We start from the raw sequence: 48,191 nt of genomic DNA on the forward strand, positions 1-48,191 counted from the left end.
GTAAACACAGTTATCATCCTTTTAATTACAATTAGCTAATAAATTTAATTTTCACACGGTTAAGATTGTGCTTTTATCGTTGCAGTCGTTATTACTTGAATCAAGGCTTGCGCCAGCGTCACCGCCCAAAATTGTCCCGCTAACGTCAGATTTAAATAGCGGTGATGCCCAAGTTGTTCTATTTCGACAAAACCATGTTGTTGCCACAGTTGAAATAATGGCATGCAAAAACTAAACAATGGCCAACCGGCTTGCTTATCAAGTTGTTTTGCAACAATCACTCCACGATCAAAGCCCGCTTTAATTGCCGTATTAACCGCAGCATGAGGTGATGATTTAACCATCATCGCGAGTGGAATTCGTTGGTTATTAACATCATCCATATAACGTTCAAGTTTGCGATGTTGCACATAACCATAACCGCCAACATTGCCCCCTGCATCCGCCCCTAGCGGTAAGACTTCTGCGGTGGTTTTAGCAAGACTGTTATAGCAACTTCGTTCACGGTTATCGCGCGCCCAATGATTAACACTTAAACGGCGTAGATGATGTTTAGCCATATAATCTACCCCATTTCAAACATTGAAGCTTTAGTCATAGTATCAGCTGGCTCTGGTAAACGGCCTTGTTCAACCATTTTCCCCATTGGCGTATTGCCCATTTCAATCAGCTGATATAAATCAACACCATGGGCACCAGAATCAAGAAAATCATTTAAATCTTGTTGCCACACATCAAGATTCTGGTATGGAAGTCCATAGAGTAAATCAATCACAATTGGCGCTTGATCGGTTGCTATCACTTTTCAAGCTGCTTATTTCAAGATTTCAATGCAGAAACGGTGCATTGCCATTCCCATCAATGATTCTTTATCTCATTTGCGGCCATGATATTTTGCATTGAATAATATTGCAAATGATAATTGATATTATTCGCATTTCGTGGATAATGGCTAAAAATAAAGAGGCTATATTAATGGTTATGTAAGTAACCACATGAAAATGCTGATAAAACGGACTGTACACACAAGGGGTGGTATTTTGCATCAATATTCAATCACTATCGACAACATTCTTTTTAGTGTTATTTTTAGGTAATAATAGTGAATACAAAACGTTACGTTGCCGCTGGGGCGATATCATTATTGGTTCATAGTATGTTTCTTGCTGCTATGCCAACCAAAGATCCAATCACACTGACGATGGGAAGCGATACTCCACACGTTAGTTTAACCTTCGTTGCAGTTCCACCTGCTGTGGCGAAAACGCCACCACCAACGGTAACGCCAGTATCCACCCCGACAGAATCAGTACCAATAAAGCCAGCCCCAGTAAAGCCCCCTGTTATATCGACTATGAAGCGCTTAGCAAAGACCACAACAGCAAATAAAACCGTCTCGAAAAAAGCCCCTACACTTAAAAAAACTGCACCGCCGAAAAAGAAAACTGCACCGCCGATTAAAAACAGCGTTACCCCAATAAAAAACGTCACCTCAGTAAAAAAGAAGCAGCTTACGCATAAAAAACCTTTAAAGCAGACATCATCAGCTGTAACAACGACGACGGATACAAAAACAGCGCTAAAATCAACAAAATCACTTTCAAATCAATCGAATAAAACAGCAGCCATCGCTGTCGATAATGCAGGAACACAAGCATTACAATTGGTATCAAAGCCGACCTTTGTGACACGACCAGGCGCTGTCAATTACCCCAAATTAGCCAAACGTCGCGGCATTGAGGGTCAAGTACTGATTGAAGTCTGGATTGGTATAAAAGGACAACAACTCAAACAAAAACTGATCAAATCATCCGGTGCTCATATCTTAGATAACGCAGCAATTACGGCGATTAAGAAATGGCATTTTTCTTCTCATATTGTGAACGGTAAGGCGATTACCCACCGAGTACAGATCCCTATACGTTTTAAACTGGACTAAACCATGACTGTTATCGACAACCTCACCCAACAATTTGGCCTTATGACATGGCCGCTGCTTACATGCTCAGCACTAACGATCATGATTCTCGTCGAGCGTTTTATACAAGTACTACTCTGCACGGGCGTTGGAAAAACCAAAATCACCGCCCTTTTAGATAAACAGAATCGACATGATGATCGTGCGCTAGATCAGTTAGCAGACCAACTTAAGCATCAACGACCATTACTGTGTAAAGGCATCGCAATGCTTATTTCTCATCGTCATTTCACGAAACCATTACGTGAAGATGCTGCGGGTATTTGGTTACTTCAACAGCGCCAGCAATTACGTTCAGGGCTACGGCTACTGAGTTTAATTGGTGTGATTAGTCCGTTATTAGGTTTACTTGGTACGGTGTTGGGCTTAATTGAAATGTTTAAAGGCATTGCACTATCAACAGGCTCGGTTACGCCAAGTGATCTTGCTGATGGTTTAGGTTTAGCAATGCGTACAACAGCGGCTGGCTTAATTATTGCCCTGCCCGCTATTACAGGTTCACAGCTATTAGGTATATGGGCCGATAGCATTATGGCGAAACTGGAGCACAGCTTAAACCGTTGTAATTTATGGTTAGAAGGCATGAACATTGATGTCGGTAATAGCCCAGTAAAACCGTGTGATACTTGTAAAGAAAACCCGGCTTACACTGGCAAATCAGCATGATTAGTATCAATAATAGTCAGCAAAATGCAGACGAACTCAATCCTGATTTAACGCCTTTATTGGATATTATCTTTATTGTGATGGTGTTTTTATTACTTACCGCAACAGTAAAAATTAAATCATTAGATGTGGAATTACCGCAGACCTCGACCCAAATATTACAAACAACCAAGGCCGATCCGATCACGATAAATCTGGTTGCGACTGAACCTTATTGGGCATTAGACGGTCAATCGGTCGACAACTGGGACAACTTTTCACAGCAATTATTAACCGCTGTAAAAGCACATTCAGATAAACCTGTCGTTATTGGTGCTGATAAAAAAGCATCCGTAGAACAAATGCTCAAGTTATTAGCTTTTCTACAAAAAAATGACATTAAAGCCACACAACTATTAATGGAAGATCAACAATAATGGACAGCTACCGTTCTTTTATCGCCTCACCTTGGCGTCACGTTTCTCAAAAAATACTGTTATCAGCAACACTATTTATCACAGCTTCAAGCATATTTAGTCCTCTCGCCCATGCACAAGCAAGTTCTGCAAGAGTTATTAGTGCAGGTGCGGCTATTACAGAAATCATTAACGCTTTAGGGGCTGAAAAGCAATTAATAGCTGTCGATGTTACCAGTAAAACCCTTGTAGCGGATGATATGCCTAAAGTCGGCTATCACCGTCAACTGTCAGCAGAAAGCCTGATTGCTTTAGCCCCCACTCGTATTATTGGCTCTGATGAAATGGGGCCACCCAAAACATTAACCCTTTTAAAACAATCGGGGATTGAGGTGGATATTGTTAACGGTGGCGAAACGGTGTCTGATTTACTGCATCGAATCGATCAAGTTGCGGCCTTAACTCAACATTCACAACAAGCGCAGCAACTTAAGCAAACTATCGCAGCGACAGTAAAAAACATCGGAAAAAACAATACTCATCAGACTCAACCAAAAAAAGTATTGTTCTTAATGATTCATGATGGGCGACCAATTAGCGTTGCCGGCAAAAATACCACAGCAGACAGTATTATTACTTTAGCGGGGGCGATAAACCCAGCGGCAGCCGTTGTTGCAAACTATAAGCCAGTTTCAACCGAAGCTATTTTGCAAATGCAACCCGACATTATTTTACTTAGCAGTCGCACCACAACTTCAATTAAAAATATGGCACAACTCATCAAAAAAATGCCGGTATTAGAAGCCACTCCTGCGGCAAAAAATAATGCCATTGCCGTGATTGATGGTACGGCATTAATTGGTGGCTTAGGCATTCATAGTATTAATGAAGCCATGCGTCTTAATCATGTTTTTTACCCACAATCGTAATCTGAGATAAATGTCACCATGAACGTTAATCGTATTTCACCCCATGTCATTTATTCGATTAGTCTCGGTGCATTGCTCTTTGCACTATTAAGCTCTATCGCTATTGGACCGATGGATATCAGTTATAAAGACAGTTTTTTATCTTTATTACCAGGTAAGCATCAACTTGCCGCCCATGTTGATTTGGTGATCCATCAAATACGCTTACCAAGAACATTATTGTGTATTGCGATTGGTGCCATACTTGCCATCTGTGGAGCGGTGCTACAAGGGTTGTTTCGTAACCCTCTTGCCGATCCGGGCATTATTGGTATTTCAGGTGGAGCAGGCCTAGGCGCTGCGTTTGCGATCATTTTATTTGCCCCATTAATGGCGCAATATCCTTTATTAATGAATATTGGTGCTGTGCCCTTTTTCGCTTTTTTGGGTGGTGCGCTGAGCACATATTTGGTGTATCACCTCGGTACTGATAAAAACGGCACATCTGTCGTGGTAATGCTATTAGCAGGTGTCGCAATTGGTGCTATTTCTGGTGCAGGGTTGGGGTTACTTAACTATATTGCCGATGATCAAGCGCTACGTGATTTTTCATTATGGTCAATGGGATCACTTACAGGGGCGACATGGCCAAATATTGGTCTTGCCTTTGTGAGCCTCATTGTTATCTATTATTATTGTTATCGCCAAGCTAATGCACTGAACGCCTTTTTATTGGGAGAAGCTGAAGCCCGCCATATGGGAGTGGATGTTCAGCATCTAAAGCGTAGTTTAATTATTGTATGTGCCGCTGGTGTGGGTATTACCGTTGCTATTACAGGTCCTATTGGCTTTATCGGTTTAGTAATCCCCCATTTAGGGCGCATGATTTCAGGCCCTAATCATAAAACGTTATTACCAATCTCAGCTATTCTAGGTGCTTTAATTTTACTTGTCGCAGATATGATCGCGCGTAGTGCTTTTGCACCACAAGAACTCCCCGTTGGTATTATTACCGCCATTTTAGGCGCTCCATTCTTCATTTATCTATTGAATAAACAAAAAGGCAGAATCGCATGACGGCAACCTCTGCACGCCCCACTGTCATTTCGGCACGTGATTTACAATTAACATTAGCAGGAAAAGTATTATTAGATAACTTTAATATTGATATAAAGGCAGGTGAAATCACGGCGCTACTTGGGCCTAATGGCGCAGGTAAAAGCACATTACTTAAAATACTCTGCGGTGAAATGATACCTGAAAGTGGTCAGGTTACATTTTTTAATCGCAATATTGAAGATTGGCAACGATCTGAACTGGCGTGCCATTTAGGTATTTTACCGCAACACAGTTCGCTGTCTTTTGCCTTTACCTGTAAAGAAGTGGTTGAACTTGGCACTATGCCGCTATGTTTGTCACGCCAAGAAATTGACGATATCACCCTCACAACCATGCGTAATACTGATGTTCTTCATCTTGCACCACGCTTATATCCCACGTTATCAGGGGGTGAAAAACAACGAATCCATTTCGCACGCGTGCTAACACAACTCAGTCAAGCTCATGATAAATGTATTCTAATGTTAGATGAGCCAACATCAGCGTTAGATCTCGCCCACCAGCATAAAACGCTACAAATGGCACAAACCATGGCAGCAAAAGGTGCCGCTGTTATCATCGTATTACATGATCTCAACTTAGCTGCGCAATATGCTCAACGTATGGTCATTATTCAACACGGTAAAATTCAAGCCGATGGATCACCATGGCAAGCATTACAGCCTGAAATAATTAACAATGTCTACGGTTGGAACATTTCCGTACATCCCCACCCTATTCATGGTTATCCTTACCTACTAACATAATATCAAAGCGCGCTATTTTTTTGATCGTATCTTGTGAATTTCAGTAATTTAGCCATAATATTACTGAAATTTACGATTTTTTGTTGATAGTTATCAAATAATTTACTCCCAGACAATTGAAACGTTGCACTACGCGTAACACTCAGTAAAATGTGAACGCAAGCGATTACACTTGAAAAACATGCAATAATTATAAAGCCGCGAATAAATGCGGCTTTTAGTGTTAATACTATTTAAGTATATAATAGACACATTATTGGTGCCAAATTGAATAATTAACGAGAGACTTTACCTAAAACATTGAATTATATTCATCTCAGTAATTACTCAATTTGGTACCTCACGATTAGCTAGAAACATCTCTAGCACCCATTATTAGAAGAATAAATATGGCAACCATTAAAGATGTTGCACGTATGGCTGGCGTTTCAACGACAACAGTTTCACACGTGATCAATAAAACGCGCTTTGTCGCAGAAGCAACACAGAAAAAAGTACTTGCTGCTGTTGAAGAGCTTAACTATGCACCAAGTGCTGTTGCGCGTAGCCTAAAATGTAATACAACCCGTACAATTGGCATGCTAGTCACTAAGTCAACCAACCCTTTTTTTGCTGAGGTTGTACATGGTGTTGAAGAGTATTGTTACCGTGAAGGTTACACGCTCATTTTATGTAACACTGAAGGTAACCTTTCTAAGCAATATGATTACTTACGCATGCTTGCAGAAAAGCGTGTCGATGGCTTATTGGTAATGTGTTCTGATCTTGATCAGAAATTACTGGATCTACTTGAGCGTCAAAAAGACCTACCAATGGTAGTGATGGATTGGGGTCCAGAAAGCCCACATACCGATAAAATTCAGGATAATGCTGAGCAAGGTGGCTACATTGCAACTAAGTATTTTATCGACCATGGTCATAGCCGTATTGGTTGCTTATCAGGCCATAACGATAAATCTACCTGTCGTGAACGCTTAAAAGGTTTTAATAAAGCCATGGCAGAAGCCAACTTAACCGTTAATGAAGATTGGATTCTTGAAGGTGACTTTGAATGTGATTCTGCGGTTAAAGCGGCAGAACAATATATTGCAATGACCGATCGTCCAACGGCTATTTTCTGCTTTAATGACATCATGGCAATGGCTTTAATCAGTACCTTTGAGCAAGCCGGATTACGTGTTCCCAATGATATTTCAATTATTGGCTACGACAACATTGATCTTGCGCCTTACTTTGCGCCACCGCTAACGACTATCCACCAGCCAAAACGTCGTTTAGGTAAAACGGCCATTAAAATTTTGATGGATCGTATGAAGAATAAAGATCATGAACCTCAAATTTTTGAAATGGCACCCGCTATAGTAGAACGTAAGTCTGTAAAAGATTTGCGCTAACGCGATTACCCTTTTATTAAGCCAATATTTCTATTGGCTTTTTTCTAGTAAATAAATTCCGCGCTATAATCTTACAAATATCTATTCATTTCAAAAACATGAGCGATCTCACAGATTCATCAGCTTTCATTAATATTAAAACTTACCTTTTTAAAAGATCGAATATAATAAACTCTGTAAAGACATATAGTAGTAAGCAAAAGACTTACAAATTATAAATAATACTTTTATATTGATAATATTATTTATAAAGTAATACATGGATGATTTAGAGTAGGAAAACTATCTCGTAAATAACTTTAATAATAAGTCAATTTACGACTACTTTAATGTTAGGTGACACTCATTTATTCACCGAGTAGAAATATGGACAAACCAATATTAAAAAACTCATTAAAATTATTAGACCATTTAGGTAACGTTAAATCGCGTTCTATGTTTGGTGGCTTTGGTATTTTCGCAGGCGAAGCAATGTTCGCACTTGTGGTTAATAATAAACTTCACCTAAGAGCAAACGCTAAAAATGAAGAGGAATTTCAACAAGCGGGATTAGAGCCATACATCTATAAGAAACGTGGGTTTCCTGTAATAACTAAACATTACGCCATTATTGATGAATGGTGGGAACAACCTGAAAAAATAATAGAGCAAGCTAAATATTCTCTTGAAGCAGCACTTGCTGATAAAAAAGCAAAAGAATGTTGTGCACCAGCTAGGATAAAAGATTTACCTAACTTACGCCTCTCAAATGAAAGAATGCTCAAAAAAGCAGGGATTCAAACGATTGAGCAACTATACGATCTTGGTGCACTCAACGCCTATAAGGCATTACAAAAAACACAAGAGGCACCATTAAGTTTAGAATTATTATGGGCACTAGAAGGTGCTATACATGGCCAACATTGGTCTGTAATACCAGAAAGCAGACGTAACGAACTGCTCGCGAAACTATAATAAATATATTCGTCAACTGGCTAAGTGACGCTTAAGAATAAAGAGGCTCCAGTGCCTCTTTAATTTATTTTATTCGATATCTGCATATAATCTTTCCAAACTATCCTTACTTGAACCTGCACTTCCTCTGAGCACATCTTACTGTGTACATTAATTATACAGCACAATTAAAAATACACATTCCATGAAAAAATAGTTATCCAAGATCCTGTTTATTCTTTATATCGAAAATCATAGATACATCCTTCATAGAAACGTATTTTTAACGTTCTTGAACGAATATTTATCCAATACCACACTAAAGCATCATTCACCACATAAAATGTAACAATTCATACATTCATTATTGTTATTTGTTCTTTGTTATATCTAATAATTTTTTGAATAATAAAAATTTTTGTCATTAAATGAAATACAATATCACTTCCCTCGGTCTTGCTACTTAAGAATCGATGTGATTTTCATTTAATAAGGACATACTTTGCGTATATTAACCAAAAAAACATTCTCATTATGGGTTAAACCGTTACTGTGGTTGCAAAAACGCCATTTCGGCAAAATACTCAATCCAGCTAAATTATGGGGACGTAAACCTGTCCTTTTCTGGCTAGTGGCTGTATTTTTTGGTTACCTTGATCGTAAAAAATCACCAATAGATGCCGTTATGCGTTCATTAGTTTGTGTACGTGTATCTCAACTCAATAACTGTGCTTTCTGTGTTGATGCCAATGGCATGAAACTCGCAGAACGCTGCCATTCATTAGAAAAAATTAAAGCTCTTGCAAACTGGCAAGCTTCTGATCACTTTTCAGAACAAGAACAAGCAGTGTTAACTTATACCGAAGCAATGACAATTACAGGCCAACATGTCAGTGACGATATGCTTATAGCACTTGCTACTTGGTATAGCAGTGATGACATTATTGAATTAACCGCATTAATAAGTTTTCAAAATTTATCCGCTAAATTTAATACAGCACTGGATGTACCTGCACAAGGTTTTTGCTCATTACCGATTCAACCTCAGACTCAACAAAATACAGTGCCAACAACATCAACAGCAGATGAAGAACAACTAAGGAGCCATAATGAAAAATAATAAAATTTTATTGCTTACCGTTATATTGGCAATTATTGGCACTTGGTTTTATTTTGACCTTGGACAATACCTTACCCTTGAAGCGGCTAAACGTGAACAATTAACCCTCCAAGACTATATTATTGAAAATCCAATTACGTCTTATATTGGCTTTTTTAGTTTATATATTTTAGTCACTGCTCTGTCTATTCCTGGCGCATCAATATTAACCTTATTAGGTGCGGCTTTATTTGGTTTCTGGGCCAGCCTAATTATGGTGTCTTTTGCCAGTACAATAGGCGCAACACTGGCCTTTCTATCTAGCCGTTTTATTTTACGTGATTGGGTACAAGCAAAATTTGGTAATCGCTTAGCAACATTAAATGATGGCATAAAGAAAGAAGGCGGATTTTATCTGCTGAGTTTACGTTTAATTCCTGTTTTCCCTTTTTTCCTTATTAATCTTTTAATGGGATTAACCATAATTAAAACCCGTACTTTTTTCTGGGTCAGCCAATTAGGTATGTTAGCGGGTACTGCCGTTTATATTAATGCGGGTACTCAACTTGGAAAAATAGATTCACTCAGCGGTATTATCTCAGCACCTGTTTTATTCTCTTTAGTTCTACTCGGCCTCTTCCCATTACTTACAAAATGGATAATGAAAACAATGGCAATAAAAAAACAATACAAACAATGGCAAAAGCCCGCTCGCTTTGATCAGAATCTAGTTGTCATTGGTGCAGGTTCAGGCGGTTTAGTTAGCGCGTACATTGCTGCCGCAGTAAAAGCAGATGTTACTCTTATTGAACGTCACAAAATGGGTGGTGATTGTTTAAATACCGGTTGTGTTCCATCAAAAGCACTTATTCGTGCGGCACATACTGCGGCTGATATCAAAAATGCATCAACACTTGGTATCGATGCTCACATTGATAATATCGATTTTACTCAAGTGATGGGCCGCATTCATAAAGTTATTACGAAAATTGAACCTCATGATTCTATCGAACGTTACAGTAAGCTTGGCGTAAATTGTGTTACAGGTGATGCAACTATCCTATCGCCATGGGAAGTTGAAGTGAATGGCACCCGTATTACAACGCGTAATATTGTTATTGCAACTGGCGCGCGTCCATTAGTGCCTGCGATCCCTGGCTTAGATACGGTTAATTACTTAACGTCTGATACTGTATGGCAATTAACAGCCCTTCCTAAGCGATTATTGATCCTTGGTGGTGGCCCTATTGGTTGTGAATTAGCCCAAAGTTTCTGCCGATTAGGTGCTGAAGTCACGATTGTTGAACGATCACCCCAACTACTAAACCGTGAAGATCGCGATGCGGCTCAGTTAGTTGAGCAATCTCTTGCTCACGATGGTGTAAACATCTTACTGCAACATAATGCGGTCCAATTTGAATCTACTCTTGATGACAATGGCCAACGTATCCAACGTGTTGTTGTTGAACATGACAACCAACAAGTGAGCATAGAATTTGATGCCGTAATGGTCGCTTTAGGCCGTGTTGCGAATGTACAAGGCTTTGGTTTAGAAGAACTCGGCATTACCACAACAGAGCGTGGCACTGTCGCTGTGAACCAATATCTACAAACACAATATCCTAATATTTATGCCGTCGGTGATGTTGCTGGCCCTTACCAATTAACTCACGTAGCTGCACATCAAGCATGGTATGCCGCAGTCAATAGTTTATTTGGTGCCGTTAAGAAATTCAAAGTCGATTATTCAGTTATTCCAGCCGTCACTTACACGGCACCTGAATTAGCAAGAGTGGGCATTAATGAAAAAGAAGCGCAAGCGCAAGGGATTGACTATGAAATCACCCGTTATGGATTGGATGATTTAGATCGTGCCATTGCTGATGGTTATGATGAAGGTTTTATTAAAATATTAACCCCTAAAGGCAGCGATAAAATTCTGGGTGCCACTATTGTTGGCCACCATGGCGGTGATTTATTAGCTGAGTTTACGCTCGCAATGCGTCATAACTTAGGGCTAAATAAGATCTTAGGCACGATTCATCCTTACCCAACCATGAGTGAAGGTGCAAAGTACACCGCTGGCGTATGGAAACAAGCCCATGCCCCTCAAAAACTGCTTGCTTGGGTCAAAAAATATCACCACTGGATGCGTAATTAATCATTACGATAATAAGGATATCAACTGTGATAACAGCATTTTCTACTTTAAAAAAGCTGACGTTAACTGCTGCATTGGTCATTGGTAGTGTAACGGCACACGCCAGTGAACAGCATAAAAACGTTAATATTATGCCAACATGGCAACAAACCCTTGCTCAAGCTAAGGGAGAAACCGTCTATTTTAATGCTTGGGGTGGCAGCCAAGAAATAAATGATTATCTGTTATGGGCTAATACCCAATTACAACAGCGTTATGGTGTCACTTTAAAACAAGTAAAAGTGACCGATATAGCGGAAACCACACAACGTTTATTGGCAGAAAAAACCGCAGGCAAAAACAGCGGTGGTAGTGTTGATATGGTATGGATCAATGGCGAAAATTTTCGTTCAATGAAGCAAAATGGGCTGTTGTATGGGCCATTTACGCACCAGCTTCCAAACTGGAAATATGTCAATAAATCACTGCCTATTGATAAAGACTTTTCAGAACCAACGCAAGGACTAGAAGCACCATGGGGTGTTGGCCAACTGGTGTTTATTTATGATCCTGAAACGCTAAAAAATCCACCCAAAAGCTTTAAGGCATTATTGGCTTTAGCTCAGCAACATCCGGGAAAAATCAGCTACCCTAAACCACCTGAATTTCATGGAACAAGCTTTTTAAAAGCAGCACTGTTAGAACTCACAACTGACAAAAAAGCATTATATCACCCCTTACAGTTACCTAAAGATCAAGCGCTGTTTGATCGCGTAACAGCTCCATTATGGCATTATCTTGATCAGCTCCACAAAGTAGCATGGCATCAAGGAAAGCAATTCCCTGCGGGCACAGCTGAAACGGTACAGTTACTTGATGATCAACAATTATTATTAGCAATCACCTTTAACCCTAATGCGGCAGCCGCAGCCATTGCTAATGGTAATTTAACTGATAAGGCAAAAACTTATGCCTTTAGTGCTGGCGCATTAACTAACATCCACTTTGTTGCGATTCCGTGGAACGCAAATGCCAAAGCCGGTGCATTAGTAGCGATTAATTTCTTATTAAGCCCAGAAGCACAAGCGCACAAAGCTGACATCAATGTGTGGGGTGATCCTACAATCTTAACCTCGCAGGCGTTTAAACAACTGCCAGCAGCATATAACAAGCCAAGCTTTACGCCATATCCTTCCATTGCCGAGCCAAACCCTACATGGTTAGCGGCAATTGAGCATCAATGGCAACTTAGATACGGCAACTAAGCCGCTGTTATATTTATTATAAATTAAGCTAACTTGCATTATGATAGCAAGTTAGCTTTCCTTGTTTGCTGTTTATTTGAGTCTTATGTTAGCCATTATATTTGTTGTCACATTATTGCTATTTGCAAGTCCATTGATCATTGGCTTTCTTGGTATGCTTGCGCCTGCTTTTGCATGGCTACCAGCATTGAACATGCATCAACCATCACTATTAGGCTGGCAACAACTCTTTTCTTGGCCCGATCTGGGTGACTCAATCGCTTTAACACTACTATCAGGTTTAGGCAGCACATTACTGGCGCTATGGTGGTGTTATTTGATATTGCGCCGCTATTGGCTTAGCCCAAAGTGGCAAAAAATTGAACGCTTACTAGCCCCGTTACTCGCTTTCCCTCATATTGCTTTTGTGCTTGGTTTTGGGCTGATGTTCTCATCAACAGGCTGGATTGCCCGTATTTGGCACCATACAGGCCTCGCAGATACTCTTTATCCTGTGCTTATTCATGATAGCTTTGGTCTAGGATTACTGTTTGCATTAGCCATTAAAGAAACACCCTTTTTATTATTAATGAGCATCAGTATTTTAAAGCAGCTGGATATAAAACGTCTTTATCAAGCATCTATGAGTCTGGGATACAGCCATCAACAAATATGGTACATGGTTATACTGCCGCTATGGCTACCAAAATTACGCTTGGCGATTTTCGCGGTTGCCGGTTATGGACTTGCCGTGGTTGATGTGGCATTAATTATTGGCCCCACTCACCCCAGCACATTTTCAATGCTAATTTGGCAATGGTTTACTGATGGTGACTTAACCCAACTTCCACGCGCAGCAGCAGGAGCATTGTTATTATTTGGTATTGTCATCATTACTTTTGGACTATTACGTTTAATAGAATGGTGGCGATTATCATACGCAACATCATGGCAATATCGTGGCGCAATTCGACACTCAACCCGTCGTATTCCCTCGCCTATTGCCGCTTTTTTTAGTCATGGTTTATTATTGTTACCGTTAATTATGCTGCCTATTTTGGCCGTATGGTCATTTGCTTTACGGTGGCGTTTTCCTGACTTACTACCCAGCCGTTATAGTGTCCGTTTTTGGCAACAGCAATTTGAACCACTGCAACAGCTTATCGGTAACAGTATTTTTCTCGCATTAATCAGCAGTTGTTGTGCCTTAATCATGGTGATTCTTTGCCTTGAATATCGCCAAAAGTATCAACGTGGAATCCCTACAGTACTGATCGCGATTCCAATGGTTGCGCCACAATTATCGCTATTATTTGGTATGCAGACAGCGGTCTCTTTTGTCTCTGGCCACTATTTTTGGCAATGGGTAATTTGGAGCCATTGGCTTTATGTTTTCCCGTATATTTATCTTACGTTAGATGGGCCATGGCGCAGTTATGATCAACGATTAGATCAAACAGCAAGAAGTTTAGGCTTAAATGGCTGGCAAACATGGTGGCGAGTTAAGTTTCCACAGCTAAAACCTGCATTATGGTTAGCCTTTGCGGTTGGCTGTAGTGTCAGTTTGGCACAATATTTACCCACTCAAATGCTAGGTGCTGGGCGCGTATCCACCTTAACTACTGAAGCGGTAACGCTTGCTAGCGGCCAAGACCGACGCATCAGTGCAATTTATGGGCTATTACAAGGATTATTACCTTTGGTCTTTTTTACTATCGCGATGGTATTAGCACAACGCAAATCATCACCCGCTCAAACTCAAATAAGCAGGTAATCTTATGGCCCTTTCTGTTTCACAATTAACCTTACGTCATCGTAATAATAATGTCGTGATAGGCCCGTTAACTTTTGAGGTTGAAGCGGGTGAAATAATGACGTTAATGGGGCCTAGTGGCAGTGGTAAATCCACTATTCTTAGTGCGATTGCAGGTCACCTCGCCCCTAACTTCACTGTCACAGGTGAAATACAGCTTAATAAACAATCAATAACCTCGTTAGCACCTAATATGCGCCATATAGGTATTGTTTTTCAAGATGATTTACTGTTTCCTCACCTTAATATTTGGCAAAATCTCGCGTTTGGGTTACCACAAAATATTAAAGGTAGCCAACGTAAGCACCAAGCGTTAGCCACATTAGACGAATTGAATTTACTCCATTTACAACATCAGCAAGCCCATGAAATTTCCGGAGGTCAACGAGCAAGGATAAGTATGATGCGATTATTATTGTCGCAGCCCCAAGCAGTATTACTTGATGAACCCTTTAGTAAATTAGATAAAACCCTACGCGCAGCATTTCGTCAATTTGTGTTTGATCAAATTCAACAACGCAATATTCCGGCATTGATGGTCACACATGACGACGATGATATCCCCCCAAATGGCGATGTTTTACACTGGCCTTGGCAATAAATATTCAAGCAGGACACCACATGCTCGACCGTTACAGTATTACTCTTATACGTCAGCCATTAACAAAGCTGGCGATGTTGCCTGAAAAATATGGAATTAGTGCTAATCAAATCACCCTCAGCGGTTTTGTGATTGGCCTGTTTGCACTCCCTGCATTAGCCTTTGAGTATTATGGATTAGCGCTATTTTTCATTATTATTAACCGACTATTTGATGGCTTAGATGGCGCAGTGGCACGCCGTCAAGGCATTACCGATTGTGGCGGATTTCTTGATATTACGTTAGATTTCTTATTTTATTCTTTGATTCCATTTGGCTTTGTATTAGCCGATCCACAATACAATGCCGTTGCTGGCGCATTCTTGATCTTTTCTTTTATCGGAACCGGCTCAAGCTTTCTTGCGTTTGCAATTATGGCGGGGAAACGCAATATAGAAAGTCCAGTATATAAACATAAATCGTTGTATTACATTGGTGGTCTCACGGAAGGTACTGAAACCATTGCCTGTTTTGTTTTGTTTTGTTTACTTCCGCAGCACTTTGCCACTATTGCCTGGATTTTTGGCTCACTATGCTGGATCACCACCGCAACACGTATTTGGGCAGGTTACCACACTCTAAAAAATTAAATTAATACCGCTGGATGTAGCACAACCTCATCCAGCGATCTCTTTTCATTTTTCAACTTCTTCTCTTTATCACAAGTAACCGTTACTCAACGTACCCACTGATGATGTAACTGTTCGCTATCTCCTAAATAATCTAATAACCAACTTACCGCGGGATTCATGGTTTCAGTATTCCATGCTAAACAACAAGGACTCACTGACGGTTTAATGGCTAACTCTTTTTCAATTAGCTCTCCCGCTTCAATTAGTGGAATGGCCATGTGACTTGGCACTACACTCACTCCTAACCCCGCTTTTAAACACTGCATTGCACTGTACCAATTAGGAACAAGTATTCGGCGTTGGTTATCCATCAGCCATGTGATCCGTTTCGGTAACGTACGAGAGGTATCTTCTAAACAAACGGCAGGATATTGTGCTAACTCATGCGGATCTAATGGATGATCACAAGTCGCTAAAGGATGCAGGGGATCAATCACAAACTTCCACGTTAATGTTCCCATATCTCGATAATCAAAGCTTCCCCCTACAGGCACTGCGGCAGTTGCACCAATGGCAATGTCAGCCCGTCCATCTGCTAAGGCATCCCATACACCATTAAATACTTCCATGGTGAGGTGTAATTCGACATCAGGAAAATGTTCATAAAAGTCTTTAACCAACATATTAACCCGACTTTGGCGTACAACTGTGTCTAAAGCGACAGATACATTTTGAGACCAACCATTAGCCACACGTTGCGTTTGATATTTCATTAATTGCATCTGTTTGATTATTTTGCGTGATTCTTCAACAAAATACTCTCCTGCTGGCGTTAGTTTGACCTGACGATGCAGTCGAACAAATAATTCGACAGCTAAACGCTCTTCTATCAATCTAACGGTATAACTGATAGCACTAGGCACTTTATGCAACTCTTCCGCAGCACCGGAAAAGCTACCACGACGGGCGACTACGTCTATAACTTGGAGATCATTATAAGAAAACATATCACATCAAATTTTTTGAAAGCATGGTTTAAATTTTAGCGTTTCACAGCTATTAAAACCAGTATTACACTAGTACACATTGAAATATTGACGAAAACTATAAAATGAAAAATACCCCTTCTAAAATTACCCTATTCTGGTTTGCATGTTTAAGTATGCTTGGCTTCCTTGCTACTGACATGTATTTACCTTCGTTTGAAACGATCCGCGCCGACTTTGCAACAACCCAATCTCTTATCGGCCTTTCGCTTAGTGTCTTTCTACTTGGTATGGCATTAGGACAAGTTATTTACGGTCCATTATCAGATCGTGTAGGACGTATTAAAGTACTTGTTGGCGGTATGGTGCTATTTAGCCTTGCTTCTATTGCATGTTCTTTTGCGCCTAACATTGAAGTGTTTCTTGCTGCACGTTTTGTGCAAGCACTAGGCGCATGTAGTGCAACGGTTATCTGGCAAGCGGTTGTGGTTGACCGTTATGACGGCAAAGTATCAGAGCGTGTATTTGCGACAATCATGCCGTTGGTGGCTCTGTCTCCTGCTTTGGCGCCTTTATTAGGTGCTATGCTTGAGCATCAATTAGGCTGGCGTAGTATTTTCATTGCATTGGTTGGTTTTGGTGCGGTGCTAGCAATCATGACGCTAAAAGAGCCTGAGAGCGCTAACCTTAGCCAACAGCAAGAAAAGCTAACGGTTAAACTGCGTAGTGACTACAGCCAAATTCTAAGCTCAAAGAAATTCTGGGGTAACATGCTAATTTTTGCTGCATGTTCAGCGGCTTTCTTTGCTTATTTAACTGGCTCACCTTTTGTTATGTCAGCTATGGGTTATTCAGGCACTGATATTGGCTTAAGCTACGCACCACAAACAGTTGCCTTTATTGTCGGTGGTTACGGTTGTCGTACTTTGCTGAATCATTTTGAGAGTAAAAAGCTTCTACCATGGATTTTGGCACTGTTCTTTAGCAGCGTTTTGATTATGTTTGTTATTTCAATCTCAATCAATGTAACGACTATCTGGCCAATTCTTATTCCATTCTGCTTCCTTGCGGTTGCTAATGGTGCAATTTACCCACTGGTTATTAGTGCTGCCTTATCTGATTTTAGAAATTGTAGTGCAACAGCTGCTGGCCTACTGAACTTTATGCAAACAATGGTCTGCTTTGCGGCAAGTGGTTTAGTCTCTGCCTTTGCTGGATTTGGTTTATTAACAGTCACAGTAGCGATGTTCATCACAGGCTTTATCGCTATTATCGGTTTCATTCTGGTGACAAAAGCACGCCATCAGCAAGCAGTAATAGCAACCGTGTAATAACTCGCTCTCTTTAATTATTAAAAGCAGCCTTCGTCGGCTGCTTTTTTTTGCCTATTTTTCACTGTAAATCTCCGCATAAACCCATTCGATTAACGCCTCAGCACCTATCCCAAAATGTACTATTTAAGCATAAATAAAAACAATAATATCGCCTCCATTCAACTATAAATCCACTTACATGATGACTCACACAACAATGACTAATTAATCATTCCATTAAAACAATGAAACATCGCTTTCTAGTCACTATTATGCACTCAGACTCTAACATTTAGATGATGCTTATTAATTGTTAAAAATAAGCATTATAACCAATTAATTTAACAGGTTAAATCATTATAAACCAAACAAATATGCAACATATTATTTTTTATACATTTTCCTTGCATAAGATATCATGATGAGTAGTATATAAATTAAGTGATGATTAATGCAGTATTAGAGCATGAGTATTCAAGTAAGTAATATCAATAAATTTTACGGCCGAAACCAAGTACTGCATGATGTCAGCTTTACTTGTAACACTGGCGAAACCCTCGTTTTATTAGGCCCAAGCGGCGCAGGAAAGAGCTCGTTATTGCGTGTATTAAACCTGCTAGAGAACGCAACAGATGGCAATTTAACGATTGCCAATAATATATTTGATTTTTCAAAGCCTATTTCAGAACAAAAAGGCTTAGCGTTGAGAAAAAAAGTGGGAATGGTTTTTCAACAATACAATCTCTGGCCCCACAAAACAGTGATTGAAAATTTAATCGAAGCACCAACCAAAGTATTAGGTCTTGATAAAGCGATTGCTAAACAACAAGCATTGGATATTTTGACGCAATTACACCTTGCAGATAAAGCAAATGCATGGCCGCTACAACTTTCAGGTGGCCAACAACAGCGAGTCGCGATTGCGCGTGCATTGATGATGAAACCTGACGTGTTGCTATTTGATGAGCCAACCGCAGCCTTGGATCCAGAGATCACTAGTCAAATAATTAAGATCATAAAAGATCTCAGCGGCACAGGGATAACCCAAGTTGTCGTTACTCATGAAGTTAATTTTGCAAAAAAAATTGCAAGTCACATTTTATATATGGAAGATGGACGTGTGATTGAGCATGGTAACCATGACTCTTTTACAACACCAAAAACCACCCAATTTGCAGAATACCTTAACCATTAATAGGTCTCTTTTTAAAACTGCGTAGATAGAAAACTACGTGATCAATCCGCATGGAGTATAGCGATGAAAAAAATGTTATTAGCGGCAATAATTGGCTTAGCATCTGGTCATGTCATGGCACAAGATCTTAAATTTGCAACAGAAGCGACTTATGCGCCATTTGAATACATGGATGCGAACAATCAAATTCAAGGTTTTGATATTGATATTGCTAAAGCCTTGTGTTCAGAAATGAAAGCAACCTGTACGTTCCACAATCAAGCGTTTGATAGTCTAATTCCTGCGCTAAAATTCAAACGTTATGATGCTGCAATTTCAGCAATGGATATTACCGAGGCACGTCAACAACAAGTCAGTTTTAGTAATACCTATTATGACAATGCCGCTGCGTTTGTATCATTAAAAGACCATGTTGCTGATCAAGCAGCCCTAACAGGTAAGCGTGTAGGTGTACAAAATGGTTCAACACACCAGAGCTATATCACCGATCAAATGCCTGACGTAACAGCGGTACCTTATACCAGTTACCAAGATGCATTTATTGATATGCAAAATGGCCGTATTGATTCTGTATTTGGTGATACTGCTGTTGTGGCTGAATGGTTTAAGAAAGACAACGGCGACAAACTGTCTTATGTCGGTAAGCCGGTTACCAATGCGAAATATTTCGGTAATGGTTTTGGCATTGCAGTAAATAAAAACAACCAAGCATTAGTAGAACAATTAAATAAAGCGCTGGCAGCCATTAAAGCAAATGGCCAGTACCAAGCAATCTTTGAACAGTATTTTGGTAAGTAAGTTATGATATTAACGGGATATTCACAATCCCTGCTAGAGGCTAGCTGGATGACAATCCAGCTTGCTTTTGTCAGTTTAGCGGTAGGGTTAGTTTTAGCGATGTTATTTGCAGGCGGCGAAATGTCACGATATCGTGCTATCGCGTGGCCAACAACATTTATCGTGACTATCCTCCGTGGTCTGCCTGAACTATTAGTTGTTCTTTTTATCTTTTTTGGTTCGGGCGAAATTATTTTTTATGTCACTGGCGAATTTATTGAGATCAGCCCGTTTTTATCTGGTGTCATTGCATTATCACTTATCTTTGCTTCTTATGCCGCTCAAACGATACGAGGAGCACTTAAAGCTGTTCCCAAAGGTCAACGCGAAGCAGCAACGGCACTTGGTATAAGTAAACAGCGTACTTTTTTCAGCATTATTTTACCGCAAGCCGTGCGTCATGCATTGCCCGGTTTAACAAATCAGTGGTTGGTATTATTAAAAGACACTGCTCTTGTTTCATTAATTGGTGTGACTGATTTATTAAAGCAAGCCCAATTAGCATCAGCAGCAACACATGAAAGCTTTACGTGGTATGCCACCGCTGCTGCGGTGTATTTAATTATTACCTTAATCACGCAACGTCTGATTAAAATAATTGAAAAGAAATTCAGCGAGCAAGATGGTTCTAGTACTCAAACCAATAAAAGCCAAGGAGCAACTGCATGAATGAACAAAACTTTTGGCTAATGGTACAAGGGCTAATTACCAGCCTTGAGTTAACCGCCGCTTCTTTATTAGTGGGTTGTAGTTTGGCGTTATTAATGACGGCAAGTTTAATATTAAGACCCCCGATTATTCACTGGATCAGCCGAGGCGTTATCACCCTCTTTACGGGAACGCCATTATTAGTACAAATATTTTTAGTCTATTATGGCCCAGGACAATTTGAAGTTATTCGTCAAAGCTTCGTATGGGATTGGTTAAGCCAACCTTGGTTTTGTGCCATGCTGGCATTGGCTTTAAATACGGCAGCTTATAGTACCCAGCTATTTAAAGGCGCTTTTGATGCCATACCTCAAGGTCAATGGCATGCTTGTCGCGCTCTTGGTATGAATACTAAAGCAACATTGGGGGTATTACTGCCTTTTGCTATTCGTCGGGCGGTGCCTGCTTATTCAAACGAAGTGATCTTAGTATTTAAAGGCACGTCACTTGCCAGCACTATTACGATTATGGATATTATGGGTTATGCACAACGTATTAATGCACAAACTTATGATACTTTAACGGTTTTTGCTGTGGCTGGCGCATTCTATCTTGCGGTTAATGGTTTACTGACATTACTGTTTAGAGTGTTTGAGAAAAAAGCGCTTGCATTTGAAGCTATAGGTTAAGATTTTTTATTATAATCCAATGATAATTAAATTTATCATAATTAAAAAGCCGATATAATATCGGCTTTTTAATCACTACAAATAATAATATTCATCATGATTTAATGGTTTAATTTGGCGTTAATTTTTAATACCAATTGAGACTTAGTATTCGTCACTACGTCAATTTTATTCTCTCTAATATAAGAGAATTGCGCTAACAACAAGCTTAACTCTTCTTTCATTAATTGTAAGTGACGTGAGGTTCTGTGGCGAGTAATTTCACTGACAAGCCTTTCCTTCGCTTGTAATGCAGTTGTTGCTTTCATAGTCTTCTTTTTTGAACAGAAGAAGAAGTTCATAGTAAATATCCTTATTTTTATAAACACCATATTAAAGATATTAGATTATGCTTCTAAATACTATGAAATAGTTTCATATTTGTTAACTAAATATAATTTTTATATAAAACAAGTGGGACAGTATTATACACTCGCGACCATCCCACTTTATTTAATTAGCGCAATTCTGTTACAGCATAATTTTGCTGCATATAATCAGGCATACCATCCATATTACGAAGATCATCGTAGCATTTTACTTTATCACAAGTAAAAGAATCACCAGCAGAAAGTCGACCCATAAGTGTTGTCCATTGAACACCTTGAGTCCAAATACCGACAAAACCAGCTGTTTTAGGTAAATAAGTTATATTTTCATCACTATCAAAACTAAACGACACTACTGTTTCATGTGTTTTTTCATCATATGACACATCCGTAATTGACGGTGATACTGCGACTTTACCATCTAAAACAATAGTAGAAACTGTTGGTAGTACTTCTGCTAACATTACTTTAAGTTTTGCAGGATCTGCTTCGTATGATTTATATGCATCCATAGATTGAGCAAAAGCAAAGGGGCCGATAACCATGTTAGATACTTCAGGAGTCGCCGCCGTGCCAAAACCCTTACCTGGATTAGGGGTAACTCTAAATTTTACATCATAATGATTATCTTGTTTTGTTGCATAATCATATACAAGTCCCCAATTATTTCCGTGAGCCATACTTATCATTTGGACTGATTCAGCCAAAGGAGTATCAAGTACTGGTTGAGAAAACGAAAGAGTTTCACTATGTGCTGATTGTGAAACAGCAGCAAGCAAAAAAGTAATTGCTAATTTTTTATTCATTATATTTGCCTATATTATTATACATCCTGAGTATGCATAATGCGTACAGCCATGATTAATGTCGAGATATTACCCCATTAACATATAACTTAATTAACCTTTAAAATTAAACCAATATAAAAACCCTCTCAATTAACAAGTGAATAAATACACACTATAAGTGAAAATATACTCACCCAACTAAGTTGATGAATTTTAAACCTATTAAACTATTAAACGTGTTTTTTATTGCTTGTGAGAAATATCTAGGTATAGTCAAGACTAATCCTTTGAGTAGAGGCGCGCTGCCTAAAAGTATTCGGTTGGAGGGAGATCCCCAATGAGAGCCGAAGAAAGGAGTCAGCGCCGAAGTAATTATTGAGTCATCAATAATCGCTGGTTCTGTATTTAATAAGTACAGAACTGCCATAGTTATGTTGTCTATGGAGCGCTACCCTAAGGGATAAGAAGTATTATTTCTCAAGAAATCTGTTTCTCTATCCTTTCGGTAGATCTCCACCTTATTATAGGTGTTTAAGAGATCCATGAATTTAGTTCACTATTCTGATTCGTTATTATCAGTAGTTCCCGCACTACTGGCAGTTATTCTTGCAATTACTACCCGCCGCGTATTGTTATCTTTAGGCGTGGGCATTATTGCAGGATCAATCCTTCTAAATAATTTCAACCCACTCGCAGCACTACAATATCTTTTACATCAAATTCTTGGCTTAGTTTGGGCTGATGGTGCAATCAATACCAGTAACGTTAACATGTTATTATTCATGTTATTACTCGGCGGTTTGATTAGCTTAATGACCGCAACTGGCGCAACTAAAGCTTTTGCTGAATGGGGTGTTCGTCGCTGTAAAGATCGTCGCAGTGCCAATATCTTAACGGGTATGATGGTGTTTGCTTTCTTTATTGATGACTTTTTCCACAGCCTGTCTGTTGGACCTATTTGTCGTCCAGTAACCGACCGTTTTCAAATTTCACGTGCAAAATTGGCTTACCTGTTAGATTCAACCGCAGCACCTGTATGTGTTATTACCCCTATTTCATCGTGGGGCGCCTATATCATTGCGATCCTTGGTGGTATTTTGGTGACCAACGATATTACTGAAACGAGTCCGATTTCATTATTCGTACAGATGATTCCAATGAATCTGTACGCTGTGTTTACCTTATTAATGGTACTTGTGGTTATCACGTTCCAACTTGATATTGGTCCAATGCGTAAGCACGAAGAGCGCGCACGTGACGGCCAACTTTGGGATGAATCAAAAGGTCACCCAAAAGGGCTAGAAATCACTACAGAAGGTGAAGGTAATGGCACCATGATTGATATGGTCTTACCAATTCTTACTCTGACTGTTTCTAGCGTTGTGTTTATGATCATCAGTGGCGCAGAAGTTTTAGCCGCTAAAGGTCTGGCATTTAGCTTAATTGGCTCAATCGAGCATACAGATGTAGGTTCATCATTAGTGTATGCCGCATTATGTAGCCTTGCTGTATCTATCTTATTGGCCCTACGCTTAAAGTTACCACTAAAAACATGGTTAACAGCTGCACCTCAAGGTGTTCAAGCAATGATGCCAGCGATTATCATTCTATTATTTGCATGGACAATTGGTACTGTTGTCAGCGATATGGAAACTGGCCAATACTTAGCATCATTAACAAAATATGGCCTACCTGTTGAGTTACTGCCTGCATTAGTGTTCTTACTTTCATGTGGTATGTCTTTTGCGACCGGCACTAGTTGGGGTACATTTGGTATCATGCTGCCATTGGCAGGTGATATGGCGATTGCAAGTGATGTTAACTTATTAATGCCTATGCTATCAGCAGTATTAGCAGGTTCTGTCTTTGGTGATCACAGTTCACCGATTTCAAGCACCAGTATTTTGTCAGCAACAGGTGCAGGCAGTCATCACATGGATCACGTTATGACGCAGTTACCTTACGCATTAACTGTCGCTTTTGGTGCTTTCCTTGGTTACCTTGCAATGGGTATTACCGGATCAACCGTTACCGGTATTGCAGTAAGCTCTGTTTGGTTCATCGGTTGCTGCGTCTACCATGTACGTCAAGATAAGAAGCAACAACTTGTAGTTGCAACACAAACGCATTAGTAATAACGCGATTAAATAATGATCCCCGTTCGTTTTCGTGCTTATTTGATTTATTCTAGAGCACTAAACCGCGGGGATTTTTTGATCAGGAGATAAACAATGGAATATTTACATACGATGGTACGTGTCAGTGATTTGAATGCCTCACTGGACTTTTACTGCAATAAATTAGGGTTAGTTGAAACAAATAGAAAAGAGAGTGAACATGGGCGTTTTACATTAGTATTTTTAGCCGCTCCTGCTCAAGCACAAGTGGCAACAGCAATCCAATCGCCGCTATTAGAGTTAACCTATAATTGGGATACTGAAACCTATACTGGCGGCCGTAATTTTGGTCATCTTGCATTTCGTGTTGATGATATTTATCAATTGTGCCAACACTTACAAGACAGCGGCGTGACGATTAATCGCCCACCCCGTGATGGTCATATGGCTTTTGTCCGTTCGCCTGATGGTATTTCAATTGAATTACTGCAAAAAGGTGAGCCGCTATCCCCTGCTGAACCGTGGATTTCACAAGCTAATATTGGTGAGTGGTAACCATTAATCAACACTGCCACAGGCATAGATGGTATTTCTGTGGCAATCATTAATTAACATAACTATCTATAAAACAATAATACCTAAATTTCCCAATAATTGTTCTTGTTGCCAATCACAAATTTGAACCCCTTCTAAAGATACTCGGCGAACATCAACATTATCAAGATCAACATGGCATAGGTTAGCCTCATTAAATATCGCTTGTTGCCATTGCTCACTTGAAAATTCACCACGGCTTAAATCCGAACCTTTAAATGACACGCCGATTAAATTAGCACCACGCCAACGGTTTTCAAATAGCTCACATTTCTCAAGCATCACACTCTCGAAATTGGCATAACTTAAATCACACCCAGAAATAAATGCCGAGCAAAAGAAAGAATTATGAGTAATGTAATTAGCAAAAGATGCATAATGAAAATCAGCACCTTTAAGGTTACATTGGTGCAATTCAATACCAAAGCATTGCGCGTTACGAAAATTTGCCATTGCTAAATTACAACCTTTAAAACTGGCATCTTTTAATTTCGTATAAGCAAAACTGCAACCGTCAGTCTCTCCTGCTTCAATAAAGCTACAATCAATAAAACAGGCATCTGTTAAGTTTGCTCGTGAAAAATCACAACAATAAAACTGACATTGTTCAAAGGTTGCTTCACTTAAATCTTGATGAGAAAAGACTTCACCGTCGAATTTTTTTTTTGAAACATGCATCAATAATTACTCTATTTAAGTCTAAAAACGGTCCTATATTAATAACAATAAACCATTAATTACTAGTAAAAATAGTGAACTAATAAGTGTTTTTTTACATTAACTTAAATATCCAAATCTAGCGCTTGTAAGGGGTGTTAGTCCTGTTATTTAAAACAAAAAGCATGAACGTTTATTGTTTTTATTATCACCTCATAAAGGCATCATTATAACGCTAGAAATCGGCATAAAAAAACAGCCACTGATATTGATAAACAATCAATCTCAACAGCTGTTTTTCGTCAAAGAGTACGGTTAAATAATAACCATAACCTATAAATGATTAGGCACATCACAATTTGAAGCAGAGCCAACCTTCTTCTTCACAGAATTAACCGTGTAAGTGTTTTTTAAACTGCGGAAGACTTTTGCCATATAAACGTCATGATTTTCGATAGAAAATGTAACGTTATAATTCATACCAGCAACAACTTGCTGAGTTACGTGAATAACATTTTTAAGTTGGTGATCACCTGCAATTTCTTTTACAGCCGCTTGTGCCGCAGCCATTACTTCAGGTGTAATCTCACCTTTCTGCCAACCGCCAGGAATTGCGTGAGTGGAGCCACAGCCCGTTTGCATATTTGCCTCGTTAGTCGTTTTAATATCTTGCGCACTACATGCCACTAATGCTAATGAACCCAAAGCAACAACCAGAAGTTTCTTATTCATGACTTTTCCTATTTATAGTAAACATATCTATAACAACATAAAAACAGTGTTCATTGCAAATAAAATTGAAAAAAAATATTAATTTGCAAGTTTACACTACATATTTTCGATAAAATTGCTGACTAATATCTTCAATCTCAACACTAATTGCAATATCAGAATGAAACATCGACGCAACATTATGTAATATTAACTCTGACAACGTATCTTTCTGTTGATCAGAACGACCGGGTAAAATACGTAATGTAATATGCACAAATGGCTTTGCTATTGTACCTGTACGATAAACCTCATAAGGAATAAGGCGGGTTTTTATGTCTTCTTCTTCAAAAATACCTGAACTAAAAATAGAAAGATGCGTGGTTGTCATTAATTCAGTTAAATCAATGTCTGTTTCTAAATCCTTGGCATATTCCACGATACAATGTGGCATGTTGTTAGTCCCTCTTTAATACAACTAATATTTTGTAACACTAGCACCGAATAAATATCATAACCGCTTAATATCGCTAATATTAGTTCACCAATTTAGGATTTAATTACTAATGTATCAATCTGTGATCAATGCCACTATTTAATGATAATTTTTGATGCGGAATAATAATGTCTATCCTGTTGTTGACTTCTGCGAGATTCAATCATTCTTTAGATAAAATAGTAACTCTACAGCACGCAAGAAATAGATTCTCTATTTCATTCGTATCTTCATTGTAAGAAAGGTGAATGTCATGATATCCGCAATATTTACTTATACAGAATTACTTTAGGCTTATCGAACACTTGAATAGAGAGCTAAAACAACAAAGCCAATAAAGACAATACCATTGATCATTGTTCGTACTGCATGTAATCGCCCCCATTTATTAAGGTCATTTCTCGTTTGTTCGGAATCAACATCTATATCATCAGCCATTAAGCGATTATTCGTTGGCATCATTCGAAGGTAGGTATACGGTCCATTGATATGCATAATAAGCGCAATGCCAAACCACCACCAATTACTAGAAACAAAAGATGCAACTAATGCAAGTATCGTCACTACTAAAGACAGCGATAAAACTAGAATATGCGTCCGATGAAAAAAAGGTTTAAAAAACTCAATAGCAGTTTGTCTACTAACGGTAAGTAATATTGGATGTACAACCACTAAGGCTGCTAATGCAACACCAAAAATAATACTCATTCCTAAAATTATTGATAAAATTAATATTTCAAACATTATAATTATTCCTAAAAATTATTTACGCTCTTTGCCCAATGCTGGCTTAAATGCACCTAAAATAAGTTCAAGCAGTAAAGGAATAACATTGGACATTCCCACAAGTTGTTCTAACTTAGATTTATAAATAAACGCCTGACTGACAGCACTCCCTTGTTGTAGTGATTGTTTAGCCAACTCAACTAACTCAGGCATCATCGGCACAAGAAAAACAAAAGCATTTATAGACAAAAAAGCAGTCATCAATAACTTTACTTTTAACCAGTTTGGCTTTATTTCAAACTGGAAAAAGAGGATGGTATCTGAGATTATTTTTAACAATAAGCCCGGTAAAATAAGGATATAAGCACTCATTTCCTTATAAATCGATACGTGATAAGCCGTACTGGCATCACTGTGCCCAAGCACTGCACCGATGACAATATGTGAAAGGATCCCGCCCACATACATAATAGTGCCAATTTCTTGAATAAAATCTAAAATTTTCCTACGAAATATCGACATAATTCATATCCCTACTCTTTGCGTAAACCAAACCACATACGAGAAAACAAGCCATCTTTACGAATAAACTGATGATAAATAAAGGCTAATATATGTCCTGCAATTAGTAGCGTTAATATACCCCCTAAAATACTATGTGCCATGCGTGGTGGAAACTCATTAAATGTCTCAGGAAGTGGCGCACCAGAACCAGTAAAAACAATCTCAAACAATCCCGCCATACTTGCGATAGCTAAACCGCTACCCGCCATTAAAATAACGATTAAATAGAACAAGTAATGTATCGCAACGCCAAGTTTATTAAATAATGTATTTCCAATATCTGCATAGGATGGTTTTACCGTAACAAAACGCACAACTAGACGAACAAGCATTAATACAAGAATGATAATTCCTGTTAACATATGCATCTTTAAATAAAATAATCTTTGAGGCTCGGTATTTGATGTCGCACTTAAAACATTACCGCCCATGATAAGTCCTAAAATAATCATGACAGCTAAAAGCCAGTGTAATATGACTAAAATTGGGTGATAGCGTTTCATTGACTAACTCCTAAAAGAAAACACCTTATGTTGTAATTTTAATTGCATCTATTGTAATTGTAATTGCATATGTTTCATCACTGATAAAACATTGCTATTGCATTGTGTGAGATGTGGTCATGTAAATGAAAAAATACACCATATATCACCAGCCGAATCAACTAGAACAAGCAGCGTAGTATGGATAATTAAATCCCTTTCAACTAAATTTATTACCTATAAGGCTTAATCTTAGGCTTAATCTTGGACAGCCATATATTTACACGGTTAATCTTGGACAGCCATATATTTAAACTTAATTTGGACAGCCAGTGATTAAATAGCACAAAAAAATAAACTATTTCACTCAAAATAAACTCTCTAATCTAAAATTTACAACTCATTATTTAAGTTCTTCGTTAAATCGATTCTATTTCTATATTTCAGGATCAACAAAACCCACAATCCTAACGGTTATTGCGGTATTTGAATTCGATTATAAAAACTATGTCTAATTAGGGTGTAATTGATGGCTAGCTAACTTTCCTTTACACCAATGCCCACCTACATGTTGTTTGAATGCACACATTCGGGACCATTTACCACTCACATTGGCATAATGTTCCATAAATTGTTCGCTGTGCTCAAGCCAAGCATCGGGCGTTATTCCCAATTGTTGTAAAATTTTTGGTTGGCTAGATGCAATATAACCTTTTTTATCATTTCGAATACAGCGACCAGTCCAATCAATAAGTTCAAGATAATCGGTAAAAGCAAAGTTTATCCCTGCTATTTTTGCCTGATGTTCAGCACCAACAAAAGGTAATAATTTAAAATGGTTAGCATTTGATAGTGTTTTACTTGAGTTAAAGACTTTAGATTGATGATATTCACGAATACGTTGCTGAATTGAAGTGAAATCTGATTGCTCTAATGATGGTGTAATACCTGCTCTGATAGGATTTAAATCAACATACATCATGCAAGATAATAACGCTTGTTCATCGAGTAAGGCCTGAGACTTAAATCGCCCTTCCCAAAATGCACCTTTACATTGATCCTCTTTATTGGCTTTTCGTGCTATTTCTTCATTAAGACAGCGCATAAACCAGCTAATACTGCCTAGTCGTTGCTGCCATTCAGCCACTAAATTTGATAATGCTTGTTGTTTATCCGAGCCGATTTGCCCCTCTTTTAAAAAATCGACAGCGATAGGATGACCATTAAATAACTGTAACCAGCGTGATATTACCGCTTCGGGGGTTAGCTTTTTCTGCTGCTCGGTATCTATTTTAAGCACTAAATGATAATGGTTACTCATCACAGTATAAGCACACACATCAATACAAAATACAGAAGCTAATTGTTTGATTTTATTTACTATCCAACCACGACGATGCTGATAGTTTTTGCCATTATACGGATCATCGCCACACAAATAGGCACGACGAACACAGCGGTTAATCACATGATAAAAAGGCGTTATTTGAGGTTCGATCAATTTACGTCTTGAGATTGTCATTGGCTCCACCATAAGCAACTAGAAGCTTAAGTGTAGTTGCTTATGGTTAATGTACAATATTATGGCTGTCCATTATTTTCCTATTTTCTTTTATTTTTTTATCGCTCACCAACTACTTCGAATTTATCGTAAGTAAGACGAGCTTCACCATCAGCTTGAAGCCGCCATACTTCTTTGTGTACCACACCAAATGCTTTATTCATCATCCAATCAGCCATTAGAATATAACCTGTGTCATTATCGGATTGCCATACCATATTGGTGTAATCAACATCCTTAAAACCTTGATCTATAATATTCTGCCAAAATGCTTGAATCGCTTTACGGCCTTCAAAAATACCAAAGGGTTGTGCTTCCATAATCGCATCTTCAGCATATTGCGCAGCACAACCAGCGGCATCTTGATTATTAAAGGCGATTTTCCAGGCTGAAATTCCGGCTTGTGCACGTACTAAAACTGACTGAGTCATATTCATTTTCCTATCATTACTGAGTATGTGATCATATTAGAAGTAAAATCCCCCCTAAAAAACAGATTAATAAGAAATGACTGTTCTGTATAATCGAACAATAAACCAAGGGAGTAATAATGAATAAGCTGCGTTTAATGTCTATTTTTGTTGAAGTGGTAGAGTGCGGTTCTATCTCTAAAGCCGCTGAAAAACTTGAATTATCTAAATCGGTAATCAGTTTAGCTCTCAAACAGCTAGAGCAGGAATTGCAACTTTGTCTGCTCAAACGTACAACTCGAAAACAAACGTTAACGACTGCCGGAAGTCATTTTTATCTTCAGTGTGCGCAAATGACTCAACAAGCAGAAGCTGCATGGTTAGAAGCTTCAGAATTTACACAAATTCCATCTGGAACTCTGACTGTGACGGCCCCCCATGCTTTAATGAGATCAATTGTTGTACCCGCGCTAACGATGACATTCAATGATTATGCTAAGATAAACTTGAATTTCATCAGTGATGATGAACATGTAGATATTATTCAGCAGAATATTGATTTGGCTGTTCGTGTCGGCACATCAAAAGATTCGAACCTTAAACAACGTAAAGTCGGTCAGTTCTGTGACGTGCTTTGTCATGCTAAAACGATGACACTCGATATACAATCAGCACCTTATATTGCACAACATTGGCAAATAGAGCCTGTTATACAGCAGCTCTTTTATAAGCAACAAGTCAAATATCAGATAAAACATCGCGCCAATACATTATTTGATGTTGTAAGCCTATTAGAAATGGGATTAGGTGTCGGTGTTATACCTGATTTTATACTTAAACAAAATCGACATCTTCAAGCTGCAACAGATGCATTACCTTCAATGGCGAATCCAATTTATGTTTTACATCCATATCAAACTCATGTTCCTTTAACTGTGACATTAGCGATTGCAGCTATTGAAAACAAAATAAATCAAATAGTGATGAATCAGTAATTTTCTATATGCGTAAACAATAAAAATCATCCTCACCACTACCCTGCTTGGCTTATTAAAAAGCATTAAACAATCTTTACGCCTGTCGCCATAAAACGCTCAGGGGTTAATAACACGCTTTCAGATTCATCATCCGTTTCAGCACATAGCAACATGCACTCTGATGTTTCACCGCGCATCTTGGCTTTGGCTAGATTACATAGTACTACCACTTGCTTACCCAATAATTGCTCTTCGGTGTAATAAGGCACTAAACTAGTGACGGTTTGAAGCTTAGTTTCACCCACTTCAATTTGAACAATATACAGTTTATCGGCATTGTCATGACGAACAACATCAATAATTTTACCCACACGAATATCTAATTTAGCGAAGTCTGCGTATGAAATGGTATCCATCGGTTCTCCTTTTCGGTTAATAGTAACAATAAACATACAAACTTGTTAACGTTTACATTAGCAATTAAATATTGATTTACAAAGAATATCATTTCGAATTAGTTAGCTATATCACACAGTTAAATTGCGTTATTTACACAAGCGTAGTTTAATAGCTTTAACAGTAAAGAGGTGATTATGGCAACAATCAAAGATGTGGCGAAACTCGCCGAAGTATCTGTCGCAACCGTATCAAGGGTGATCAATAAATCCCCCAAAGCAAGTCAAGCCGCCATTACCGCAGTAACACAAGCAATGAAGACACTAGGCTACCGTCCCAATGCCAATGCTCGAGCATTAGTCAGCCAATCAACCAATACTATTGGGGTGTTAGTGGGTGATGTCTCTGATCCTTTCTTTGGCGCGATGATCAAATCGATCGACAATATCGCTCGCCAACACAATAAGCATTTATTGATAGGTAATGGCTACCATGATGCCAACAGTGAGCGTGATGTTATTGAACTATTGATCAATAGCCGCTGTGATACGTTAATTATTCACAGTAAAAGTTTATCTAATGATGAATTAATTGCTTACTCACAAGAAGTGCCGGGAATGGTGCTTATTAACCGCTTTATTCCTGAGATAGCTGATCGTTGTATTGCGCTTGATAACCACCGAGGATCATATTTAGCCACTGAGCTATTAATTAAACATGGCCACCAGCATATTGGCTATATTTGTTCCAATCATGATATTGAAGATACTGAGCAGCGCAAGCAAGGCTATCTAGACGCGTTACAAGCACATCAGCTAACCGCACCACAAAGCTATATTGAATATGGCACGCCAGATGAAGATGGTGGTGAGATTGCAATGACTAACCTGCTCGCTAAAAATCAACCAATAACGGCGATTGCGGCTTATAACGATTATATGGCGGCGGGATGCTTATCAGTACTTGAAGGTAATGGTTTAACAGTACCAAATCAGATGTCTTTAATTGGCTTTGACGATGGCTTAATTGCAAAGTATCTGCACCCTAAGCTAACAACTGTCCGCTATCCCATTCAGATCATGGCAGAACAAGCGACACAATTGGCTTTTCAATTAACGACGGCGGCAAAGCAATCAACACCGAATACCACAAAATCTGATTCAAGTATTACGCATATGTTTGTGCCAACCTTGATCAAACGTTTATCTGTAATGGGTCCTCAATAATTTTCGTTTGACTGAATTTCTATATACTCACTATATAACCGCATCAGTGACACTGTCACTGATGCGGTTATTATCTAGCAGCACTACTTTAGAACGTAAACACTTTATCAGCGACAAGTGTCCATTCTGCTAAATCATCCAATGTTGCAATTACAACATCTTCAATTAATGGTAATGCTGTTAATCCGCGAGCGGCGCAGCATGTTTTACACAATTTAACTTCACCACCTTGGGCTAAAACAATCTCAACCATTTGTTGAATATCATACCCTTCTGTTGGGGCTTGTTTTGCTAGTGCACAGGTGACAGCATCAGACATTAAAAAAACTTTCACAGCAACAGGCTCAGCGTCTTGTTCATTTAGTTTTATGGCCAATCGCAGTGCATTAAACGGACGCTCAGATCCATAAGGAGCATCATTAATTATTATCAATATGGTTTGCATTGTTTTCCTATCCCTATCTGATTTTTCGACTTCTGTTTTACCATGAAATCCATCGTCAGTAGTCATTTATGAATGTAAACCGCACCTAATGTCTGTTTTTTATTCTCTAGCAGTATTTTTTGTAATTTTAAACTTTTAACTGCAGCAATAATTTGGCACATTAACGCCCTTAACGTGTAATTGTATGTTAAATGCAATTGCCATAACCTAATTGTCATCTACAGTGAGCATTTAATGAGCCATCGCCTCCAACTAACTTCTGCCCCATCAGTGTTGTTTTTGTTTGGCTTATCAGGTGCAGGAAAATCATTTGTCGGCGATGTTATTGGCGCTCATCATGAATGGTTTGTTTACCATGCAGATGATGATCTTACTGATGAAATGCGTCAGGTTATTGCCGCGAAGCAGCCGTTTACAGAAGGAATGCGTGACCAATTTTTTAGCCGTATTGTTGATAAAATTCACTACTATCGCGCTATTTATCCACGTCTGGTGATCACTCAAGGGGCATATAAGAAAAAACACCGCGATTACATTCGCCAGTATGTTGATAATATTGATCTGATTTATGTAACCACATCAGATAAGTTAATTCACCAACGCTTAGAATACCGAACTAATGGTATTTCTAATGCTAGTGCTGAGGCGATTAAACATATTTTTGAAATTCCCGATGACAGTGTTAAGAAATTACACAATATCGATGGTAAAGATGAAATTATTCAGCAACTTAATGCGTTTTATAATAAGTAACCACCAATAAAAACACCCACAGTATTAACTAAATATAGTTTTCACACTGTGAGCGTTATTGATAATGACTTAATGACTATCGAAACCGATAACAAGTTAGATGACGATACTGCGCATTTGGGCGTAGTATCGAATTATTATCCGGCCATTGTGGGTGATTTGGTGAATCTGGCAAAAATTGGGTTTCTAACGCAAAACCACTGTAATCAGCATACTCTCCTCCGACTCGATTAGGGCATCCAGCCAAAAAATTGCCTGTGTATAATTGCATTGCCGGTTTAGTGGTTAAGACATCCATCGTTAATGAATGATCAGCAGCAATGACCGTTGCACAAGCAGTGGTGGCACGATGCACATCAGAGCGTAATATAAACGCATGATCATACCCTTTGGCTTGCCGTTGATCATTATCCACTAACCAATCTTGATTTATCAATTTTGGCTCGCGAAAATCAAAACTTGTTGCTTCAACCCTCTTAAATTCATCCTGCGGGATCCCGCTTGAATCCGTCGGTAAATAATGATCGGCATTGATCATTAACTGATGTGATAAGCAATCTTTGCCATTATCAGCCCCGAGCAAATTAAAATAGCCATGATTGGTAAGGTTAACCACGGTGGACTTATCCGTTTCAGCACTGTATCGAATATTTAATTCGTTATTTTCAGTCAGAGTATAAGTAACAATGACCTGTAAATTCCCCGGGAAACCCATATCACCATCCGCAGATAACAAACTAAATTGCACTTCGGTGGCATTCACTTGCTGCATCTGCCAGCGACGATGACTAAAACCACTTTCGCCGCCATGCAAACAATTGCCATTTTGATTAATTGAGAGTTGGTAATCTTCACCGTCTAAGTTAAATTTACCTGCAGCAATACGGTTAGCATAACGCCCAACGGTTGCGCCTAAATAGGCTTGCTGCTGATAAAAGTCATTCAAGGTACTTACCCCTAACAACACTTCTCGGTATTGGGTTTGGTGATCCACGATGACAGGTACACAACAACTAAGCCATGTAGCACCAATATCCATTAACGTAACTGACATACCGCGTTGATTAACAAGGGTGATCAGTTTTGCAGGTAACCCATCCGTTGCCATATCAACAGTCATGGATTGATGTAGGGTAATAGCGTGTTGAGGTAAATGAGTTAACATATTCAATCGCCTTAAATTACGCTATGGCTAAGTTTTGTTCACTGATAACACCAGCACCCGCCATAGCTTTACACACATAAATAGTTGCTTTTAAGCCTGTTGCAGCCTGATATTTCGCATTCACTTCAGCGGTAATAGCATCAACAAATGTTGGCGGTACCAGTGCCACAATACAACCACCAAAACCACCGCCGGTCATACGTACGCCACCTTGATCGCCAATAACACCTTTCACCATATCAACCAGCGTATCAATCTCAGACACAGTAATTTCAAAATCATCCCGCATTGATGCATGTGACTCTGCCATTAGCTCTGCCAATAACACCATATTGCCATGACTTAACGCAATAGCGGCTTGTTCCGTTCGCATGTTTTCAGTGATCACATGACGAGCACGTTTAGCAACCATAGGATCAAGCTCTGTTTCACGCGCGATAAACGTCGCTAATGTCACATCACGCAAGGCTGGTACACCAAAGAAAGCAGCAGCTTGTTCACACTGTGCACGACGCGTGTTGTATTCACTATCGACTAAACCACGTTTCTTATTTGAGTTAATGATTACCACCGCCATATCTTCAGGCATCGCAACAGCGGTTGTCTCTAGCGAACGACAATCAATTAATAGTGCGTGGTTTTGCTCACCTTCAGCTGAAATTAATTGATCCATAATGCCGCAATTACAACCAACAAACTGGTTTTCTGCTTGTTGGCCATTGAGTGCAATTTCTTGCTGGCTGATAGTAAGATCAAATAATGCTTTAAATGTTTGACCAATGACGACTTCAAGCGCTGCTGATGAACTTAAACCTGCACCTTGTGGAACATTACCACTGATAACAATATCGGCGCCACCAAGAACATAGCCTCGCTCAAGCAGACATTTAATCACACCACGAACATAGTTTACCCACATGCATTGCTGGTCAAATTCTAACGGTTGACTAATATCAAACTCGTTCATTTCATTATTGTAATCAACCGCCACCACACGCACGATATTATCGTCACGACGTGCAGCAGCCACGATGGCTTGATAATCAATCGCACAAGGAAGCACAAAACCATCGTTATAATCCGTATGCTCACCAATAAGATTTACACGCCCAGGCGCTTGAATAATATGGCTGGCGACATAGCCTAATACTGATGAGAAAACAGCTGATACATTATCAATAAGGTGTTGAGTACGATTCGTTGTCATTATTTTTACCTACTATTACCAAAGATTATCAAGAAACATATTTTTATTCGTGCTATTCAGCACTTAATCTAAATAGTGCACATCACTTACGGCGCGTAATTTTTCAGCCGCTTGTTCTGCGGTTAAATCACGTTGACTTTCAGCCAACATTTCATAACCCACCATAAATTTTTTCACTGTTGCAGAACGCAATAATGGTGGATAAAACAGCGCATGTAGCTGCCAATGATCGGTTGAGGTATCACTAAAATTAACATCAGATTCAAAGAAAGGAGCGTAATGCCATCCCATTGAATAAGGGAATGAACATTTAAAAAGATTATCGTAACGGCTGGTTAATTTTTTAATCGCTAGCGCCAAATCATCACGCTGGGCTTGAGTTAACTCATCCATTCGACGAATATGGGTTTTAGGTAATAACATGGTTTCAAATGGCCATGCCGCCCAATAAGGCACCACTGCTAACCAATGTTCAGTGTCAACCACAGTACGAGAGCCGTCTTCTAGCTCACTATTAACGTAATCAACTAATAAGTTAGTGCCATGTTGTGCATAATATTCACGTAATAAAGTATCTTTACGGCTAATTTCATTCGGTAAAAAGCTATTTGCCCAAATTTGACCATGGGGATGTGGTTGTGAACATCCCATTACTGAGCCTTTATTTTCAAACGCTTGTACCCAAACGTAATCTTTACCTAGCTCTTCAATTTGCTCATTCCACGTATCAACCACTTTACGAATCGCGCCAACTGATAACTGCGGCAGCGTTTTACTGTGGTTAGGCGAAAAACAAATAACTCGGCTTAAACCACGCGCACTTTGGCAACGAAATAATGGATTACTATTTTCAGGTGCACTTGGCGTATTGGCAGTTAATGCAGCATGATCATTACTAAAAACATAAGTGCCAGTGTAATCGGGGTTTTTATCACCTGACACACGGGTATTAGTTGGACATAAAAAACAAGAACCGTCATAAGCAAGATTCGATTCCGGTTGTGGCTGCTCATCAGCACCTTGCCACGGACGCTTAGCGCGGTGTGGTGAAACTAGCACCCATTGCCCTGTTAACGGATTATAACGACGATGAGGATGGTCAATCGGATCAAAACATTCAGACATAATAATTCAGCTCTTGTGATTATTTAATGCTAAAAAGTCTAAAGTGATTTCAGGCTAACTTCCGTGATCAATGACACATCGTGTAAACGTTTCCATTAAAAGAATAATACGTGCTAATCATCACAGGATAAGAGCATTGGTATTGCTAAACCATGTGATATAAATCAATGCTTTTAACCATATTACAAGTAAATATTGACTTCCTCTCATGAAATATTTACTGATAGATACTAAATTATTCGAGTTTTTTAGTAAAAATAGATACTATAATTCTATAAAATATAATCACATGTCCCTTAAACGCACAGCAAACATGATTTAGGTTGCAGGGATTGCCGGAGGACAAATGGCAACATTAAAACAAATAGCAACCAAAGCTGGTGTCTCGTTAGCGACGGTCTCTCGAGTATTAAATGATGATCCAACCCTAAGCGTAAAAGATGAGACTAAGCGCAAAATCTTTGAAATTGCTGAACAACTTGAATACACTACCAGTCAATCTCGAAAAACAGCCAAAAAAAACACCTTACATTTCCTTGCCTTGTATAACTACAAACAAGATATTGAAGTTGATGATCCCTACTACCTCGCTATTCGACATGGCATTGATACCCAATGCGATAAACTCGGTATTAAACTAACTAATATTTATGAATGTAATATTGCCGCTGCGCCTAAAACCGTGGATGGGATATTGCTAATAGGACAAGTAAGCGAAGACAACCTTGCCGCAACTCGTACCCTTTCGAGTAACACGGTTTATATTGATTACACCGATCACCAACTTGATATTGATTGTATTGATATTGATTTAGAGCGGATCAGTAAAGAAGTCATTAACCACTTTACTCAGCAAGGTTATCAGCGAATTGGATTTATTGGTGGTCAAGATAACCCTGATAAATATGATATTCGTGAATTAATTTTTACTGAATATGGCAAATTTAAAGGCGTTGTATCTGATAATGATATTTATCGCGGTGATTTTAGTAGTCAATCTGGGTATTCATTAGCTAAACAGATGCTTGCCAATAATCACCCAAGTGCTTTGTTTGTCGCATCAGACTCAATCGCTATTGGTGTATTACGTGCGATACATGAAAGCGGACTCAATATTCCTAATGATATTAGCGTAATCAGTGTCAATGACATTCCAACCGCGAAGTTTACTTATCCACCGTTATCAACCTTTAGAATTCACTCAGAACTGATGGGCTCTCAAGGCGTTAATCTATTATTAGAGCGCAGTCGTGACGGTCGGACCATTCCATTACGAGTCTTTGTTCCAAGCCAACTCATTTTGCGCGAGACAACAAAAAAGTAATATAACCAATTGATAATAAATAAAAAACGACAATTTACTTGTCGTTTTTTTTTATCTTTTAATTCATAGACTGTTTAAAACAAGAGCAAGATCACTCAAATAATCATCTGTAATTGTTTTTTTGTTGTCGACCTCACAAAGCTCAAAACAGAATGTGATCGAGTTAATACAACAAAGTTTTACCTATACTTTTTAGTAAAATTTTACTTAATAATAACTCCAGATAATTAAAACATGTCTTGGAGGCATCGTGAATAACTGGGAAAACATTAACTTACTTAGCGAAAATAGACTGGCACCTCGTGCATACTTTTTCTCTTACAACGCATTAAATAAAGCACAACGCTTTCAGCGTGATTTAAGTCAGCATTTCATGTTGCTAAGTGGCCAGTGGACATTCAATTTCTTCACTAACCCATTGCTTGTTCCTGAAGAATTCTATCATCAAGAAATGAGTGACTGGACAAGCATTCAAGTGCCAAACATGTGGCAAATGGAAGGCCACGGTAACTTACAATACACAGACGAAGGCTTCCCCTTCCCGATTGATGTACCTTTTGTACCCTCAAATAACCCAACTGGCGCATATCAGCGCACCTTCTTCTTAGGTGATAATTGGAATGAAAAACAAACGATTATTAAGTTTGATGGTGTTGAAACCTATTTTGAAGTTTATGTTAATGGCCAATATGTTGGCTTTAGCAAAGGCAGCCGTTTAACTGCTGAATTTGATATTTCTGCTTTTGTTAATACAGGCAAGAACTTACTTTCTGTACGCGTGATGCAATGGGCTGATTCAACCTATATCGAAGATCAAGATATGTGGTGGATGGCGGGCATTTTCCGTGATGTTTACTTAGTCGGTAAAGAGCCTGTTCACGTACGTGATTTCACTGTACGTACTGATTTTGATGATAATTACCAAGCAGCAACCTTGGGCTGTAAAGTTGATTTAGAAAACCTCAGCGGTGATATTGTTAATGGCTATAGTCTTGATTATGCCCTTTACGATGGTCAACATCAGGTTGCCAATGGAAACGTTTCCAATCTAACAATTGCCAGTATGACACATACCGATTTTGCAATCAAAATGGTAAATCCAATCCACTGGACGGCTGAAAACCCGCATTTATACCACTTATTTCTAACACTAAAAGATGCTGATGGCATCATAATTGAAGTGATTCCACAACAAGTTGGCTTCCGCGATATTAAAGTGCGTAATGGTCTGTTTGAAATAAACGGTCAATACGTAATGCTCCACGGGGTTAACCGTCACGATAACGACCACCTTAACAGCCGCGCTGTTGGAATGGATCGTGTCGAGAAAGACATCGTATTGATGAAACAGCACAACATTAACGCAGTACGCACAGCACACTACCCTAACGATCCGCGTTTTTACGAACTGTGTGATCAGTACGGTTTATTTGTGATGGCTGAAACGGACGTTGAAACTCACGGCTTTGCGAATGTTGGCAACTTAAGCATGATCACAGATGATCCTGCATGGGAACAAGTATTCGTTGAGCGTATTGAGCGTCATATTCACGCCCAAAAAAATCACCCTTCAATCATTATGTGGTCACTGGGTAACGAATCAGGTTACGGCTGTAATATTCGTTCAATGTATGCAGCAACCAAAGCGATTGATGATACCCGTCTAGTCCATTACGAAGAAGATCGTGATGCTGAAGTGGTTGATATTATTAGTACTATGTACTCTCGCGCCCAAATGATGAATGAGTTTGGTGAATTCCCACATGCTAAGCCACGAATTATTTGTGAGTATGCTCATGCTATGGGTAATGGTCCTGGTGGACTGACTGAATATCAAAATGTGTTCTATAAACATGATCATATTCAAGGTCACTTTGTATGGGAATGGTGTGATCACGGTATTTACGAACAAGATGAAAATGGCCGTGATGTATACAAATATGGCGGTGATTACAGCGATTATCCAAATAACTATAACTTCTGCATGGATGGCTTAGTCTACCCAGATCAAACTCCAGGCCCTGGTTTACGTGAATACAAACAAGTTATTTGTCCGGTAAAAATCAACGTTAAAGATCACACTAAAGGTATCATTACGGTTACTAACAAATATTGGTTCTCTACCTTAGATGACGTGGTATTTGATATCGCAGTACGTGCTGAAGGCGACACGCTAACCTTTAATCAAATTACCGTTACAGGTTTGGCGGCAGGTGAATCACGCGATATTGAATTAGCACTGCCAGTGATGGATCAGCGTGAAACGTTTGTAAACGTGTCGATGCGTAAAAAATCTCGCACAACATACAGTGAAGCAAACCATGAACTTGGTATTTTCCAATACCAAGCCAAACCCAATACTGCACATCCTGAAATATTTGAAAATAACAATGCTATACCACTGTCACTCATTGAAAACCGTCTTGATTGGGAAATTAGTGGTTATGACTTTACCCTGCGCTTTTCTAAAGTCGACGGCAAGCTTACATCATGGCTACGCCAAAATAATGAACTGATTGCATCATCACCTGCAATGAGCTTCTTCAAGCCGATGATTGATAACCATAAGCAAGAATATGAAGGTTTATGGCACCCTGCTCATCTGCAAATTATGCAAGAGCATTTCCGCAGCATTAATGTAGAACACGTTGCAGGTAAGGTGATTGTTACCACTAACAGTATTGTTGCACCACCAGTATTAGATTTTGGTATGCGTTGCCAATACCGTTTTGAAATTTGTCCTCAAGGTCAAGTCAACATGACGTTAAGTGGCAATAAGTACGGTGATTACCCACATGTCATTCCTGTTATCGGTTTAGATTTAGGGATTAATAATCAATTTGATCAGGTTGAATACTACGGCCGAGGCCCTGAAGAAAGTTACCAAGATAGCCGTCAAAGCAACATTATTGATATCTACAGTACTACCGTTAGCAATATGTTTGAGAACTACCCGTTCCCACAAAATAATGGCAACCGTCAACATGTGCGTTGGGCAAGTTTAACGAACCGTCATGGCGTAGGTTTATTGGTTAAACCTGAGCAAGAAATTAATTTCAGCGCATGGCATTACACTAATCAACATATCCATCAAGCACAACACATTAATGAGCTTGAGCCAAGTGGTTACATTACGGTCAATCTTGATCATCAAGTTATGGGCTTAGGCTCTAACTCATGGGGTTCAGAAGTACTTGACTCATATCGTGTTTACTTTAATGACTTTAGTTACCAACTAAGCTTAGTACCATTTAGTAAAGCAGATTGCGATAGCCGCTACTTAGCAAGTCAAACATTTACCACAACACGTATCGGTGGAGATAAATAATGATTACTTTAGCATCACTGGATCAGTTCAAAAGCCTATACCGCGATGGTCGTAAATGGAATCGTTGTGTAGAGGCTATTGAAAATATCCCGAATATTCAGCCAAATGTCTTCCACTCTGTAGGTGATTCACTGGCTTATCGACTTCAACATGGCCCTTCAACCGCAAATGAGCACTTTGTCGGTCATCGTCGTTATTTTGATGTGCATTACTACCTTGCAGGCAGTGAAACCATTGAGTGTGCAGATAAAGACACACTAACGCAAGTTCATCCATACAGCGATGAAACCGATCGTGAATACTTAGCTGGTACAGGCCAAACCCACCGCATAGAAGCAGGCCAAATGGTAATTTTTGAAAACCATCAAGCTCACCGTTTCAGTGCCGCTGACAACCTTGAGAAAGTCGTTTTACGTGTCACCATTGAGGACGGTTACTTCCTTAATAAATAACTAAACATAACCGCCAGCTAATCATCGCTGGCGGTTATGCAATAAAAAAGAAACAAATATAAAAGCATAAAAACAATAACCTATGATTTAGTTTAGTCGCTAAATACATAGACATCCTACAATACTAAACGTGATCCATCGGAGATTCTCATGTCTGAATCAAAACGTAATACCATAGGGAAATTTGGTCTACTATCGATGACCTTTGCTGCGGTATACAGTTTCAATAATGTCATTAATAACAATATCGAAATTGGCTTATCCTCTACTCCTATGTTCTTTATTGCTACCTTACTTTATTTCATCCCATTTTGTTTAATCATTGCTGAATTTGTTTCACTGAATAAAGACTCAGAAGCGGGTGTTTATGCGTGGGTTAAAAGTTCTCTTGGTGGTCGTTGGGCATTCCTCGCCGCTTATACCTATTGGTTTGTTAATCTATTCTTTTTTACCTCATTACTGCCGCGCGTTATTGCTTATGCATCCTATGCGTTCCTTGGCTATGAATATATATTTACCCCAACCACGACCACACTATTAAGTATTGCGCTATTTGCCCTTGCTACGTATGTATCAACCAATGGCGCCAAGATGTTGGGGCCAATCACTTCTGTCACCTCGTCATTTATGCTAGTGCTAACATTGTCATACATTATATTGGCAGGTGCGGCGGTAATGGGCGGTATTCAACCGGCAGATCCGATTACAGTAGAAGCATTAACACCGCAAATTAACTGGGCCTTCTTTGGCGTAACAGCATGGATCTTTATGGCGGCTGGCGGCGCAGAGTCTGTGTCGGTTTACGTTAATGATATTAAAGGTGGTCACAAAGCGTTTGTAAAAGTAATTATTTTTGCAGGTATCTTTATCGGTGGTCTGTACTGTGTTTCATCTGTATTAATCAACGTCTTTGTAGAGCGTGAAGCACTGAAATTTACCGGTGGTTCAGTACAAGTATTTGAAGGTCTAGCTCGTCATTACGGCTTACCTGAAATTATGATGAACCGTTTTGTTGGTGTGGTGTCATTTACAGCAATGCTTGGTTCGCTACTTATGTGGACAGCAACACCAGTTAAGATCTTTTTCTCTGAAATTCCAGCTGGAATCTTTGGTGAGAAGACCGTTAAACTAAACAAAAATGGTGTACCAGCTCGCGCAGCATGGGCACAATTCTTTATTGTAATTCCACTACTTATCGTACCAATGCTAGGTTCTGATTCAGTACAAGAACTAATGAGTACTGTTATTAACATGACGGCTGCAGCCTCTATGCTACCACCACTGTTTATTATGATTGCTTATTTAAACCTACGTCTAAAATTGGATCACCTACCACGTGACTTTAAAATGGGCTCGCGTACAACAGGTATCGTTATGGTCTCAATTCTAATTGGTATCTTCAGTATCGGTTTCTTGGCTTCTACTTTCCCAACAGGTGCTGACATCATGACGATTATCTTCTATAACGTCGGTGGCATTGTCATCTTCCTTGGCTATGCATGGTGGAAATATAATCGTTATGAAAGTCAGTTAGCTACAGAGCAAAAAACAACACTAGAAGCAGCAACCACAACAAATTAATAATTGAAATGTTACAACTTTAATGCCTTGAGTTCATTCCTTCTCAAGGCTTTTTTATCCTTAAATTATTACAAATAACAACCACGTAATTACATATACATCACATTTTTATATTTATAACCTTAACTTTGCGCATCAAGTATCATATTGTTACTGAATTAGATTATAAATCTAACAGGACGTTATAAGGATATTATGCGACAAACACTAGGAGTCAGTTTACTGTTCACTCTTTTATTACTCATCTTAACGGTAATAAGCGCAGCCACAGACAATAATCAAAATAATGATGAAATAATCAATAGAATAAAAACAGCACAACGCCAGCAACAATACCAACAACAACAACTTATTACCCAGCAGATTACTCATACAGTCTCTCATTTCGATCAACTAAATACTTATTTAAAGCAGCAATCTTGGCAACAAACACTAACACACTCACAGCGTGATGATTTCATTACATTCAGCAATAAAATACTCACAAGTAATACCACGCTACAGAGTATTAGTCTTATTGATTATAAAAATAGCCATTATTTACAAACACTTGCTACCACAGAAGGCAAAATAATAGTCACAAAAGGCAAATCCATTACCGATGCTACTGAATTGAGCAATATTGACCATGCTTTTGCACTACCATTCAATAAAACTTATATTAATATAGCCTCTGAGCCAATCAACACTATCGCGTATTATCAACATATGACGGTACAAAATATTTCATGGGTTATAAAAATAGAACAACAAAACCTTCCCCATCTTCTTATGGCATCGAAAACAAATTATTTATTGCCACTGCAATTATGGATAGTTAATAACCAAGGTCAAACATTAGTTAATATTAAACAAAACCATATTACCGAAAATGATCCATCATTTATTAATGATGAAAAACATTTCAAAAAATCAAATTATATATTATGGAAAAAAATACAAAGTTATAATCATCAACAAATATTAAAAAATAACACTATCTATACTTATTCTCCTATTTTCATCCCTGTATCATTAAAATCAGAACTTGACTTTAAATATGGAAACTTATCTCCTTGGATATTAATTTCAACAGTTACATTAACGGATAACCCTCAATTTTTTAGTAAAAAACCATCTTTTAATCTTTATATTAACTATTTAATAATTATATTAATCTTCATTGGCGGCATATTAATTACTTATTACATTAACAAACAAAAAAATGAAATAAGAAAAATAAATAAGATCAGAAAAATAGATAACCTTCGTTATCACTCGCTAATTGAAAACACAGATTCAGGCATAATAATAATAGATAAGTATAAAAAAATAACAGCCATTAATGCAGCTGCACTTTCTATTTTAGATTTAAAAAATGACATTACTAATAAAAACTTAATTTCGTATGTACCGTCTATTGATACAAAAAGTGACATGGTTGCATTATTAAAAAAAATCAATGACATACAATACAATACACAGCAAAAAACGCAACTCAAGGTCCATAAAAAACACATCGAAATTATTGCTACTAAAGTCAATAACAATGGTAATGATAACATCATATTGCATATTATTGACGTAACATCATGGATTAAACACGAACAAAAACTTAAAGGACTATCTAGAGCTGTAGAACAAAGCGAAGAAGCGGTGATCATTACTGATAAATTCGGATATATTGAATATGTGAACAGCTCATATAAGAAAAGCGCAGGGGATAATTATACAAATATCATTGGATTAGATAGTAAGACAATCTTTAAACGCTATACTAATGACAAAGATAAAATAGATGATATTCAATCAAAACTTAATCAAGGGAAAACGATTCAGCGTATTATTTCTCAAAAAAACAAAGATAATAGTATTCAATATCTTGATAATACTATTTCCCCTATTCGGGACGATAATGGGCGAATCAGTAATTACATATCAACCAGTAAAGATATTACAGAACGTATAAACTATGAACATCAGCTAGATCATCTAGCGCATTATGATCAATTAACATCACTCCCAAATCGAAATATGTTTATTAAAAAAATAAATGAATCATTAGTATATTCAAAAGTCAATCATTCTAAAATATCTGTTTTAGTTATTGAGATTGATCTATTCAAACAATTACATGATTCTTTAGATAATGAGAAGAAAGAAAAAATAGTCGTTATTATATCAAAGCGTATTCGATCAAATCTCAGAGCTGTTAATCTTTTATCACGATTAAATAACAACCAATTTGGTATAATCATCCAATCTGTTCAGCATCGCAAAAATATTGATCACTTAGCAAACCGATTACTCAACAATATCCATGCCCCCATAAGCTATGATGGTAAGTTGATTTCAATTTCAGCTAGTATTGGTATTTCATTACAAAAAAATACTACGATAACAGCTGAAAAAATAATTAAAAATGCAAATATAGCTCTCAGTTACTCTAAAGATAAATCTAAAAATCAATATTGTTATTTTAATCCTGCAATGGAAACAGAAACGACACACAAGCTAGAACTCGAATCTGAATTACGAAAATCTATCAACACAGATCGTTATGAGTTTTACTACCAACCAAAAGTATTAGCCCACTCGCACTCATTAACTGGCGTAGAAGCCCTACTACGATGGCGTGATCAACATGGAGATTATCAAGCTCCTGTTGATATTATTCCATTACTTGAGTCATCCGGTTTAATTCTAGAAGCTGGTATATTTCTTATTGAAAAAGCCTGTTATCAGCTTAAACAATGGCAACAACAAGGACTCAATATCAGTATGGCAATTAATATCTCGGCCCAGCAATTACTTGAATCCAATTTAACCGCCATTTTAAAACAAGCAATACAAAAAGCCGATTGTGATCCTGCATACCTTGAGCTTGAGATCACAGAGAGTGTTTTAATGACAGACATTGAATTAGCTTATCAAAAACTGATCGCACTCAAAACACTTGGCGTTAAAATTGCTATTGATGATTTTGGTACGGGGTATTCTTCACTTGCCTATCTGAGTCGGTTTCCCATCAATATACTTAAAATAGACCGAGAGTTTGTTAAAGCCTTACCTTATAACAAAGACAGTATTACCATCATTGAAGCGATTATCGATCTTGCTCACAACCTTGGCCTAACCATTGTCGCAGAGGGAGTAGAAAATAGAGAACAAGTTATCACACTTGAAGCGCTTGGCGTCGAAGAATTTCAAGGCTTCTATTTCAATAAACCTCTTACCCGCGATAATTTTAATCGCCAATATTTACATCCACAACGACAAATATCAGAGAACATAATATAAGAGGTTCTCTTATTCAACGTTGTAGCTTATTATTAAGCATATACGCCATTTTATTGTTAATCATAAGTGGATTCTTTTTTGATTACTTAGTAGGACGTCACAATGAGTTTTAGTGATCACTTAGATAACTTTATTAAGCAACGG

At 38.5% G+C, this 48,191-nt stretch carries 46 protein-coding genes, 1 pseudogene and 1 riboswitch (1 of these 48 only partly in view); of the genes and pseudogenes, 29 read left to right on the plus strand and 18 right to left on the minus strand.

The window, feature by feature from the left end; all coding sequences use genetic code 11:
- Positions 1–8, minus strand: partial view of a heme utilization cystosolic carrier protein HutX gene (gene hutX, locus Q0V26_RS04690; RefSeq protein ID WP_297478531.1) — the 5' portion only. It extends 511 nt beyond the left edge of the window; only the first 8 of its 519 coding nucleotides appear in the window; the start codon lies at positions 6–8; the stop codon falls past the left edge of the window.
- 51 nt (positions 9–59) lie between these two features.
- A pseudogene (locus tag Q0V26_RS04695) lies at positions 60–796 on the minus strand (heme anaerobic degradation radical SAM methyltransferase ChuW/HutW); the annotation flags it as partial.
- Between the two features lie 306 nt (positions 797–1,102).
- On the opposite strand from Q0V26_RS04695, the gene Q0V26_RS04700 reads away from it, so the two are divergent.
- The 14 genes from Q0V26_RS04700 to Q0V26_RS04765 all read left to right on the plus strand — a co-directional run bounded on the left by Q0V26_RS04700 (position 1,103) and on the right by Q0V26_RS04765 (position 15,665).
- Positions 1,103–1,939: an energy transducer TonB gene (locus Q0V26_RS04700; protein ID WP_297478532.1), complete on the plus strand. Its 837-nt coding sequence runs from the start codon at positions 1,103–1,105 to the stop codon at positions 1,937–1,939.
- 3 nt (positions 1,940–1,942) lie between these two features.
- Positions 1,943–2,644 (plus strand): MotA/TolQ/ExbB proton channel family protein, encoded by a 702-nt coding sequence (locus Q0V26_RS04705; RefSeq protein ID WP_297478535.1) that lies wholly within the window; start codon positions 1,943–1,945, stop codon positions 2,642–2,644.
- Complete coding sequence (locus Q0V26_RS04710; protein ID WP_297478537.1) at positions 2,641–3,060, plus strand: biopolymer transporter ExbD; 420 nt, start codon at positions 2,641–2,643, stop codon at positions 3,058–3,060. The genes Q0V26_RS04705 and Q0V26_RS04710 overlap by 4 nt, the downstream gene beginning before the upstream one ends.
- On the plus strand, positions 3,060–3,968 hold the full coding sequence (locus Q0V26_RS04715) for an ABC transporter substrate-binding protein (protein WP_297478540.1): 909 nt from the start codon (positions 3,060–3,062) through the stop codon (positions 3,966–3,968). Before Q0V26_RS04710 ends, Q0V26_RS04715 begins: the two co-directional genes overlap by 1 nt.
- Before the next feature lie 18 nt (positions 3,969–3,986).
- Complete coding sequence (locus Q0V26_RS04720; protein ID WP_297478542.1) at positions 3,987–5,024, plus strand: iron ABC transporter permease; 1,038 nt, start codon at positions 3,987–3,989, stop codon at positions 5,022–5,024.
- A complete protein-coding gene (locus Q0V26_RS04725; RefSeq protein ID WP_297478545.1) occupies positions 5,021–5,812 on the plus strand; it encodes a heme ABC transporter ATP-binding protein in 792 nt (263 codons plus the stop codon). Before Q0V26_RS04720 ends, Q0V26_RS04725 begins: the two co-directional genes overlap by 4 nt.
- Before the next feature lie 389 nt (positions 5,813–6,201).
- A complete protein-coding gene (gene purR / locus Q0V26_RS04730) occupies positions 6,202–7,206 on the plus strand; it encodes an HTH-type transcriptional repressor PurR (protein WP_297478547.1) in 1,005 nt (334 codons plus the stop codon).
- Positions 7,207–7,572: 366 nt separating this feature from the next.
- On the plus strand, positions 7,573–8,160 hold the full coding sequence (locus Q0V26_RS04735; protein WP_297478549.1) for a TfoX/Sxy family DNA transformation protein: 588 nt from the start codon (positions 7,573–7,575) through the stop codon (positions 8,158–8,160).
- Positions 8,161–8,641: 481 nt separating this feature from the next.
- Positions 8,642–9,259 carry a carboxymuconolactone decarboxylase family protein gene (locus Q0V26_RS04740; protein WP_297478552.1) on the plus strand — a complete coding sequence of 206 codons (618 nt, stop codon included), beginning with the start codon at positions 8,642–8,644 and terminating at the stop codon, positions 9,257–9,259.
- Positions 9,249–11,399: an FAD-dependent oxidoreductase gene (locus tag Q0V26_RS04745; RefSeq protein ID WP_297478554.1), complete on the plus strand. Its 2,151-nt coding sequence runs from the start codon at positions 9,249–9,251 to the stop codon at positions 11,397–11,399. Before Q0V26_RS04740 ends, Q0V26_RS04745 begins: the two co-directional genes overlap by 11 nt.
- A gap of 80 nt (positions 11,400–11,479) precedes the next feature.
- Entirely contained in the window at positions 11,480–12,643 is a 1,164-nt protein-coding gene (locus Q0V26_RS04750; protein ID WP_363316460.1) for an ABC transporter substrate-binding protein, read from the plus strand.
- A gap of 85 nt (positions 12,644–12,728) precedes the next feature.
- Positions 12,729–14,396: an ABC transporter permease subunit gene (locus Q0V26_RS04755; protein ID WP_297478560.1), complete on the plus strand. Its 1,668-nt coding sequence runs from the start codon at positions 12,729–12,731 to the stop codon at positions 14,394–14,396.
- A 4-nt stretch (positions 14,397–14,400) separates the two neighbouring features.
- The gene (locus Q0V26_RS04760; protein WP_297478563.1) at positions 14,401–15,036 is read left to right on the plus strand and encodes an ATP-binding cassette domain-containing protein; all 636 of its coding nucleotides are present in this window, start codon (positions 14,401–14,403) and stop codon (positions 15,034–15,036) included.
- A gap of 20 nt (positions 15,037–15,056) precedes the next feature.
- Positions 15,057–15,665 (plus strand): CDP-alcohol phosphatidyltransferase family protein, encoded by a 609-nt coding sequence (locus tag Q0V26_RS04765; protein WP_297478565.1) that lies wholly within the window; start codon positions 15,057–15,059, stop codon positions 15,663–15,665.
- An 86-nt stretch (positions 15,666–15,751) separates the two neighbouring features.
- Here the strand turns inward: Q0V26_RS04765 and punR are convergent, their stop codons facing one another.
- Positions 15,752–16,654 carry a DNA-binding transcriptional activator PunR gene (gene punR, locus Q0V26_RS04770; protein ID WP_297478568.1) on the minus strand — a complete coding sequence of 301 codons (903 nt, stop codon included), beginning with the start codon at positions 16,652–16,654 and terminating at the stop codon, positions 15,752–15,754.
- A 104-nt stretch (positions 16,655–16,758) separates the two neighbouring features.
- On the opposite strand from punR, the gene punC reads away from it, so the two are divergent.
- The 5 genes from punC to artM all read left to right on the plus strand — a co-directional run bounded on the left by punC (position 16,759) and on the right by artM (position 21,315).
- Entirely contained in the window at positions 16,759–17,964 is a 1,206-nt protein-coding gene (punC, locus tag Q0V26_RS04775; RefSeq protein ID WP_297478572.1) for a purine nucleoside transporter PunC, read from the plus strand.
- 448 nt (positions 17,965–18,412) lie between these two features.
- Positions 18,413–19,141, plus strand: a complete 729-nt coding sequence (gene artP / locus Q0V26_RS04780) for an arginine ABC transporter ATP-binding protein ArtP (RefSeq protein WP_297478574.1) — start codon at positions 18,413–18,415, stop codon at positions 19,139–19,141.
- A gap of 63 nt (positions 19,142–19,204) precedes the next feature.
- Positions 19,205–19,939: a lysine/arginine/ornithine ABC transporter substrate-binding protein gene (locus tag Q0V26_RS04785; protein ID WP_080157673.1), complete on the plus strand. Its 735-nt coding sequence runs from the start codon at positions 19,205–19,207 to the stop codon at positions 19,937–19,939.
- 3 nt (positions 19,940–19,942) lie between these two features.
- Positions 19,943–20,647 (plus strand): arginine ABC transporter permease ArtQ, encoded by a 705-nt coding sequence (gene artQ, locus Q0V26_RS04790; protein ID WP_297478579.1) that lies wholly within the window; start codon positions 19,943–19,945, stop codon positions 20,645–20,647.
- A complete protein-coding gene (gene artM / locus Q0V26_RS04795) occupies positions 20,644–21,315 on the plus strand; it encodes an arginine ABC transporter permease ArtM (RefSeq protein ID WP_297478581.1) in 672 nt (223 codons plus the stop codon). The genes artQ and artM overlap by 4 nt, the downstream gene beginning before the upstream one ends.
- Positions 21,316–21,416: 101 nt before the next feature.
- Here the strand turns inward: artM and Q0V26_RS04800 are convergent, their stop codons facing one another.
- Entirely contained in the window at positions 21,417–21,623 is a 207-nt protein-coding gene (locus Q0V26_RS04800) for a hypothetical protein (protein ID WP_297478583.1), read from the minus strand.
- 188 nt (positions 21,624–21,811) lie between these two features.
- Positions 21,812–22,489 carry a hypothetical protein gene (locus Q0V26_RS04805; RefSeq protein WP_297478585.1) on the minus strand — a complete coding sequence of 226 codons (678 nt, stop codon included), beginning with the start codon at positions 22,487–22,489 and terminating at the stop codon, positions 21,812–21,814.
- A 266-nt stretch (positions 22,490–22,755) separates the two neighbouring features.
- A riboswitch (Lysine riboswitch) is annotated at positions 22,756–22,930 on the plus strand.
- 83 nt (positions 22,931–23,013) lie between these two features.
- Between Q0V26_RS04805 and Q0V26_RS04810 the strand changes: the two genes are divergently transcribed.
- Together Q0V26_RS04810 and Q0V26_RS04815 are read left to right on the plus strand one after the other, a co-directional pair.
- Positions 23,014–24,603 (plus strand): Na+/H+ antiporter NhaC family protein, encoded by a 1,590-nt coding sequence (locus Q0V26_RS04810; protein ID WP_297478588.1) that lies wholly within the window; start codon positions 23,014–23,016, stop codon positions 24,601–24,603.
- A 99-nt stretch (positions 24,604–24,702) separates the two neighbouring features.
- Entirely contained in the window at positions 24,703–25,143 is a 441-nt protein-coding gene (locus Q0V26_RS04815) for a VOC family protein (protein WP_297478591.1), read from the plus strand.
- Between the two features lie 66 nt (positions 25,144–25,209).
- On the opposite strand, the gene Q0V26_RS04820 is transcribed toward Q0V26_RS04815, so the two are convergent.
- From Q0V26_RS04820 to Q0V26_RS04855, 8 genes are all read right to left on the minus strand, one after another.
- Entirely contained in the window at positions 25,210–25,860 is a 651-nt protein-coding gene (locus tag Q0V26_RS04820; RefSeq protein WP_297478594.1) for a Qnr family pentapeptide repeat protein, read from the minus strand.
- A gap of 312 nt (positions 25,861–26,172) precedes the next feature.
- Positions 26,173–26,571: a cystatin domain-containing protein gene (locus Q0V26_RS04825; RefSeq protein WP_297478597.1), complete on the minus strand. Its 399-nt coding sequence runs from the start codon at positions 26,569–26,571 to the stop codon at positions 26,173–26,175.
- Between the two features lie 91 nt (positions 26,572–26,662).
- Positions 26,663–27,004, minus strand: coding sequence for a 5-carboxymethyl-2-hydroxymuconate Delta-isomerase (locus Q0V26_RS04830; protein ID WP_297478600.1), 342 nt, complete (start codon positions 27,002–27,004; stop codon positions 26,663–26,665).
- A 336-nt stretch (positions 27,005–27,340) separates the two neighbouring features.
- Positions 27,341–27,790 (minus strand): DUF1772 domain-containing protein, encoded by a 450-nt coding sequence (locus Q0V26_RS04835; RefSeq protein WP_297478603.1) that lies wholly within the window; start codon positions 27,788–27,790, stop codon positions 27,341–27,343.
- Between the two features lie 18 nt (positions 27,791–27,808).
- Complete coding sequence (locus tag Q0V26_RS04840) at positions 27,809–28,294, minus strand: enoyl-CoA hydratase (protein ID WP_297478605.1); 486 nt, start codon at positions 28,292–28,294, stop codon at positions 27,809–27,811.
- 11 nt (positions 28,295–28,305) lie between these two features.
- Positions 28,306–28,839, minus strand: a complete 534-nt coding sequence (locus tag Q0V26_RS04845; protein WP_297478607.1) for a cytochrome b/b6 domain-containing protein — start codon at positions 28,837–28,839, stop codon at positions 28,306–28,308.
- Positions 28,840–29,329: 490 nt separating this feature from the next.
- Positions 29,330–30,340 (minus strand): transposase, encoded by a 1,011-nt coding sequence (locus Q0V26_RS04850; RefSeq protein ID WP_297478610.1) that lies wholly within the window; start codon positions 30,338–30,340, stop codon positions 29,330–29,332.
- Positions 30,341–30,438: 98 nt separating this feature from the next.
- The gene (locus tag Q0V26_RS04855) at positions 30,439–30,810 is read right to left on the minus strand and encodes a nuclear transport factor 2 family protein (protein ID WP_297478613.1); all 372 of its coding nucleotides are present in this window, start codon (positions 30,808–30,810) and stop codon (positions 30,439–30,441) included.
- A gap of 119 nt (positions 30,811–30,929) precedes the next feature.
- Here Q0V26_RS04855 and Q0V26_RS04860 point away from each other — a divergent pair, with 119 nt between their 5' ends.
- Positions 30,930–31,784, plus strand: coding sequence for a LysR family transcriptional regulator (locus Q0V26_RS04860; protein WP_297478616.1), 855 nt, complete (start codon positions 30,930–30,932; stop codon positions 31,782–31,784).
- Positions 31,785–31,849: 65 nt separating this feature from the next.
- Here Q0V26_RS04860 and Q0V26_RS04865 read toward each other — a convergent pair whose 3' ends face one another.
- The gene (locus Q0V26_RS04865) at positions 31,850–32,182 is read right to left on the minus strand and encodes a tRNA-binding protein (protein WP_297478618.1); all 333 of its coding nucleotides are present in this window, start codon (positions 32,180–32,182) and stop codon (positions 31,850–31,852) included.
- A 177-nt stretch (positions 32,183–32,359) separates the two neighbouring features.
- Here Q0V26_RS04865 and Q0V26_RS04870 point away from each other — a divergent pair, with 177 nt between their 5' ends.
- On the plus strand, positions 32,360–33,388 hold the full coding sequence (locus Q0V26_RS04870) for a substrate-binding domain-containing protein (protein ID WP_297478620.1): 1,029 nt from the start codon (positions 32,360–32,362) through the stop codon (positions 33,386–33,388).
- 88 nt (positions 33,389–33,476) lie between these two features.
- Here Q0V26_RS04870 and Q0V26_RS04875 read toward each other — a convergent pair whose 3' ends face one another.
- Positions 33,477–33,833, minus strand: coding sequence for a DsrE family protein (locus Q0V26_RS04875; protein WP_297478622.1), 357 nt, complete (start codon positions 33,831–33,833; stop codon positions 33,477–33,479).
- Between the two features lie 234 nt (positions 33,834–34,067).
- Between Q0V26_RS04875 and Q0V26_RS04880 the strand changes: the two genes are divergently transcribed.
- Positions 34,068–34,586, plus strand: a complete 519-nt coding sequence (locus tag Q0V26_RS04880; protein WP_297478624.1) for a hypothetical protein — start codon at positions 34,068–34,070, stop codon at positions 34,584–34,586.
- A gap of 76 nt (positions 34,587–34,662) precedes the next feature.
- Here the strand turns inward: Q0V26_RS04880 and galM are convergent, their stop codons facing one another.
- The 3 genes from galM to Q0V26_RS04895 all read right to left on the minus strand — a co-directional run bounded on the left by galM (position 34,663) and on the right by Q0V26_RS04895 (position 38,083).
- A complete protein-coding gene (gene galM / locus Q0V26_RS04885) occupies positions 34,663–35,751 on the minus strand; it encodes a galactose-1-epimerase (RefSeq protein WP_297478628.1) in 1,089 nt (362 codons plus the stop codon).
- A gap of 16 nt (positions 35,752–35,767) precedes the next feature.
- Positions 35,768–36,958, minus strand: coding sequence for a galactokinase (galK, locus tag Q0V26_RS04890; RefSeq protein WP_297478630.1), 1,191 nt, complete (start codon positions 36,956–36,958; stop codon positions 35,768–35,770).
- 63 nt (positions 36,959–37,021) lie between these two features.
- Positions 37,022–38,083, minus strand: coding sequence for a UDP-glucose--hexose-1-phosphate uridylyltransferase (locus Q0V26_RS04895; RefSeq protein ID WP_297478633.1), 1,062 nt, complete (start codon positions 38,081–38,083; stop codon positions 37,022–37,024).
- A gap of 346 nt (positions 38,084–38,429) precedes the next feature.
- Here Q0V26_RS04895 and ebgR point away from each other — a divergent pair, with 346 nt between their 5' ends.
- From ebgR to Q0V26_RS04920, 5 genes are all read left to right on the plus strand, one after another.
- Positions 38,430–39,407 (plus strand): transcriptional regulator EbgR, encoded by a 978-nt coding sequence (gene ebgR, locus Q0V26_RS04900; RefSeq protein ID WP_297478636.1) that lies wholly within the window; start codon positions 38,430–38,432, stop codon positions 39,405–39,407.
- A gap of 250 nt (positions 39,408–39,657) precedes the next feature.
- Positions 39,658–42,735 carry a beta-galactosidase subunit alpha gene (ebgA, locus tag Q0V26_RS04905; RefSeq protein ID WP_297478639.1) on the plus strand — a complete coding sequence of 1,026 codons (3,078 nt, stop codon included), beginning with the start codon at positions 39,658–39,660 and terminating at the stop codon, positions 42,733–42,735.
- On the plus strand, positions 42,735–43,187 hold the full coding sequence (locus tag Q0V26_RS04910) for a beta-galactosidase subunit beta (RefSeq protein ID WP_080157697.1): 453 nt from the start codon (positions 42,735–42,737) through the stop codon (positions 43,185–43,187). The genes ebgA and Q0V26_RS04910 overlap by 1 nt, the downstream gene beginning before the upstream one ends.
- A gap of 150 nt (positions 43,188–43,337) precedes the next feature.
- On the plus strand, positions 43,338–44,768 hold the full coding sequence (locus tag Q0V26_RS04915; RefSeq protein WP_297478644.1) for an amino acid permease: 1,431 nt from the start codon (positions 43,338–43,340) through the stop codon (positions 44,766–44,768).
- 195 nt (positions 44,769–44,963) lie between these two features.
- On the plus strand, positions 44,964–48,047 hold the full coding sequence (locus tag Q0V26_RS04920) for a GGDEF domain-containing phosphodiesterase (protein WP_297478646.1): 3,084 nt from the start codon (positions 44,964–44,966) through the stop codon (positions 48,045–48,047).
- Positions 48,048–48,191: the final 144 nt, after the last annotated feature.

Source organism: uncultured Photobacterium sp. (genome assembly GCF_947039875.1).
In the GTDB taxonomy this organism is placed as follows: Bacteria; Pseudomonadota; Gammaproteobacteria; order Enterobacterales; family Vibrionaceae; genus Photobacterium.

Coding starts and splice junctions, on each gene's coding strand:
- Q0V26_RS04880 (WP_297478624.1), top strand. CDS start 34,068: ATGAGCCATCGCCTCCAACTAACTTCTGCCCCATCAGTGTTGTTTTTG.
- Q0V26_RS04910 (WP_080157697.1), top strand. CDS start 42,735: ATGATTACTTTAGCATCACTGGATCAGTTCAAAAGCCTATACCGCGAT.
- Q0V26_RS04870 (WP_297478620.1), top strand. CDS start 32,360: ATGGCAACAATCAAAGATGTGGCGAAACTCGCCGAAGTATCTGTCGCA.
- purR (WP_297478547.1), top strand. CDS start 6,202: ATGGCAACCATTAAAGATGTTGCACGTATGGCTGGCGTTTCAACGACA.
- Q0V26_RS04735 (WP_297478549.1), top strand. CDS start 7,573: ATGGACAAACCAATATTAAAAAACTCATTAAAATTATTAGACCATTTA.
- artQ (WP_297478579.1), top strand. CDS start 19,943: ATGATATTAACGGGATATTCACAATCCCTGCTAGAGGCTAGCTGGATG.
- Q0V26_RS04875 (WP_297478622.1), bottom strand. CDS start 33,833: ATGCAAACCATATTGATAATAATTAATGATGCTCCTTATGGATCTGAG.
- Q0V26_RS04800 (WP_297478583.1), bottom strand. CDS start 21,623: ATGAAAGCAACAACTGCATTACAAGCGAAGGAAAGGCTTGTCAGTGAA.
- punR (WP_297478568.1), bottom strand. CDS start 16,654: ATGTTTTCTTATAATGATCTCCAAGTTATAGACGTAGTCGCCCGTCGT.
- Q0V26_RS04820 (WP_297478594.1), bottom strand. CDS start 25,860: ATGCATGTTTCAAAAAAAAAATTCGACGGTGAAGTCTTTTCTCATCAA.
- Q0V26_RS04810 (WP_297478588.1), top strand. CDS start 23,014: ATGAATTTAGTTCACTATTCTGATTCGTTATTATCAGTAGTTCCCGCA.
- Q0V26_RS04860 (WP_297478616.1), top strand. CDS start 30,930: ATGAATAAGCTGCGTTTAATGTCTATTTTTGTTGAAGTGGTAGAGTGC.
- Q0V26_RS04720 (WP_297478542.1), top strand. CDS start 3,987: ATGAACGTTAATCGTATTTCACCCCATGTCATTTATTCGATTAGTCTC.
- Q0V26_RS04895 (WP_297478633.1), bottom strand. CDS start 38,083: ATGTCTGAATGTTTTGATCCGATTGACCATCCTCATCGTCGTTATAAT.
- Q0V26_RS04865 (WP_297478618.1), bottom strand. CDS start 32,182: ATGGATACCATTTCATACGCAGACTTCGCTAAATTAGATATTCGTGTG.
- Q0V26_RS04805 (WP_297478585.1), bottom strand. CDS start 22,489: ATGAATAAAAAATTAGCAATTACTTTTTTGCTTGCTGCTGTTTCACAA.
- artM (WP_297478581.1), top strand. CDS start 20,644: ATGAATGAACAAAACTTTTGGCTAATGGTACAAGGGCTAATTACCAGC.
- Q0V26_RS04825 (WP_297478597.1), bottom strand. CDS start 26,571: ATGAATAAGAAACTTCTGGTTGTTGCTTTGGGTTCATTAGCATTAGTG.
- Q0V26_RS04855 (WP_297478613.1), bottom strand. CDS start 30,810: ATGACTCAGTCAGTTTTAGTACGTGCACAAGCCGGAATTTCAGCCTGG.
- Q0V26_RS04915 (WP_297478644.1), top strand. CDS start 43,338: ATGTCTGAATCAAAACGTAATACCATAGGGAAATTTGGTCTACTATCG.
- Q0V26_RS04765 (WP_297478565.1), top strand. CDS start 15,057: ATGCTCGACCGTTACAGTATTACTCTTATACGTCAGCCATTAACAAAG.
- Q0V26_RS04755 (WP_297478560.1), top strand. CDS start 12,729: ATGTTAGCCATTATATTTGTTGTCACATTATTGCTATTTGCAAGTCCA.
- galM (WP_297478628.1), bottom strand. CDS start 35,751: ATGTTAACTCATTTACCTCAACACGCTATTACCCTACATCAATCCATG.
- Q0V26_RS04845 (WP_297478607.1), bottom strand. CDS start 28,839: ATGAAACGCTATCACCCAATTTTAGTCATATTACACTGGCTTTTAGCT.
- galK (WP_297478630.1), bottom strand. CDS start 36,958: ATGACAACGAATCGTACTCAACACCTTATTGATAATGTATCAGCTGTT.
- Q0V26_RS04705 (WP_297478535.1), top strand. CDS start 1,943: ATGACTGTTATCGACAACCTCACCCAACAATTTGGCCTTATGACATGG.
- Q0V26_RS04725 (WP_297478545.1), top strand. CDS start 5,021: ATGACGGCAACCTCTGCACGCCCCACTGTCATTTCGGCACGTGATTTA.
- ebgR (WP_297478636.1), top strand. CDS start 38,430: ATGGCAACATTAAAACAAATAGCAACCAAAGCTGGTGTCTCGTTAGCG.
- Q0V26_RS04815 (WP_297478591.1), top strand. CDS start 24,703: ATGGAATATTTACATACGATGGTACGTGTCAGTGATTTGAATGCCTCA.
- Q0V26_RS04785 (WP_080157673.1), top strand. CDS start 19,205: ATGAAAAAAATGTTATTAGCGGCAATAATTGGCTTAGCATCTGGTCAT.
- Q0V26_RS04745 (WP_297478554.1), top strand. CDS start 9,249: ATGAAAAATAATAAAATTTTATTGCTTACCGTTATATTGGCAATTATT.
- punC (WP_297478572.1), top strand. CDS start 16,759: ATGAAAAATACCCCTTCTAAAATTACCCTATTCTGGTTTGCATGTTTA.
- Q0V26_RS04850 (WP_297478610.1), bottom strand. CDS start 30,340: ATGACAATCTCAAGACGTAAATTGATCGAACCTCAAATAACGCCTTTT.
- Q0V26_RS04830 (WP_297478600.1), bottom strand. CDS start 27,004: ATGCCACATTGTATCGTGGAATATGCCAAGGATTTAGAAACAGACATT.
- Q0V26_RS04920 (WP_297478646.1), top strand. CDS start 44,964: ATGCGACAAACACTAGGAGTCAGTTTACTGTTCACTCTTTTATTACTC.
- Q0V26_RS04760 (WP_297478563.1), top strand. CDS start 14,401: ATGGCCCTTTCTGTTTCACAATTAACCTTACGTCATCGTAATAATAAT.
- Q0V26_RS04715 (WP_297478540.1), top strand. CDS start 3,060: ATGGACAGCTACCGTTCTTTTATCGCCTCACCTTGGCGTCACGTTTCT.
- Q0V26_RS04710 (WP_297478537.1), top strand. CDS start 2,641: ATGATTAGTATCAATAATAGTCAGCAAAATGCAGACGAACTCAATCCT.
- artP (WP_297478574.1), top strand. CDS start 18,413: ATGAGTATTCAAGTAAGTAATATCAATAAATTTTACGGCCGAAACCAA.
- Q0V26_RS04835 (WP_297478603.1), bottom strand. CDS start 27,790: ATGTTTGAAATATTAATTTTATCAATAATTTTAGGAATGAGTATTATT.
- Q0V26_RS04840 (WP_297478605.1), bottom strand. CDS start 28,294: ATGTCGATATTTCGTAGGAAAATTTTAGATTTTATTCAAGAAATTGGC.